This is a genomic window from Tomitella cavernea (assembly GCF_016599145.1).
Taxonomy (GTDB): domain Bacteria; phylum Actinomycetota; class Actinomycetes; order Mycobacteriales; family Mycobacteriaceae; genus Tomitella; species Tomitella cavernae.
This window is the reverse complement of the sequence record NZ_JAENKO010000003.1, coordinates 57,672-115,342: the sequence shown is the minus strand read 5'-3', so window position 1 is coordinate 115,342 and position 57,671 is coordinate 57,672. Positions and strand designations below refer to the sequence as shown.

The 57,671-nt window shown below is 70.3% G+C and carries 45 protein-coding genes (2 of these 45 cut by a window edge); 33 read left to right on the top strand and 12 right to left on the bottom strand.

Translation table 11 applies throughout. The annotated features are described in order from the left end of the window. Positions 1 to 660, top strand: partial view of an enoyl-CoA hydratase/isomerase family protein gene (locus JJ683_RS02665; RefSeq protein ID WP_200171109.1) — the 3' portion only. 39 nt of this gene lie to the left of the window's left edge; the window shows 660 of its 699 coding nt (coding positions 40-699); its start codon lies off the left edge, out of view; the stop codon is at positions 658 to 660. Between the two features lie 25 nt (positions 661 to 685). Next, positions 686 to 2,098, top strand: coding sequence for an acyl-CoA synthetase (locus JJ683_RS02660; protein ID WP_200171108.1), 1,413 nt, complete (start codon positions 686 to 688; stop codon positions 2,096 to 2,098). Positions 2,099 to 2,355: 257 nt separating this feature from the next. Here JJ683_RS02660 and JJ683_RS19370 read toward each other — a convergent pair whose 3' ends face one another. Then, positions 2,356 to 2,478: a hypothetical protein gene (locus JJ683_RS19370; protein ID WP_277952054.1), complete on the bottom strand. Its 123-nt coding sequence runs from the start codon at positions 2,476 to 2,478 to the stop codon at positions 2,356 to 2,358. A gap of 295 nt (positions 2,479 to 2,773) precedes the next feature. Here JJ683_RS19370 and JJ683_RS02655 point away from each other — a divergent pair, with 295 nt between their 5' ends. The 11 genes from JJ683_RS02655 to JJ683_RS02605 all read left to right on the top strand — a co-directional run bounded on the left by JJ683_RS02655 (position 2,774) and on the right by JJ683_RS02605 (position 17,371). Continuing rightward, positions 2,774 to 4,306: an ABC transporter substrate-binding protein gene (locus JJ683_RS02655; RefSeq protein WP_200171107.1), complete on the top strand. Its 1,533-nt coding sequence runs from the start codon at positions 2,774 to 2,776 to the stop codon at positions 4,304 to 4,306. 29 nt (positions 4,307 to 4,335) lie between these two features. Next, positions 4,336 to 5,277: an ABC transporter permease gene (locus tag JJ683_RS02650; protein ID WP_200171106.1), complete on the top strand. Its 942-nt coding sequence runs from the start codon at positions 4,336 to 4,338 to the stop codon at positions 5,275 to 5,277. Continuing rightward, a complete protein-coding gene (locus JJ683_RS02645) occupies positions 5,274 to 7,127 on the top strand; it encodes a dipeptide/oligopeptide/nickel ABC transporter permease/ATP-binding protein (RefSeq protein ID WP_200171105.1) in 1,854 nt (617 codons plus the stop codon). The genes JJ683_RS02650 and JJ683_RS02645 overlap by 4 nt, the downstream gene beginning before the upstream one ends. Then, positions 7,121 to 8,005: an ATP-binding cassette domain-containing protein gene (locus JJ683_RS02640; RefSeq protein ID WP_200171104.1), complete on the top strand. Its 885-nt coding sequence runs from the start codon at positions 7,121 to 7,123 to the stop codon at positions 8,003 to 8,005. The genes JJ683_RS02645 and JJ683_RS02640 overlap by 7 nt, the downstream gene beginning before the upstream one ends. Before the next feature lie 106 nt (positions 8,006 to 8,111). Further along, positions 8,112 to 9,638 (top strand): glycosyl hydrolase family 79 N-terminal domain-containing protein, encoded by a 1,527-nt coding sequence (locus JJ683_RS02635; RefSeq protein ID WP_200171103.1) that lies wholly within the window; start codon positions 8,112 to 8,114, stop codon positions 9,636 to 9,638. A gap of 64 nt (positions 9,639 to 9,702) precedes the next feature. After that, the gene (locus JJ683_RS02630) at positions 9,703 to 10,773 is read left to right on the top strand and encodes a LacI family DNA-binding transcriptional regulator (RefSeq protein WP_200171102.1); all 1,071 of its coding nucleotides are present in this window, start codon (positions 9,703 to 9,705) and stop codon (positions 10,771 to 10,773) included. Positions 10,774 to 10,850: 77 nt separating this feature from the next. Next, entirely contained in the window at positions 10,851 to 12,284 is a 1,434-nt protein-coding gene (gene uxaC, locus JJ683_RS02625; RefSeq protein WP_242474334.1) for a glucuronate isomerase, read from the top strand. After that, positions 12,281 to 13,675 (top strand): mannitol dehydrogenase family protein, encoded by a 1,395-nt coding sequence (locus tag JJ683_RS02620; protein ID WP_307810644.1) that lies wholly within the window; start codon positions 12,281 to 12,283, stop codon positions 13,673 to 13,675. The genes uxaC and JJ683_RS02620 overlap by 4 nt, the downstream gene beginning before the upstream one ends. Before the next feature lie 50 nt (positions 13,676 to 13,725). Further along, positions 13,726 to 15,528, top strand: a complete 1,803-nt coding sequence (gene uidA, locus JJ683_RS02615; RefSeq protein WP_200171101.1) for a beta-glucuronidase — start codon at positions 13,726 to 13,728, stop codon at positions 15,526 to 15,528. 69 nt (positions 15,529 to 15,597) lie between these two features. Then, a complete protein-coding gene (manD, locus tag JJ683_RS02610) occupies positions 15,598 to 16,836 on the top strand; it encodes a D-mannonate dehydratase ManD (RefSeq protein ID WP_200171100.1) in 1,239 nt (412 codons plus the stop codon). Beyond that, on the top strand, positions 16,826 to 17,371 hold the full coding sequence (locus tag JJ683_RS02605) for a gluconokinase (protein WP_242474333.1): 546 nt from the start codon (positions 16,826 to 16,828) through the stop codon (positions 17,369 to 17,371). Before manD ends, JJ683_RS02605 begins: the two co-directional genes overlap by 11 nt. Positions 17,372 to 17,530: 159 nt before the next feature. On the opposite strand, the gene JJ683_RS02600 is transcribed toward JJ683_RS02605, so the two are convergent. From JJ683_RS02600 to JJ683_RS02570, 7 genes are all read right to left on the bottom strand, one after another. After that, positions 17,531 to 18,538, bottom strand: a complete 1,008-nt coding sequence (locus JJ683_RS02600) for a TIGR03617 family F420-dependent LLM class oxidoreductase (RefSeq protein WP_200171099.1) — start codon at positions 18,536 to 18,538, stop codon at positions 17,531 to 17,533. 120 nt (positions 18,539 to 18,658) lie between these two features. Next, positions 18,659 to 19,102 carry a hypothetical protein gene (locus JJ683_RS02595; RefSeq protein ID WP_200171098.1) on the bottom strand — a complete coding sequence of 148 codons (444 nt, stop codon included), beginning with the start codon at positions 19,100 to 19,102 and terminating at the stop codon, positions 18,659 to 18,661. Positions 19,103 to 19,188: 86 nt separating this feature from the next. Next, a complete protein-coding gene (locus JJ683_RS02590; protein ID WP_200171097.1) occupies positions 19,189 to 20,025 on the bottom strand; it encodes a class I SAM-dependent methyltransferase in 837 nt (278 codons plus the stop codon). Between the two features lie 93 nt (positions 20,026 to 20,118). After that, positions 20,119 to 20,607, bottom strand: coding sequence for a hypothetical protein (locus JJ683_RS02585; protein WP_200171096.1), 489 nt, complete (start codon positions 20,605 to 20,607; stop codon positions 20,119 to 20,121). Between the two features lie 112 nt (positions 20,608 to 20,719). Beyond that, on the bottom strand, positions 20,720 to 22,798 hold the full coding sequence (locus JJ683_RS02580; protein ID WP_242474332.1) for a PhoX family protein: 2,079 nt from the start codon (positions 22,796 to 22,798) through the stop codon (positions 20,720 to 20,722). A gap of 104 nt (positions 22,799 to 22,902) precedes the next feature. Further along, positions 22,903 to 23,253: a metallopeptidase family protein gene (locus JJ683_RS02575; protein WP_200171095.1), complete on the bottom strand. Its 351-nt coding sequence runs from the start codon at positions 23,251 to 23,253 to the stop codon at positions 22,903 to 22,905. A gap of 9 nt (positions 23,254 to 23,262) precedes the next feature. Continuing rightward, positions 23,263 to 24,465, bottom strand: coding sequence for a septum formation family protein (locus JJ683_RS02570; protein WP_200171094.1), 1,203 nt, complete (start codon positions 24,463 to 24,465; stop codon positions 23,263 to 23,265). Positions 24,466 to 24,588: 123 nt separating this feature from the next. Between JJ683_RS02570 and serS the strand changes: the two genes are divergently transcribed. The 3 genes from serS to JJ683_RS02555 are packed head-to-tail and all read left to right on the top strand — an operon-like array spanning position 24,589 to position 27,919. Continuing rightward, entirely contained in the window at positions 24,589 to 25,851 is a 1,263-nt protein-coding gene (serS, locus tag JJ683_RS02565) for a serine--tRNA ligase (protein ID WP_200171093.1), read from the top strand. After that, positions 25,826 to 27,022, top strand: a complete 1,197-nt coding sequence (locus JJ683_RS02560; protein ID WP_200171092.1) for an esterase-like activity of phytase family protein — start codon at positions 25,826 to 25,828, stop codon at positions 27,020 to 27,022. The genes serS and JJ683_RS02560 overlap by 26 nt, the downstream gene beginning before the upstream one ends. Positions 27,023 to 27,067: 45 nt before the next feature. Next, positions 27,068 to 27,919, top strand: coding sequence for a universal stress protein (locus JJ683_RS02555; protein WP_200171091.1), 852 nt, complete (start codon positions 27,068 to 27,070; stop codon positions 27,917 to 27,919). Between the two features lie 12 nt (positions 27,920 to 27,931). On the opposite strand, the gene JJ683_RS02550 is transcribed toward JJ683_RS02555, so the two are convergent. Together JJ683_RS02550 and JJ683_RS02545 are read right to left on the bottom strand one after the other, a co-directional pair. After that, a complete protein-coding gene (locus tag JJ683_RS02550; RefSeq protein ID WP_200171090.1) occupies positions 27,932 to 28,420 on the bottom strand; it encodes a PaaI family thioesterase in 489 nt (162 codons plus the stop codon). Positions 28,421 to 29,222: 802 nt separating this feature from the next. Continuing rightward, positions 29,223 to 30,830: a Rieske 2Fe-2S domain-containing protein gene (locus tag JJ683_RS02545; protein ID WP_200171089.1), complete on the bottom strand. Its 1,608-nt coding sequence runs from the start codon at positions 30,828 to 30,830 to the stop codon at positions 29,223 to 29,225. 183 nt (positions 30,831 to 31,013) lie between these two features. Here JJ683_RS02545 and JJ683_RS02540 point away from each other — a divergent pair, with 183 nt between their 5' ends. The 16 genes from JJ683_RS02540 (at position 31,014) to JJ683_RS02465 (ending at position 55,513) form a co-directional block, all read left to right on the top strand. After that, complete coding sequence (locus JJ683_RS02540) at positions 31,014 to 31,916, top strand: lysophospholipid acyltransferase family protein (RefSeq protein ID WP_200171088.1); 903 nt, start codon at positions 31,014 to 31,016, stop codon at positions 31,914 to 31,916. Beyond that, positions 31,913 to 32,728: an HAD family hydrolase gene (locus JJ683_RS02535; RefSeq protein WP_307810643.1), complete on the top strand. Its 816-nt coding sequence runs from the start codon at positions 31,913 to 31,915 to the stop codon at positions 32,726 to 32,728. The genes JJ683_RS02540 and JJ683_RS02535 overlap by 4 nt, the downstream gene beginning before the upstream one ends. Positions 32,729 to 32,869: 141 nt before the next feature. Then, positions 32,870 to 34,462: a SpoIID/LytB domain-containing protein gene (locus JJ683_RS02530; RefSeq protein WP_242474331.1), complete on the top strand. Its 1,593-nt coding sequence runs from the start codon at positions 32,870 to 32,872 to the stop codon at positions 34,460 to 34,462. Positions 34,463 to 34,626: 164 nt separating this feature from the next. Beyond that, entirely contained in the window at positions 34,627 to 35,844 is a 1,218-nt protein-coding gene (glf, locus tag JJ683_RS02525; protein WP_307810642.1) for a UDP-galactopyranose mutase, read from the top strand. Beyond that, positions 35,844 to 37,766 carry a glycosyltransferase gene (locus JJ683_RS02520; RefSeq protein ID WP_200171087.1) on the top strand — a complete coding sequence of 641 codons (1,923 nt, stop codon included), beginning with the start codon at positions 35,844 to 35,846 and terminating at the stop codon, positions 37,764 to 37,766. The genes glf and JJ683_RS02520 overlap by 1 nt, the downstream gene beginning before the upstream one ends. Next, positions 37,750 to 38,343, top strand: a complete 594-nt coding sequence (locus JJ683_RS02515; RefSeq protein ID WP_307810641.1) for a phosphatase PAP2 family protein — start codon at positions 37,750 to 37,752, stop codon at positions 38,341 to 38,343. The genes JJ683_RS02520 and JJ683_RS02515 overlap by 17 nt, the downstream gene beginning before the upstream one ends. After that, on the top strand, positions 38,340 to 39,308 hold the full coding sequence (locus JJ683_RS02510) for a decaprenyl-phosphate phosphoribosyltransferase (RefSeq protein ID WP_200171086.1): 969 nt from the start codon (positions 38,340 to 38,342) through the stop codon (positions 39,306 to 39,308). The genes JJ683_RS02515 and JJ683_RS02510 overlap by 4 nt, the downstream gene beginning before the upstream one ends. Next, the gene (locus JJ683_RS02505; protein WP_200171085.1) at positions 39,289 to 41,400 is read left to right on the top strand and encodes an arabinofuranosyltransferase AftB family protein; all 2,112 of its coding nucleotides are present in this window, start codon (positions 39,289 to 39,291) and stop codon (positions 41,398 to 41,400) included. Before JJ683_RS02510 ends, JJ683_RS02505 begins: the two co-directional genes overlap by 20 nt. Before the next feature lie 408 nt (positions 41,401 to 41,808). Beyond that, complete coding sequence (locus JJ683_RS02500; protein WP_200171084.1) at positions 41,809 to 42,825, top strand: alpha/beta hydrolase; 1,017 nt, start codon at positions 41,809 to 41,811, stop codon at positions 42,823 to 42,825. Between the two features lie 232 nt (positions 42,826 to 43,057). Further along, entirely contained in the window at positions 43,058 to 44,962 is a 1,905-nt protein-coding gene (locus JJ683_RS02495) for an alpha/beta hydrolase-fold protein (RefSeq protein WP_200171083.1), read from the top strand. Positions 44,963 to 45,062: 100 nt separating this feature from the next. Further along, positions 45,063 to 45,608 (top strand): DUF732 domain-containing protein, encoded by a 546-nt coding sequence (locus JJ683_RS02490; protein WP_200171082.1) that lies wholly within the window; start codon positions 45,063 to 45,065, stop codon positions 45,606 to 45,608. Positions 45,609 to 45,666: 58 nt separating this feature from the next. Continuing rightward, positions 45,667 to 46,674 carry a cutinase family protein gene (locus JJ683_RS02485; protein WP_200171138.1) on the top strand — a complete coding sequence of 336 codons (1,008 nt, stop codon included), beginning with the start codon at positions 45,667 to 45,669 and terminating at the stop codon, positions 46,672 to 46,674. 166 nt (positions 46,675 to 46,840) lie between these two features. After that, complete coding sequence (locus tag JJ683_RS02480) at positions 46,841 to 46,990, top strand: hypothetical protein (RefSeq protein ID WP_200171081.1); 150 nt, start codon at positions 46,841 to 46,843, stop codon at positions 46,988 to 46,990. Between the two features lie 11 nt (positions 46,991 to 47,001). Beyond that, positions 47,002 to 48,891 carry a long-chain-fatty-acid--AMP ligase FadD32 gene (fadD32, locus tag JJ683_RS02475; RefSeq protein ID WP_200171080.1) on the top strand — a complete coding sequence of 630 codons (1,890 nt, stop codon included), beginning with the start codon at positions 47,002 to 47,004 and terminating at the stop codon, positions 48,889 to 48,891. 159 nt (positions 48,892 to 49,050) lie between these two features. Next, complete coding sequence (gene pks13, locus JJ683_RS02470; protein ID WP_200171137.1) at positions 49,051 to 53,964, top strand: polyketide synthase Pks13; 4,914 nt, start codon at positions 49,051 to 49,053, stop codon at positions 53,962 to 53,964. A gap of 4 nt (positions 53,965 to 53,968) precedes the next feature. Then, positions 53,969 to 55,513, top strand: coding sequence for an acyl-CoA carboxylase subunit beta (locus tag JJ683_RS02465; protein ID WP_200171079.1), 1,545 nt, complete (start codon positions 53,969 to 53,971; stop codon positions 55,511 to 55,513). Positions 55,514 to 55,612: 99 nt separating this feature from the next. Here JJ683_RS02465 and JJ683_RS02460 read toward each other — a convergent pair whose 3' ends face one another. Continuing rightward, on the bottom strand, positions 55,613 to 56,065 hold the full coding sequence (locus tag JJ683_RS02460; RefSeq protein WP_200171078.1) for a DoxX family protein: 453 nt from the start codon (positions 56,063 to 56,065) through the stop codon (positions 55,613 to 55,615). A 150-nt stretch (positions 56,066 to 56,215) separates the two neighbouring features. Here JJ683_RS02460 and JJ683_RS02455 point away from each other — a divergent pair, with 150 nt between their 5' ends. Then, entirely contained in the window at positions 56,216 to 56,722 is a 507-nt protein-coding gene (locus JJ683_RS02455) for a MarR family winged helix-turn-helix transcriptional regulator (protein ID WP_307810640.1), read from the top strand. 66 nt (positions 56,723 to 56,788) lie between these two features. On the opposite strand, the gene JJ683_RS02450 is transcribed toward JJ683_RS02455, so the two are convergent. Then, a protein-coding gene (locus JJ683_RS02450; RefSeq protein WP_307810639.1) for an arabinosyltransferase domain-containing protein crosses the window boundary here: on the bottom strand, positions 56,789 to 57,671 show its 3' end. The gene runs 2,399 nt beyond the window's last position; 883 of the gene's 3,282 nt are visible here — the last part of the coding sequence; its start codon lies beyond the right edge, outside the window; the stop codon is at positions 56,789 to 56,791.

Sequence of the window (57,671 nt, the reverse complement as noted above, 5' to 3'; positions counted from 1 at the left end):
GCTCGCGTCACCATCAACAACCCGCAACACGCGAACTCCCTGACCCGACCGATGCTGACTGAGCTGCGCGAGCACATCGCCACGGTCGCCACGGCGCCGCGGATCCGGGCCGTCATCGTGACCGGTGCCGGCGCCAACTTCTGCGCCGGGCTCGACATCACCGGCATCCGCGCGGGTGCGCCCGACAGCATCGAACACGACTACGTCGCGGTGGAGAAGGCCCTGGCCGAGTGCCCCAAGCCGACGATCGCGGCGATCCGCGGGCACTGCATCGGCGGCGGCACCCAACTGGCCGTCGCCTGCGACCTGCGGATCGCCGCGGACACGGCGCGATTCGCCATCGCCCCGGCCAAGCTGGGGCTGGTGTACCCGCCCGACCCGATCGCCGCCTCCACGGCACTGCACTACGGGCTGATCACGGACGTCTGCGCCGACACCGAACTCGATGACGTCGCGTGCCGGATGGCCACGGTCATCGCCACCCGATCGCCGGTGACGATCGCCGCCGCGAAACAGATGATCGACGACGTCACCGCGCACGGCGCCATCCGTGAGGAAGTGCGCAGCCACTGGCGCCGCACGCACAACGCCGATCTGCCCGTCGGGCTGGCCGCCTTCGCCGCCAAGACGGCGCCGGACTTCGCCGATCCTGCCGAATAGCCACTACCAGAGGAATCGAACATCCATGTTGTTGACCGCTCTCGACCCCGCGTTCACCGCCGTCCCCGATGCGGCCGATGCAATCATCATCGGCGCCGAATCCTGCTCCCGAGAGCAGCTTCACGCGGCGGCGAGCACGCTTGCTGCGGCGCTGCCGGCGCCCGGCCCCGTCGCCGTGCACGCGGTGCCGACGCTCGACACCGTCGTCGCGGTGAGCGCGGCCATCCTCGCCGGTATCCCGGTGGTGCCGATCGCCCCGGACTCCGGTGACGCGGAACTGCAGCACATCCTCGCCGACGCGCAGGTAACGTGCTGGGCCGGAGACTCGCACCCAGCCTCCAGCTTGCCGTCGATCCCGATCCCCCGTGGAGTCCGCAGCGGCGTCGACCTCGGGGCCGCCCCGTCGCAGGACGCGGTGGCGATGATCGTCTACACCTCCGGCACCACCGGCTCGCCGAAGGGCGTGAACCTGAGCCACCGGGCGCTGGCCGCCGGGCTGGACGGGCTTGCCGAGGCGTGGCAGTGGAGTCCCGATGACACTGTCGTGCACGGGCTTCCGCTGTTCCATCTGCACGGCCTGGTCCTCGGCACCCGCGGGTCGCTGCGAATCGGTTCCCGCGCCGTGCACACGGGCCGTCCGAAGCCGCAGAACTATGCTGCCGCCGACGGCACCATGTACTTCGGGGTGCCCACCGTGTGGTCGCGCATCGTCGCCGACGAGGCGGCGGCCCGCGCCCTGCGCCGGGCCCGGCTGCTCGTCTCCGGCAGCGCACCGCTGCCGACCCCCGTGTTCGACACGACCGCTGCGCTCACCGGCCACGCGCCCATCGAGCGGTACGGGATGAGCGAAACGGTGATCACGCTGAGCACCCGGGCGGACGGCGAACGCCGGCCCGGCTGGGTGGGGCTCCCGCTGCGCGGCGTGCAGACGCGGATCCTCGGCGAGGACGGCCTGGAGGTGCCGGCCGACGGGGAGAGCATCGGGCGCCTGCAGGTGCGCGGACCGATGCTCTTCGACGGCTACCTGGGCCGCCCCGAGGCGACGGCCGCCGCGTGGACCGACGACGGCTGGTTCGCCACCGGCGACATGGCCGCCCACGACGGCGACGGATTCCACCGGATCGTCGGACGTGAATCGGTGGACCTGATCAAGTCCGGCGGATATCGCATCGGTGCGGGCGAGATCGAGACCGCCATGCTCGCCCACCCGTCCGTGCGCGAGGTCGCCGTTGTCGGCAGCCCCGATCCGGACCTGGGGCAGCGGGTCGTCGCCTATGTGGTCACCGACGCGCAGGACACGGCCGGGCACGGCGCGGTGCTCAGCGAGTTCGTCGCCGGATCGCTGTCCCACCATAAGCGGCCCCGCGAGGTCGTCTTCCTCGACGCGCTGCCGCGCAACGCCATGGGCAAGGTGCAGAAGAAGTTGCTCTGCAGCTGAATCCCCGGCCCCATCCTGGCCACGGACCCGGCCCGCCGCTATAGCGGCGGGCCGGGTCCGTCTGCACCGCCGGGTTCGGTGCCGGCGGTGCGCATCCCCGGGCGTCTCCGGGGCCACGCGAGGCGTGGAAAACAGTTGTGGCAATCGCTCGCCCTATTCAGCGGGGCCGTTGCCAACGGCCCTGCGCAGAACTCTCCGACACGGTGCGTGCAGCCGACTGGTCGCGAGCGAATCCACAAGAGTGCTGGTGGATAGGGTCACTCGTTGGTGCGGACGCGGGCCACGGCCTCGTTCCCGTCGCCCTCATGCCGCCGATGGCCGATGGCCTGCGCGGTCGTGGTGTTGTCGGCGTTGGCCACCGGTTGCCAAGTGGTGTACACCACAGTTATAGTCGGTCCAGCGCGCACACGAGTCGGCATTCCGGGAGGAGGACCATGACAAGCTCCACCCCCTCGGGTCTCTCGCCGGCCTTGTCGGCGAGACTGTTTTGCCCTTGGGGCCGTCGCGGCGCCCATGCCCGCAGGTTTTCGACGCACGGCGCTTCGGGAGCCGGCGGATGTGCTGTCGGGCCCTTCGGTGACAACCGATTGTCAGCACCGCCGTCGCAAGTGAGGGCCTGAGCGATGCACGACTCTGGCTCTTTCACGATCAACGAATAATCCTAGGGAGACCGCAATGAGAAAGCGCTCATGGCTGGTGGGGCTCGTCGTACTACTGGTGGGTGTGCTCACCCTGTCGGCGTGCGCTGGCGGCGGCGGGTCGGCAGGCTCCGCGGGGAACTCCGGCAAGCTCACGATCGGGTCGATCGCCGGTCCGCAGACCTTCGACCCGGTGAACAGCAAGGTGGGGCATGCCGTTCTGTTCCTGCAGCCCGTGTACGACTCGCTCCTCAGGCGAGAACCCGACGGCTCCCTGGTGCCCATGCTGGCGACCGACTGGAAGTACAATGCCGACCGGACGCAACTGACGTTGACCATTCGCTCGGGCGTGACCTTCACCGATGGGACCCCGGTGAACGCGGAGGCCGTGAAGGTCAACCTGGACAGGTTCCGCACCGGAAACGGACCCGATGCCAACAAGCTGAGCAGGGTGGAGAACGTCGAGACTCAAGGTGACTCGACGGTGATCCTCACCCTCTCGGACCGCGACCCCTCACTTCTGGAGAACCTCGGCAACTCCGCGGGATTCATCGCCAGCCCCGCCGCCATCGAGGCCGGGAACATCGGCACGGATCCGGTGGGAAGCGGCCCCTATACGCTGGACTCCGCGAACTCGGTCGACGGGTCGGAGTACACGTACGTCAAGAACCCGGACTACTGGGACGAGTCGCTGCAGAAGTACGACACGATCGTCATCAAACAGTTCAACGACACCACGTCGATGCTCAACGCGCTGCTCTCCGGGCAGATCGAGGCGGGACCGCTCACGCCCAACACGGCGGAGCAGGCCAAGAACGCCGGCATGACCGAGTACCGCTACTCGACCGACTGGCAGGGTCTCCTCATCTTCGACAGGGACGGCTCGAATGTGCCGGCCTTGAAGGATCCCCGTGTCCGCCAGGCAATCAACTACGCGATCGACAAGAAGGCGCTGCTAGACCAGGTCCTCAACGGCTACGGCACCGTGACCAGTCAGATCCTTCCGCCGTCGGCCGACGGGTTCGCGCCCGATCTGGACACGGCCTACCCGTTCGACCCGGAGAAGGCGCGCCAGTTGCTAGCCGACGCGGGCTACGCAGACGGCTTCGCAGTGGAAATGCCGACCGTCTCCGGCCTGTTCCCGCAGTCCCTGGTGGCCGGGCTCGGAACGTACCTCGGCGATGTCGGCATCGACGTGAAGTGGCAGCCCATCCAGGTGACCGACCTAGTCTCGAGCCTGGTGCAGGGCAAGTACGCGATGAGCTGGTACTCCCTGTTCCAGGGGTCCGCGTGGGTCACCGCCACCCAGGCGATCCTGCCGGAGGCGACCTACAACCCGTTCCACTCGAGCACCCCCGAGGTGGCCGCGACGCTGCAGAAGCTGCAGGACGGCGACGACGCCCAGCAGGCCGAGGCGGCGGCCGACCTCAACGCCGAGATGACAGAGCAGGCGTGGTTCGCTCCCTTCTACCGCAAGGATGAGGTCTACTTCACCGCCGCCGGCACGACGACGAAGCCGCAGGCGCAGCAGGTCGTGCCCTCGATCTACAACTTCGCGCCCGCGCAGTAACGGCACGGTGGCGGACTGATGGAGTATCGATGATCTCGTTCATTACCCGACGATTGGCCTCCGGCGTCGTCGTCCTGTTCGCTGTGTCGACAGTCACCTTCTTTCTCCTGTACTTCTCGTCGGCCAACGTCGCCAGGGAAATCCTGGGCGATAATGCGACGGCCGACCAGGTGGAGCTCAAAAAGAAGGAGCTGGGCCTCGATCAGCCCCTGATGAGCCGTTACTGGGACTGGCTGAAGGACGCGCTGCAGGGGCAGTTCGGGGCGTCATGGTTCAGCGGCAGGTCGGTGACCGACAGCATCATGAGCAGGTTGCCGGCGACCATGTCGGTGGTGCTCGTGACGATCATCGTGGTCGCGATCGTCTCCGTGCTGATCGGTGTCGCTGCGGCCGTCCGGCGCGGATGGGTGGACCGGGGCCTGCAGGTGGTGTCGATCGCCGGTACGGCCGTACCGCAGTTCGTCGTCGCCATCGTGATCGTGTCCGTCTTCGCGATCAGGCTACGGTGGTTCCCCGCGACGGGCTACGCACGCTGGTCGGACGGGCCGGGGCTGTGGGCGGCGTCGATCACGCTGCCGGTGCTGGCACTGGCGGTGAGTGGCGTGGCGTCGACCGCGCAGCAGGTGCGCAGCTCGACGATCAAGGTGCTGGAAATGGATTACATCCGCACGCTCCGCAGCCGCGGGCTGGGATCGTCCGAAGTGCTGTTCCGCCACGCACTGCGCGGCGCTAGCCCCGCCGGCCTCACCGTGTTGTCGTTGCACTTCATCTCGATCCTGGGCGGCGTGGTCGTGATCGAGCAGATATTCGCTCTGCCCGGCATCGGCTTCCTCGCGCTGGAATCGACGACGCGCGGCGACATGCCGGTCCTCATGGGGGTCGTCGTCTACACGGTCATCCTGGTGGTGGTCATCAACCTGCTCGTGGACCTGGCAGTCGGTTGGCTCAATCCGAAAGCGAGAGTCTCGTGAGCAGTACTACAGAAGAGGATGTGCAGGCCGCTCGCACCGCGGTGAGCGACGCCCACGATGCGAGCCTGTTGAAGCGCCTTGCCCGCAACCCGATGGGCGCGATCGCGCTCGTGATCCTGGGGATCGTGGTCGTGGCGGCGGTGTTCGGGCAGTGGCTGGCCCCGCTGGACCCCGACCAGGTGGACCTCCAGAATGCGCTGCAGCCGATGAGCGGCTCCCACTGGCTGGGCACCGACAGTGCGGGGCGCGACGTTCTCAGCCGCCTCATCGTCGGCAGCAGGACCACTCTGATCGCGGCAGCGCTGGCGACGGTCGTGGCCATCGTCATCGGCGTTCCGTCGGGCCTCGTCGCCGGCTACTTCGGAGGCGCCCTGGACTCGGCGGCGAACTGGATCAACAACGTCCTGCTGTCCCTCCCGGCGATCATCGTCCTCCTGGCGGTGAGCGCTTCACTGGGCAAGAGCGTGTGGGTGTCGATGGCCGCCCTCGGCATCTTGATGTCGCCCGCGATGTTCCGGTTGACGTACACCGCGGTGCAGAGCGTCCGGGGCGAGCTCTACGTGGACGCGGCGCGGGTGTCGGGACTGAGCGACGCGACGATCGTGAGGCGTCACATCCTCGTCGTGGTGCGCGCACCGCTGGTCATTCAGGCGGCCATCCTCTGCGGCATCGCCATCGGCGTGCAGGCGATCCTGGACTACCTGGGACTGGGCGACGGGCTGTCGGCCACGTGGGGGCTGATGCTGAGCGAGGGGTTCACGAACATCTACCGTGACCCGATGCTGGCGGTGTGGCCCGCGGTCGCGATCACGGTCACGGTGGCGGCCTTCGTGCTGCTCGGCAACGCCGTCCGGGATGCGCTGGAGGACAAGCCCCAGGCTCCGTCGACACGGCGCAAGGTGCGCAAGGCCCGGAGCGACGGCGGGGTCGCCGGTGCCGTGCCCGCGCCGCCGGCCGCCAACCACCTTCTGTCCGTCTCGTGCCTTGGAATCGGGTATCCGCGACCGGACCGCACGACGAAGCAGGTCGTCCAGGACGTGTCGCTGCATGTGGACCGCGGCGAGGTTCTCGGCCTCGTCGGCGAGTCGGGTTCCGGGAAGACCCAGACGGCGTACGCGCTGCTGGGTCTGCTCCCCGACGAAGCGATGATCACCGGAGGGCGGGTCGTCTTCGACGAGCGGACTCTGGTGGCACCCGATTCGGACCACCGTCGCGGCAAGGCGTGGGAGGACATACGCGGCAGTCGGATCGCGTACATCCCGCAGGAGCCGATGAGCAATCTCGACCCGAACTTCACGATCGGCTACCAGCTGGTGCGTCCGATGGTGAAGGTGCTGAAGGTCTCCAGGCGGGAGGCCAAGGCGAAGGCCCTGGAGCAGTTGGCGGAGGTGGGGATCCCGGATCCGGCGAGGACGTTCGAGGCATACCCGCACGAGGTGTCCGGCGGTATGGCGCAGCGCGTCCTGATCGCGGGCGCCGTGAGCTGTAACCCGGACCTGCTCATAGCCGACGAACCCACGACGGCGCTGGACGTGACCGTGCAGGCGGACGTGCTCGATCTCCTCCGGCATCTGCAGCAGCGCAGGAACATGGCCGTCGTATTGGTCACCCACGACTTCGGCGTCGTCGCAGACCTGTGCGACCGGGTCGCCGTCATGCAGAACGGCCGCATCGTCGAATCCGGCGATGTACGCGACGTCCTGCGGTCGCCCGCTGCGGAATACACGCGGACGTTGCTCGGGGCGGTGCTGGAAGGAAAGGAGCCGATGACGATGCTGAGCACCACGATCGGTGAGGAACCCGTCGTCCGTCCGGCGGCTTCGAGTGTGGCGGAGGCGGACCTGTGCTAGCAGATAAGCGCGCCGGAACCGGTGAACGGCTTCTCGGGGTGGACCGGCTCGTCGTCGACTATCCCGGTAAAGGTTCCCGGGCCAAGCCTTTCCGGGCGTTGACCGATATCGACGTCACGATCGATACCGGTGAAACGCTGGGGCTGGTGGGGGAGTCGGGCTCGGGCAAGACCACCTTGGGGCGGGCGATCCTGGGGCTGACGCGGATCACCGGCGGCACCATCCGGTTCGACGGTGTGGACATCACCCGCGCGGACAGGAGGACCCGGCGCGCGCTGAGCCGCGACCTGCAGGTGGTCTTCCAGGACCCGTACACCTCGCTCAATCCGTCCATGACCATCGGCGACATCCTGTCGGAGCCGCTGACGGTCCAGGGGCAGGAGAAGGCGGCGGCCCGGAGCCGCGTGCGCGAGGTGCTGGACCAGGTCGGCCTTCCACAGGATGCGATCAATCGGTTGCCGCGGGAGTTCAGCGGCGGGCAGCGGCAGCGCGTCGCCATCGCGCGGGCCCTCGCCGTGCGCCCGAAGCTCATCGTGTGCGACGAACCCGTCAGCGCTCTCGACCTGTCGACGCAGGCGAAAGTACTGGACCTGCTGTTGGAGATCCGCCGTGAAACCGGCGTGGCATACCTGTTCATCTCGCATGATCTCGACGTGGTCCGGCACATCAGCCACCGCGTCGCGGTGATGCGTGCGGGCACGATCGTCGAGCAAGGCCTCGCGGCGACGGTCACCGGCAGCCCGAGCCATCCGTACACGCGGCGGCTGCTGCTGGCCTCGCCGGTGGCCGATCCGGACCGGCAGCGCGAACGGCGGGCGCACCGTCGCCGGCTGATCGACGAACAGAATACGGAAAGCGCCGCCGTGCAGGCGCATTGATCGAACGCCGAGGCGATGAACGCGCGGCCGGTTCGGTGGTCGCGCAGCTTTGTGAATCGGCCGTAGTCGAGTTTTACGGAATCACGTCGTAGGGAAAGCGGGAGAAGTGGATCTGCAGCGTTTGGCGCGCACCTGTTCGGTGGATGAGCGCTTCCAGTCGTACAACATCGAGATGGTCGCAGTGACCGGAGGCAATTTCTGGAAGCCCTACGAGGCGGTACGTCCCGCACCGGGAGCGTCCACGGAGACGCCGGACGCCGAGGGGACGGCCGGCGTCGACCCAGGCATGTTCCAGTACCGGCCGCCGCGGGACCTGTCCGCGCCGCGGTTGCGGAAGCTCGCCGCCGCGCTCGGGCCGTCCTACGTCCGGGTGAGCGGCACGTGGGCCAACTCCACCTACTTCGCCGACACGGACACCCCGCCGGCGGAGGCCCCCGAGGGGTTCAAGGGCGTACTGACCCGCGACCAGTGGCGCGGAGTCCTCGACTTCGCGGACGCCGTGGACGCGAAGATCGTCACGTCGTTCGCCATCAGCAGGGGGACCCGCGACGGCTCCGGCCGGTGGACGCCCGAGCTGGCGGAGAGATGGCTGGACTTCACGCGCGAGGTCGGCGGGAGAGTGGCGGCGGCGGAGTTCATGAACGAACCCAACGTCGCTCCTCTCGGGGGAGCTCCGGCGGGGTACAGCGCCGACGACTACGGGCGGGAATTCCGGGCCTTCGCCGCCTTCGCCGAGCGTGTCGCCCCGGAGATGGTCGTCCTCGGGCCGGGCTCGGGTGCGGTCGGCGACTCCCCGGAGGAGTGGGGCGACGGTTCCGAGGCGTTCGTCGAGCTCTTCCCATCCGCCGGGATGCTCCGGACTTCCGACATGCTCGCGGCGACGGGTCCGGGTGTCGACGCGTTCTCCTACCACCACTACGGGGCCGGGTCACAGCGTGGCGCGGCGATGGGGCTTCCGCAGACCACCCCGGACGCCGCGACCTCCGAGGCATGGCTGGACCGCACGCACGCGAGCTGCACGTTCTACAGCGGACTGCGGGACGAGTACGAACCGGGCAAGCCGCTGTGGCTCACCGAGGTCGCGGAGAGCGCGTGCGGCGGGAACCCCTGGGCGGGGACCTTCCTGGACACGTTCCGCTATGTCGACCAATTGGGCCGGCTGGCGCAGGAGGGTGTGCAGGTGGTCATGCACAACACCCTGGAATCCAGCGACTACGCCCTACTTGACGAGGACGATTTCACCCCGCGCCCCAACTATTGGGCCGCCGTGCTGTGGCGGCGTCTGATGGGGCGGATCGTGCTGGATCCGGGCGACAGCGGCGTCGACGGCGTCCGGGTGTACGCGCACAGCCACCGCGACGCTTCAGGCGGGGTGTCGCTTGTCGTCCTCAATACCGATCGTGAGCAGTCCCGCACCTTCGCTGTTCCGGCCGATGCCCTGCGGTACACGCTGGATGCGGACCGGCTCGATTCCGTCCGTGTTCGGCTCAACGGGCGGCACCTCGAGCTCGATGCCGACGACACCATGCCGGAGCTGGCCGGCGAGCCCGTCGACGCGGGCGATCTGGTGCTGGCCCCCGCCTCGATCACGTTCCTCGCGAAACCCGATGCGGCCAATCCGGCATGCGAGTGACGGCCCGTGAAGAAAGAGTGGCAATCGGTTGCCAACAGGGATGGGCAGGTCTACAATTCCCCGTATGAGCGAGGACGACAGCACCGCCGCGCCTGGAACGGTGGCGGCGCGCCCGGCGGCGACGATTTACGATATCGCCGATCTCGCCGGAGTGAACCCGTCCACCGTATCGCGCGCGCTGACGAAGCCCGGCCGCATCAGCGCACGCACCGAGAAGAAGATCCGCGACGCCGCCGCGCAGCTGAACTACCGCGTCAACCCGATGGCGCGCGCGCTGCCGACGGGGCGCACCCGCACGCTGGGCCTGCTGGTCGCCGACCTCACCAACCCGATGTTCTTCGACCTGATGCGCGGTGCGGAGCAGTCGGCGAGCCGCAGCGGATACACCCTGGTGCTGGCCGAATCGCAGGAGTCGGGGGAGCGCGAGCTGCAGGCGGCGGGCCGGGTGGCGCCGTCCGTCGACGGGCTGGTGCTGGTGACCACGCGCATGACCGACGACGAGATCCGCCGCATCGCCGGGGGCAAACCGCTTGTGGTGATCAACCGCCGCGTCGAGGCGATCCCGGCGGTGGTGCCCGACCTGCAATCCGGGGTGGGCGAGGCGCTCGAGCACCTGCGCGACGCGGGGCACCGGTCGGTGGCGTACCTGTCCGGCCCGGCACGGTCGTGGATGAGCCGGGCCCGGTGGGAGCTCATCCTCGACAGGGCGGTCGCGCTGGGCATGAACGTCGTCGAGATCGGGCCGAACCCGCCGACGGTCGACGGCGGCCGCGCCGCGCTCACGCGGGTGCGCGCGGCGGGCGTGACGGCGGCGATCGCCTACAACGACCTCATGGCGATCGGCCTCATGCAGCAGGCGCAGGAGGGCGGCATGGACGTCCCCGGCGATGTGAGCATCGTCGGCTTCGACGACATCTTCGGTTCCGACTTCACCTCGCCCAAGCTCACGACCGTCTCGATACCGTACGAGCGCATCGGCGAGCTGGCCATCGGCGAAGTGCTCACGCTCATCGGCGACGCGCCCGGCGTGCCGACGGGCCCGGGCGCCGCGGAGGGGACAAGCGGGGTGACCGGGGCGGATCTCACGACGCGCCTCACGGTGCGGGGCTCGACGGGGCCGGCGCCCGGCACCTGACGGGCCGGATAGCGACAGGCGGTGCCCCGACGCCGTCATTACAGTTTGGCAATCGATTGACAAAGTAAGGAAGGCCATTGGTCACCGACGCGACGACGCCGACATGGCAGCTGGATCCCGACCGGCTCCTCCCCGTCGATCCGGCCACGCGCCGGATCGCGCGCGAGCTCTACGGCGCGGTCGCGCAGCGGCCCATCCTCTCGCCGCACGGCCACGTGCCCGCCGCGCTCCTGCGGGACGACAAGCCGTTCGCGGACGCGACCGAGCTGTTCCTGCGGCACGATCACTACGTCACCCGCCTCCTGCACGCGTCCGGCTTCGCCCTCGACGAGGTCGGCGTGCCCGCCCTCGACGGCTCGCGCCCCGCCGCCCCGCCGCGGGAGGCGTGGCGCCGGTTCTGCTCGCACTGGCGGCACTTCGCCGGCACGGCCTCCGCCTACTGGCTGCGGGACGTGTTCGTGACGGAGTTCGGCATCACCGAACAGCCGAACGCAGTGAACGCCGACGCGCTCTTCGACCGACTAAACACGCACCTCGCCACCGACGCCTTCCGCCCGCGCGCGCTGTTCGATCGGTTCGACATCGCGCTGCTCGCCACCACCGACGACCCGCTCGACGACCTGGCCGCGCACCGGGATCTCGCCGCCGATCCCGGATTCCGCGGCCGCGTCGTCCCCACCTTCCGCCCCGACGCCTACCTAGACCCGTCGACTCCGGGCTGGCACGAGCGGGTCGCGCGCCTGGCCGAGCGGCACGGCACGCCCGAATCCAGCTACGACGGCTACCTCGCCGCGCTGCGGGAGCGCCGGCGGTACTTCCTCGACCACGGCGCCGTGTCCGCGGACCACGGCGTGCGCGAGCCGCTCACCGTCGAGATGGACCATGACGACGCGGCCGCGCTGTTCACCACGCTGCTGCGCGGCGACGGTACCGCCGCGGATGCGCGCCTGTTCGCCGGTCACATGCTGTTCGAGATGGCGCGGATGAGCGTCGACGACGGGCTGGTGATGACCGTCCACCCGGGCGTGCACCGCAACCACAGCACCGACACCTTCCAGGTCTATGGGCCGGACACGGGGCACGACATCCCCGTGCGCACCGAATACGTGCAGTCGATGCAGCCGCTGCTGCGCCGGTTCGGCACCGCCCCCGACTTCCACTTGGTGCTGTTCACCGTCGACGAGACCGTGTACTCGCGGGAGATCGCACCGCTCGCCGGCTTCTACCCCAGCGTCTACATCGGCGCCCCCTGGTGGTTCCTCGACGCGCCCGACGCCGTCGGCCGATTCCGCGCCGCCACCACCGAGACCGCCGGCTTCTACCGGAGCTCCGGGTTCATCGACGACACCCGGGCCTTCCTCTCGATCCCCGCGCGGCACGACATGTCGCGGCGGCTCGACGCGGCCTACCTGGCCCGGCTCGTCGCCGAGGGACGGCTCGACGAGGCCTCCGCCCACCGGATCATCGACGACCTTGTGGACGCCCAGCCGCGGAAGGTGTTCAAGCTGTGACGCCCACCGGAGCACCCGCTGTGGCACCGCCGCTCACCCGCGCCGCGGTGGCCGCGCCGGCGCCGCCCGTGCGCATCGTGCACATGGGCCTCGGCGCTTTCCATCGTGCACACCAGGCCTGGTACACGGACCGCAGCAGCGACGCCGCCGCATGGGGCATCGCGGCCTTCACCGGCCGGTCGCCGCAGGCTGCCGCGGAACTGTCCGCCCAGGACGGCCTCTACACCCTGATCGAGCGGGGCGACGACGAGGACCGCGCCGTCATCGTGCCGAGCATCAGCAGGGCGCTCGACGGCGCGAACATGGCGGCGTTCCGCGTGCACGTTTCCGCACCCGCGACCGCGGTCGTGACCCTGACGGTGACCGAGCCCGGGTACCACCTGCGGCCGGACGGCGAGATCGACCTCGACGATCCGGCGGTGGCCGCCGACCTCCGCCGACTGTCCGCGGGGCCCGCGTCGGCCGCGCCGACCACGGCGCCGGGACGGCTGCTCGCAGGGCTGGAGGCGCGGCGACGCGGCGGGGCGGGACCGATCGCCGTCGTGCCTTGCGACAACATCCCCGCGAACGGCGCCCTCGTGCACCGCGCGCTTACGTGCCTCGCCGACGAGGTGGATCCGGCGCTGGCACACTGGATGACGGAGAACGTCGCGTTCGTGTCGACCTCCGTCGACCGCATCACCCCGCGTGCCACCGACGCCGACCGCGCCGCCGCGGTGGCACTGACCGGCTACGCCGACGCCGCCCCCGTGGTGGCCGAGCCGTTCACCGATTGGGTCCTCAGCGGCGAGTTCCCCGCCGGCCGCCCGGATTGGGAGAGCGCCGGCGCGCGGATCGTCGCCGACATCGCTCCCTTCGAGCAGCGCAAGCTATGGCTGCTCAACGGCGCGCACAGCCTGCTCGCGTATCTCGGGATCCTTCGCGGCCACGGCACCGTCGCCGAGGCCGTCGCGGACAGCGGCTGCCGGGACGCCGTCGAGGGGCTCTGGGCCGAGGCGCGCCGCGGAATGCCGGCGATGCTCCGGGCCGAGGACTACTGCACCGCCCTGATCACGCGCTTCGCCAACCCGCGCATCGCCCACCACCTGCACCAGATCGGGATGGAGGGCGTGAGCAAACTCGCCGTGCGCATCATCCCCGTCGCGCGGCAGGAACGGGCCGCCGGGCGCAGCGCGCGCGGATGCGTTGTGCCCCTGGCCGCCTGGACGGTGCTCGCTACGCGTAACCGGCTGCCGGCCGACGCCCACGCGGAGGCCGTGCGAAGCGCCGCCCACGCGGACGACCCCGTCACCGCACTGATCGCGCTGCTCGACGCGGAGCTCGCCGCCGACGCGACGTTCGTCGACCGTATCCGCCGGCGCGCCGCCGAGCTGGGCGGGCGGCAGGCCTGACGACCGACGACGACCACCGACCCGACGATCACCACACCTGGAGTTGAACCATGCTGAAACCGCAGAACAGTGCCACCCGTGAGCTCGTGAACCTCGACGGGCTGTGGTCGTTCGCCGTCGACTCCGAGCGGGTCGGCTTCGACGAACAGTGGCAGTCGCAGCTGCTGCCGTCCACGCTGGAGGCGCCCGTGCCCGCCAGCTACAACGACCTGTTCGTGGACCCTCGCATCCGCGACCACGTCGGCTGGGTGTGGTACCAGCGCACCGTCCGGGTGCCGCGGGGCTGGGACGGGCAGCAGATCATCGTCCGCGTCGACTCGGCCACCCACGAGGGCATCGTTTACGTCGACGACGTCCGCGTGGCCCACCATGACACCGGCGGCTACACGCCGTTCGAGGCGGACATCAGCACGCACGTGGAGCCCGGCGCGGAGTTCCGGCTGACGATCGCGGTGAACAACGAACTGTCGAACGTGACGATCCCGCCGGGGGAGGTCACCGTCGACGCCCGGGGCCGCAGGAAGCAGAAGTACTACCACGACTTCTACAACTACGCGGGCCTGGCGCGGTCGGTGTGGCTGGCCGCTCGACCGGCGCTGCACGTCTCCGACGTCACCGTCACCACCGGCTATTCCGGCACGAACGGGGCCGGCGCCACCGGATCCGTCGACGTCGCAACGACACTCAGCGGCGACGGCGGAGACGTCCGGCTCACTCTGCGCGACGCGGACAGGGAGGTCGTCGCCCGCGCGGACGGCGCGCACGCGCGGTTGACGATCGATGACGTGACGCTGTGGCAGCCGGGTGCGGCGTACCTGTACGAGCTGACGATCGAGGCCCTCGACGGCGGTCGCCTCGCTGACGAGTACACGCTGCCCGTGGGCGTGCGCACCGTGGAGGTGCGCGGCGCGGAGTTCCTCATCAACGGGGAACCCTTCCGCTTCACCGGGTTCGGCCGTCACGAGGACACCCCGGTGCGCGGCAAGGGGCACGACAACGCCTACCTGGTCCACGACTTCCAGCTGATGGGGTGGATGGGCGCCAACTCGTTCCGCACCTCCCACTACCCGTACGCGGAGGAGGTGATGGACTTCGCCGACCGGCACGGCATCGTCGTGATCGACGAGGTCGCCGCCGTGGGGCTCAACCTCGGCGTGGCCAGCGGGCTGTTCGGCACGGAGGCGAAGCGGACCTTCAGTCCCGAGTACATCAACGACGAGACCCAAGCAGTGCACAAGGAGCACATCCGGGAACTCGTCGCCCGCGACAAGAACCACCCTTCGGTGGTGATGTGGTCCGTCGCCAACGAGCCCGGATCGCACGAGGACGGCTCCCGGGAGTACTTCGAACCGCTCGTGGAGCTCACCCGGGAGCTCGACCCGACCCGTCCGGTGACCTTCGTGAACATGATGCTCGCGGTGGCTGGCCAGGACAAGATCTGCGACCTGTTCGACGTCCTCTGCCTCAACCGCTACTACGGCTGGTACGTCGACACCGGCGACCTCGTCAGCGCGGAAGCCGGCCTGGAACAGGAACTGTCGCAGTGGCAGGAGATGTATGGCAAGCCGATGATCATGACCGAGTACGGGGCGGACACCATGCAGGGGATGCACTCGGTGTGGGACACCCCGTGGACCGAGGAGTACCAGGTGGCGCTGCTGGACATGTTCCACCGTGTGCACGATCGCATCCCCGCCATGATCGGCGAGCACGTGTGGAATTTCGCCGACTTCCAGACCTCGGCCGGGATCATCCGAGTGGACGGCAACAAGAAGGGCGTGTTCACCCGCGATCGCAAGCCCAAGGCCGCCGCGCACGCGCTGCGCCGGCGGTGGACCGGCGGCACCGCCTGACGCCGACCCGTCCCGCCTGACCTGCACCGCCCGACCCGCCCCGATTCCTCCCCTCACCCAGGAGATTCCATGAAGATCGACAAGGCCGAGGTGATCGTCACCAGCCCGGATCGGAACTTCGTCACCCTCAAGCTCACCACCGACGACGGCGTCACCGGCCTGGGCGACGCTACGCTCAACGGCCGCGAACTCGCCTGCGTGGCCTACCTCGACGAGCACGTGGTGCCGTTGCTGATCGGCCGCGACCCGGCGAACATCGAGGACACCTGGCAGTTCCTCTACCGCGGCGGTTACTGGCGCCGCGGGCCCGTGACCATGGCGTCGATCGCGGCGGTGGACATGGCGCTGTGGGACATCAAGGGCAAGACGGCGGGGATGCCGGTGTATCAGCTGCTCGGCGGCGCGTCCCGCCGCGGGCTGATGGCGTACGGGCACGCCTCCGGCAAGGAGATCCCCGAGCTGTTCGACTCGATCCGGTCCCACCAGGAGAGCGGTTACCGATCCATCCGCGTGCAGACCGGGGTGCCCGGGCTGGAATCGATCTACGGCATCGCCTCCAACCACGGCCTGCCCGGCAACGAGGGCGTGCGCTACGACCACGAACCCGCCCAGCGCGGCGCCCTGCCGATGCAGGAGGACTGGGACACCCGCGCCTACCTGCGGCACGTGCCCGACGTGTTCGAGGCGGTGCGGGGCGAGTTCGGACCCGAGCTGCCCCTGCTGCACGATGCGCACCACCGGATGACGCCACTGCAGGCGGCGCGGCTCGGCAAGTCCCTGGAGCCCTATGACCTCGTGTGGCTGGAGGACTGCACCCCGGCGGAGAACCAGGAGGCGCTGCGGCTGGTGCGCCGGCACACCACCACGCCGCTGGCCATCGGCGAAGTGTTCAACGCGGCATGGGATTTCCAGACGCTCATCACCGAGCAACTCATCGACTACGTGCGCGCCGCGTCGACCCACTTCGGCGGGATCACGCCGCTGAAGAAGCTCGCCGACTTCGCGGCGATGTACCAGATCAAGTCGGGATTCCACGGCCCCACCGACATCTCGCCGGTCGGGTTCGCCGCGCAGCTCCACGTGGGCATGGCGATCCACAACTTCGGCCTGCAGGAGTACATGGAGCACGGGGAGAAGACCAACAGCGTCTTCCGACAGTCGATGCGGTTCACCGACGGATACCTGCACCCGGGCGACGCGCCGGGGCTCGGGGTCGACCTCGACGTGAACGAGGCCGGAAACTACCCGTACGCCACCGCGTACCTGCCGTACAACCGGCTCGCGGACGGCACGATGCATGACTGGTGACGACGTCGTTGACGTTGCCGGACTGGCCGCCACCGTGCAACGGGTGGCGGAGACGGAGCCGCTCGTCGTCGTGATGGGGGTGTCCGGGTGCGGCAAGACCACGATCGGAACACGGCTGGCCGAACGCCTCCACATCCCGTTCATCGACGGCGACGACCTCCACACGACGGCGAACGCAGCGAAGATGGCGGTCGGGCGGCCGCTCGGCGACGACGACCGGTGGCCGTGGCTGGACCGGGTCGGCGAGGAGCTGGCCTACGCCGGTGCGGCGGGGTTGGTGATCGCGTGCTCGGCGCTCAAGCGCCGCTATCGCGATGCGATCCGCGCTCACGCGCCGACGGTGGTGTTCGTGCACCCCGCCGCGCCGAAAGAGGTGGTGGCCGAGCGCATCGCGGCGCGCAAAGGACACTTCATGCCCGCGGCGCTACTCGCCTCCCAATATGCGGATCTGGAGGTCCCGGGGTGGGACGAGCGATGCGTGACCGTCGACGTCACGCAGCCATTGCCGGCGGTGTGGCGACGCCCGGTCGGCTGACAGGATGCATGCGTGCGGGAGTACTGGCGGGCGCCTGTCGCCTCCGCGCCGGCAACTCGACGTACGGGATGATGAGCACCGCGTCCGGCTGGTTCACCTCGTCGGCCCGCTGTTGGAGCAGCGGCACGAGAGGATCACGGGAGTGCTCGCCTGATCCGGCTACTCTCGCAGCTCGGCCAGCGCCGGCGCGAAGAACCGGTCCTCGGCAGGGTCGGCCGGCGGGGCCACCACCAGATCGTCGGCGAGGCCCCCGTACCGTTCGCGCAGCATCGCGGCCAGCTCGCGGTAGGGCACCTGGGGCGCCAGCGCGTCGAGCATCGTGTCGTCCACCACGTCCGCCATCGCCGGCCAGTCGCCGGCTCGCGCCTCGGCCTGCAGCCGCTCGGCCCGGTCGCCGAGATCAAGCCGTTCGAGCGTGCCGCGGTAGGCGGGCGTCGAGTACAGGAACGCCATCGAGCGGCGCTTCGCTTCCCGCGCCTCGGCAGCGGCGCGGGCGTTGCCGCCGCTGATGTACTGGGCCGACGCGGTGATCGTCACCGTGCGCCCCGCGTCGGCCGCAGCGGTCCGGGCCAGATCGGCCGCCTCCTCGAGCACGACGGGAAGAGCGCTGGTGGGGTGGGTGATGAGGCCGTCGGCAACGGTCCCGGCCAGTCGGCACATCCCGGCGCCCACCCCGCCCAGGTGGATCGGGATCCGCGGATGCCCGATGGGAGCGGGCGTGAAGTAGGGCTGCAGGCGGGTCAGCGTGTAGTGCTCCGAGCGGTAATCGATGCCGCCGCCGGCATCGAACGCGTCCCACGCCGCGCGTACCGCACCCACGTAGTCCCGCATCCGGCCCAGGGGCTCGGTCCAGTCCATGCCGAATCGTCCCACGATGTTGCCGCGCACCTGCGTGCCCAGGCCCAGCTCGAACCGCCCTGCAGAGGCCTCGGCCAGGTCACGGGCCGCGAGCGCCATCGTCATGGGGCTGCGAGGGAAGGCCACAGTCACCGCCGTGCGCACGGTGAGCGTGCTGCTCGCCTGGGCCGCGAGCAGTGCGATCAGAAGTGAATCATGCTCAGTCTCGGGCACGTGCACGCCGTCGTAGCCCAGCGACTCGAAGCGGGACACCGCGGCGGCGACGCCAGTCGAGGGAGTGGCAGCGTCGAGCAGGGCGAACACGCGCATGAACCGGGCCCCTTTCTGCGGGCCGTGGCACGGAGCGGCCGCCGGGAGCGACTCTAGCCGATGGGGATTCACCTGAACAGGCACAGCCGAGTCCGCGCTCAGCCTGTCGGGGCGAAGTTGTCAGCAGTTATCGAACTGCCAGCGGCCGTCGATGTAGGTCCATGTCCGTGGGTCCATTGAACCGGCAGGAGCGGTTGGCGAATTATCAACAGTCACCACTTGCGCCGAGGAACCGTCGATACGAACCGTCACACCGCCATATTCGGGTGTCCGATCTTTGAAAATGTGGTTCAGCAGTGCACGGTAGGAACTCAAACCGCCGATAAGGTCTTTGCAGCGTTGCGAATAGTAGGCCCACGCTGCCTCGGCCTCGCCGTCCGCTGCCAGATGGTCCAGGTCCTCGGCGGACCTGATGAGTTCTTCTTCTCGGGTTGATGCGCCGGAATCCTGCCGTGCACCAGTGGCGAGATGTGAGGACGCACTAGGAGATGTTGCGAAGAGGGCGTGCGTGTCAGCGGGGCTTGAACAACCGGATGCGCCGATTGTGGTGGAAAGTCCTGCCACGAATAGGATTTGATATCTGCGCATGATCGCAGAATCTACACGCGCAATGGTGAGAAGTGCGAAGTGGTGTAGTAGGGCAGGGCCCGTCACCTCCGCGCCAGCACCTCCACGTGCGGGACGACGAGCACCCCGTCAGGATCGTCCGCCCAGCGCAGCCAGGCCGCGGAAATCTCCTCCAGCTCGGCCCGCGTCGCCCAACCTGCACCGGCGAGCTGGGTCGCGATCGCCGACCGCAGGATCCGTTCCGCCCACATCCCGCCCCACCAGGCCCGGGACTCCGGATCGGCGAAACACCATGTGCTCGAAGAGGTGTCGACCTCGGCGAACCCGGCGGCACGCGCCCAGGCTGGTAGGCGCCTGCCCGCGTCGGGCTCCCCGCCGTTCGCCCACGCCGCCCGGCGGTACAACTCCAACCATCGGTCGAGCTCGGGCAACCGGGGGAACCATGTGAAACCGGCATAGTCGGCGTCGCGTACGGCGACGACGCCACCGGGCCGACATACGCGACGCATCTCCCGCAGCGCCTGCACCGGGTCGCCGACGTGCTGGAGCACCTGGTGGGCATGGATCACGTCGAACGCGCCGTCGGGAAGTTCCAGCCGGTGCGCATCCGACACGAGGCACCGCACGTCGACGCCCCGTGCGGCACACGTCGCGCGGGTGAGCGCCATCGCCTGGTCGGTGGCCTCCACGGCCGTGACGCGGCCGGGCGCGACGGCCTCCGCCAGGTCCGCGGTGATGGTGCCCGGCCCGCTGCCCACGTCGAGCAAGGCCATCCCGCTGCGTAGGTGCGGCAGCAGGTAGGCGGCCGAATCCGCGGCGGTGCGCACAGTGTGCGAGCGCAGCACCGACTCGTGGTGGCCGTGCGTGTAGACGGCGGCGCCGGTGGAGCACGGGCCGGGGGAGCGTTGAGAGTGCGACACGGGTGCTCCTAGCGTCGGACGTGGATGCACCTCCGACGCTACGGCGTTGCCGCCAACCTATGGAATGAGAATCTCAAAAGGTGAGAAGACTGATCAGTCCACGCGGATCGTCCCGTGGCACGTGATCGACGGGAAACCCCACAACTGGTGGTGGTTGAAGGAGTTGAACGTCAGCGCCACATCGCCCGGACCGCTGTCGATGACGTACCCCTGCGTCGCGTTCGACCCCGGATTGGCCACGCGCATCGAGTCGCGGACGGTTCCGGACGCGCCTGTCTGCAGGTTGGTCCAGTCCATGGTGAAGTCCGAGGCGTACCCGCCCGCGAAGAACCAAAGGCTGCTGGGGTTGAAATCGATCTTCGCCTGCCCGGGTACCTCGGTGTCCTGGAGAACGTAGACCTGGCTGAACGCGAACGGCTGGTCGACGATGTAGGGACTCAGCCCGATGCACGGCTGGTCCATCGGCACCACATCCGAATTCAGTTCCGCGCCCGCGGTTCCGGCGCCGCCGACGGCGAGCACGGCCGCGCAGCCGCCCGCCGCTACGGCGGTTCCGAGCGTTCTCATGTGCCGTCCCATCATGATTGCTCCTCTCGTCGGGCCGGTTGACCGGTCATTTTAGGGCGGCCGACCCCCTTTTGGAAGGGTCCGGGGCACGGAACGTCGGGTGCCCGATCGTGGCGTGGCGGGTGCGTCACGCCGTGCGGAACACCTGCACCACCGACGGCCGCGGCGTCGCCGCCTGGCCGGGCTGCGGCGTACCGCTCACGTAGTCCGGGAACAGCGAGTGCGGCTCGGCGAACGAGCCGTCCTCGCCCGGGTGCTGCACCGCCACGAACACGTTGCCCTCCTCCTCGTGGACGAGGGGCCCGCAGGTCTCGGCCTCGCGGGGGACGGCGAGGAACTGTTCGACGAACCCGCGTCGGTCCCCGTCGAGCGCCACGCGGAACAGCCCGTCGTTGCAGCCGATCGTGCCCGGCTGTCCGTCGGTGGAGATCCACAGGTTGCCCGAGCGGTCGAAAGCGAGGTTGTCCGGGCACGAGATCGCCGAGACCTTGTCCGCCGGGTAGCCGCCGAAGTAGGTCGCGTCATCGTCGGCAGGGTCGCCGCAGACCAGCAGCAGGTTCCACCCGAACCTCTCCGCCGTGGCGTCGCCGCCCGCCTCCTCGATCTCCACGACGTGCCCGTCACGGTTCTCGTGCCGCGGGTTGGCCTCGTCGGCGCCGGCCTCGCCGTCCGTGCCGCGCTTGGTGTTGTTGGTGCAGGCGACGTAGACGCGCCCCGTCTCGGGGTTGGGCTCGACGTCCTCACAGCGGTCCATCTTGGTGGCGCCCACCTTGTCCCCGGCCAGGCGTGTGTACACCAGCACCTGCTCGACGGACATGCCCGGCGCCGCGGACTTGCCGTTCTTGATCAGCGGCAGCCACATGCCCGAGCCGTCGAACCTGCCGTCGGACGGGAGCGCCCCGCTGCCGTCGATCTGCGCCGGGTCGGAATCTCCCTGGAAACGCGCCACGTACAGGTCGCCCTCGGTGAGCAGCTTCTTGTTGTGGGCGCGGTCGCCCTTCCGGTACTTGCGTTTGGAGACGAACTTGTAGAGATAGTCGAACCGCTCGTCGTCGCCCATGTAGGCCACCGCCTTGCCGTTGCGCGCCAGTGCGACCGTCGCCCCCTCGTGCTTCATCCGGCCCAGCGCGGTGTGCTTGACCGGGGTCGACGTCGGATCGTTCGGGTCGATCTCCACGATGTAGCCGAACCTGTTGGGCTCGTTGCGGAAGTCGGGCCGGCGGGCGTCGAACCGCCGATCCGTCTTCTCCCAACCGTTCGAAGTCTCCTCCGCGTTGAGGCCGTACCTCTTCTCCCCAGTGCTCGTGCCCTCCGCGCGGAAGTACCCGTCGAAGTTCTCCTCGCCGGACAGGATCGTGCCCCACGGGGTGGTGCCGCCGGCACAGTTGCCGACCATCCCGCGCACCCGGCGCCCGGACGGATCATCGGCCGTCGTCATCATCTCCGAACCCGCGGCGGCACCGGTGAGTTCGAACTCCGTGTCCGCGGTGATCCGCCAGTTCAGCCGTCCGCCGCGCACATACGTCCACGGCTCGCTCGCAGACGCGCGTTCCAGCTCCACCACCGACCCTCCGTGCGCCGCCTTCGCGATGCCGTGCCGCTCGGTCTCCGCCGGGCCGCCGGTCTCCGGGAACATCAGGTCCGGGTTGACGTACTCGTGATTGCAGTACAGCAACGCCTTGCGCCCGTCCTTGGTGCGCAGGATCTCCAGGTAGTCGTTGTTGTAGCCGAACTGGAGCGCCTGGGCCTTCGCGGACTGCGCGTGCAGATCGAACGCGGGGGAGTCGGTGAACAGCGGGTCGCCCCAGCGCAGGATCGGCCGCCAGTCGTATCCGCCGGGGACGGTGAAGGCGTCGACGGACTTGTCCACCGGCGCGATAGGGGAGAAGGCCAGCGGGCCGCCCGTTCCGGCGGCCCCGCCTGCGGATCCGGCGCCGCCTGCCGCGCTGCCCGCCGATCCTGTCGTGGCGGCTCCGCTCGCACTGCACGCGGCGAGCGTCACCGCCATCGCCCCCACGGCCCCCGCTCCGAGCAGACTGCGCCGCGAGAACCCGGCCGAGACGATGTCGCGGAAGTACTCGTTGGGCGAGTCGTTGCACACCGGTCGGGTGCACGCGTTCGCGCACTTGAACTGGCATGTCACCGGGCTGCGTTTGCCCCGCGTCAGCCCCGCCATCGGCAACGATCGCCGGATCCGCTCCACCATGTATCGGCTCCCTCTCCACGTGTCGGTGAGGCAACCGTCCCGTACACGGGTTTCCCGGCGTGATTGTCCGCGTGAACGGTCGGTGAAGTTCAGCGGTCGTATTCTCAGGCCCAGCCGAGCCGGTGCAACTGCTCGTCGTCGATACCGAAGTGGTGGGCGAACTCGTGGATCACCGTCACCCGCACCTCGTGCACCAGTTCGTCCTCGTCGTCGCACATCTCCATTAGCGGCGCGCGGTAGATGAAGATGGCGTCCGGCAGCGAGCCGGCGTACCAACTGTCGCGCTCGGTCAGTGCCACGCCTTCGTACAGGCCCAGGATGTCCGGCTCGTCGGGGTTGCGGTCCTCCACCAGCACGACCACGTTGTCCACCGCCGCGATCAGCTTCTCCGGCAGGGTGTCCAGCGCGTCCGAGACCAGCTCCTCGAAACGCTCCTCGCTCACGGTGATCGGCACGGCCCGCTCCTACTCTCCCGCCGACGGCAGCGGCGGGGCCACCGCCCGACCCGGCGGGGGCAGCGGCTTCGGCTCGGGCACCTTGCCGTCGATCATCAACCCGCTCTTGGCCGACCCCGTGAGCACCGCGTACGCCCCCTCCGACGCGCCGAACCCCACAGTGCAGTCCACCTTGCGGCTGCCCGCCAGCCAGCTGGGCAGCGACTGCGTGCTCCAGTAGACGGTGAGCGTGGTGTTGTGCAGGGCGTCCTCGCCGCCCAGGTAGTCCTCGCTGATTGTGCGGCATGCTTCACCCAGGAACTCGTCCTGCTTATCCAGCGGGGGCCAGTCGCCCGGGAACTGCGCGGCCAGGTCCACCTGCCCGGTCACCTCCACAGAGTGGTCGGTGGCGCAGTCCACCGGATCCGTCGGCAGCCCGTTCTCGATGCCCAGGCACGTGCCGGGCGGATGCACACGCGACTGGTCCTGGCCGGCCACGGTGCCGGTGATCGGCTGGAACGAGGCGCCGTCCACCCCTGTCTCCTGCAGCCCGCACAGCACCGTGCGCTCGCCCTGCGACCAGCCCTTGCCGCCCGGGTGGATCAGGCCCACGGTGAACCGGCCCGACGGGTCCAGCCGCCCGTCCAGGTAGCGGCCCACGGCGGGGGCGCACACCGAATCGCGCAGCGTGGCATATCGCTGCGCGTCCGTGACCTGCGCGTGCGGCCCGAACTCGCTGCTGGGGAAGTTGCTCAGATCCACCCGCTGCGCCACCTCGAACAGGTGCGGCCGGGCGCAGTCCACCTCGGTGATCTCCGGGTTCTCCTGGTCCTGCCAGGTCAGGCAGGTGCCGGGCCGCGCATCGCTGAAAGCGGGGCCCTCCGCGGAGCCGGTCTTGACGGGTGCGTCCCCCGCATTCGCCGCCACCGAGGGCTCCGACGAGCCGAAGACGCTGTCGAGGTTGCCGGTGGACACCAGCGTGATCACCGCGGCCGCCAGCGACCCGAGCGCCACCAGGATCAGGGAGCGCCGCATGTTCTGCGCGGTCAGGTGCGGGTGGTGCTGCGGCGCGGGGACCTCCGGGGCAGGGGTATCCGGGGCAAGGGTATCCGGAGCAGGGACCTCCGGGGCAGCGGCATCCGGGGCAGCGGCATCCGGGGCAGCGGCATCGAGGGCTGCAGAATCGCGAGCAGCAGCGTCGGGGGTGCTGCGACGGCGGCGGAAGATGGACATCGCCCACAATGATGCCTGGTGCACGCCGACAATGCGCACAGTAGCCGTCGATCAGGGGTGCGGCGGCGTATCGTCGCCGGTCGACGGGGCGGCCGACGGGACCGGCAAGTAAGGTCATGCGGTGTGATTGACCTGAAGTTCCTTCGCGAGAACCCCGACGCCGTGCGAGAGTCGCAGCGCACCCGCGGCGAGGACCCGGCGCTGGTGGACACGCTGCTGGAGGCGGATGCCGCGCGCCGGTCCGCCATCGCCGCGGCCGACGAGCTGCGCGCGGAGCAGAAGGCGCACGGGCGCACGGTCGGCAAGGCCACGCCGGAGGAGCGCCCTGCGCTGCTGGAACGCGCCAAGGAGCTGTCCGACGCGGTCAAGAAGGCCGGCGCCGACGAGGCCGCCGCCAAGGCCACGCTGGACGAGGCCCACCGCGCCATCTCCAACGTGGTGCAGGACGGCGCCCCGGCCGGCGGCGAGCAGGACTTCGTCGTCCTCGAGCACATCGGCGAGCCCCCCGCCATCGACGAGCCCAAGGACCACCTGGACCTGGGCGAGGAGCTGGGACTGATCGACATGAAGCGCGGATCCAAGGTGTCCGGGTCGCGCTTCTACTTCCTCACCGGCGCGGGCGCGCTGCTGCAGTTGGGGCTCCTGCAGCTCGCCGCGCAGAAGGCCGTGGCGAACGGCTTCACCATGATGATCCCGCCGGTGCTGGTGCGCCCGGAGATCATGGCGGGCACCGGTTTCCTGGGCGCCCACTCGGACGAGATCTACCACCTCGACGAGGACGACCTCTACCTGGTCGGCACCTCGGAGGTCCCCCTGGCCGGCTACCACTCGGACGAGATCCTGGACCTGACCGCCGGGCCCAAGCGGTATGCGGGCTGGTCGTCGTGCTTCCGCCGCGAGGCCGGCAGCTACGGCAAGGACACCCGCGGCATCATCCGCGTCCACCAGTTCGACAAGGTGGAGATGTTCAGCTATTGCCGCCCCGAGGAGGCCGACGCCGAGCACCAGCGCCTGCTGGGGTGGGAGAAGGAGATGCTCGCCGCCGTCGAGGTGCCCTATCGGGTGATCGACGTGGCGGGCGGCGACCTGGGCAGTTCCGCGGCCCGCAAGTTCGACTGCGAGGCGTGGGTCCCCAGTCAGGGCGCCTACCGCGAGCTCACCTCCACGTCCAACTGCACCACCTTCCAGGCGCGGCGCCTGAGCGTGCGGTACCGGGGCGACGACGGCAAGCCGCGGATCGCCGCCACCCTCAACGGCACGCTGGCTACCACGCGGTGGATCGTCGCGATCCTCGAGAACCACCAGCAGCCCGACGGCACCGTGCGCGTGCCCGCCGCGCTCCAGCCGTTCGTCGGCACCGATGTGCTGCGCCCGACGGGGTCCTGACCTGCACTCGGCCGCGCGCGCCTGCGCCGCGCTGGGCGCGCTCGCCGTACTGCTGACGGCGGGATGCGGCGGCGGACAGGCCCCGGAGCCGGGCCCCGATACCACCGCCGCCGATGCCCCCGCTCCCGATTCCCCGGAGGCCGCCGCCCCCGACGACGGCATGCGGCTGGTCGGCTCGGTGACGGTGCCCGAGGGGATGCGGTTCCAGGGCACGACAGTCGGCGGGCTGTCCGGCATCGACTATGACCCGGCCACCGGGCGGTACGTGGTGATCAGCGACGACCGGGGCGCGCACGGGCCCACCCGCGCCTACACCCTGGACCTGCCGCTGGGGCCGGACGGCCGGCCCGGGCAGCCGCGGTTCCTGTCGATGATCCCGCTCGCCGGGCCCGACGGCCCATACGCCCCGGGCACCAGCGACACCGAATCGATCCGCTGGGCCCCCGACGGGGGCGTCGTCTACGGCAGCGAGGGAGACGCCACCGGCGCCCTCACGCCGTTCATCCGCTCCGCGGAACCCGACGGGACACTGCGGCGCGACTACCCGCTGCCCCCGTACTACCTCCCGGCATCGGGGCCCGACGGCGACCAGGTGCGCGGCATGCGGGAGAACCTGGGGTTCGAGGGACTGGCGCTCGCCCCGGACGGCCGCACCATCTCCGCGATCACCGAGAACGCTCTGGTGCAGGACGGGCCGGCCGCGGCCGCGGAAACCCCGAGTCCGTCGCGGCTGCTGCAGCTCGACCGCGCCACCGGCGCCGTGACCGGCGAATACGTCTACGAGGCGGACCCGCTACGGACCACGGGGACGGCGATCGGGCCCGCCGTCGCCGGCGTGTCCGCGATGACACAGGTGGGGCCCGCGGCCTTCCTCACGGTGGAGCGCAGCCTGGCACTGCCCCGCGGGTTCGTCACCAGCATCTACCTGACCACCACCGACGGCGCCACGGACGTCGCGGGCGCCGACGCGCTGACCGGCGGCGAGACGGCCATGCACAAAACGAAGCTGTTCGAAACAGAAGGGCTGATGGGCAACGTGGAGGGCATCACCCTGGGCCCGGACCTGCCCGACGGTGCCCGCACGCTGGTCCTCGTCGAGGACGACAACTTCGGGCGCGTCGGATCCACCACGTTCCATGTTGTGCGCGTGGGATCCCCGACTGGCTTCTGAGCACGTACCGCTGCGCACGGGCCGTGCACCCGGGAAGATGGGCGCATGGGCAACGAGAGTGCAGTGGTCGTAGGGGTCGACGGATCCGACAATGCGCGGGTGGCCTTGGACGCGGCGATCACGGAGGCGACAAGCAGGAAGGCCCCGCTGCACCTGGTGGCGGCCTACCACGCACCGGCCGTGCGGCGGCACAGCGTCGCCGTCGAATACGAGAAGGTGGTCCGCGATGAGGCCTTCGCGATCCTTGCCGAGGCCGCGGAGCAGGCCCGCGACGCGGGCGCGGACGTGACCACCTCGGTGCACTCGGGCGACGCCTCCGGGGTGCTGCTCGAACAGTCGCGCACCGCGGCGCTGGTCGTGGTGGGCGCGCGGGGGCGCGGCGGGTTCATGGGCCGGCTGCTGGGGTCGGTGGCCGCGGCGCTGCCTGCGCACGCCGCCTGCCCGGTCCTGTTGGTGCCGCGGCGCGTGGACGCCCCGGCGCACAGGGAACCGGACTACAGCGGCCGGATCGTGGTGGGCATCGACGCCTCCGGCCCGGCCAGCCCGGCGCTGTCCGCAGCCGCGGACGCCGCGCATCGCCGGAACCTGCCGCTTGTCGTCGCGGCGGTCGCGGGCCCCGACTTCGACGCGGACTCGCGCGCGGGCGACGACCCGGATGCCGTGCGTGGGGTCCTCGCGCAGTGCCTGGACTCGGTGGCCGCATCGCACCCCGATGTGCAGGCGACCACCGAACTCCTGGAAGGGCCGCCCGCCGAGGTGCTGGCCCGCGTGTCCGCGACAGCCGAGACGGTGGTCGTGGGCGCGCGCGGCAGCGGCGGCTTCAGGGCGATGCGGCTCGGCTCCACGGTGCACGCGCTGCTGGGGCACGCGCAAGGGCCGGTGCTCGTGGTCCGCTGATGGGCCGGCCTCTCAGCGCAGGATCATGCCGGTGGCGGTGCCCGAGGCCAGCAGGGCGCCGTCGCTGTCCCGCAGCTCGCCGCGCGCCGTGGCGGTGCGCCCGCCGCGGTGTTCCACCTTGCCCACGGCCCGCACCGGACCCGTCTCCGTGGTGACCCCGCGGATGAACCGGACCGTGAGATCCAGCGTGGTGAACCCCTCGCCGGCCTCCAGGGTGGACTGGATCGAATAGCCCATCGCCGAGTCCAGCCACGCGCTGAGCACGCCCCCGTGCACGGTGCCCACCGCGTTGTACTGGTACTCGCCGGGCTCGGCCTCCAAGGTCACGGACCCGCGTGCCAGCGCCGCGATCCGGAAGTCCAGCGCGCCGCCCGACGGCGGGTACGGGATCTCCCCGGAGTGCAGCCGTTCCATGAACTCCAACCCGGTCAGCCCCTCGCGGGCCTCGGCGATGTCGGCCGGGTCGGCCCACGAATGCGTGCGCGAGTGCTCAGCGGTCACCAGGTCTCCTCTGTGCGGGGCGGAACTCTCCGAAGCGTCTCCCGTACCGTACGACGAATCGCGGCCGAGAGTTGTCCACAGGGCCGAATGCGCCCGGCGGTCTGTTCCGGCACGCTGGCCGCATGGGGGGAGGACGGGAGCGCACGCGGGGCGACTTGGATCAAGACGATGGCGCAACTGACTGAACACGAGTCGCGCAGCACTGTCGCCCGCAGATGCCGGAGCGGCCGATACGTGCAGGTGATGCGCGGGGTTTATGCCGACGCCGAGCCGCACGGGGTCGACCGTTGCCGGGCGGTGAGCCTGTGGCGCGCGGACGCCACGTTCAGCCATGCCTCGGCGGCCTGGCTGTGGGGACTGATCGACGAACCGGAACGGGTGCACGTGACGGTGCCGCCGAGCATCCGACTGCAAAGTCCCGGATGGTTCGCGGTCACCCGCAAGGAACTGCCCGGGCCGGGTTCGTGGGCGTTCGACCCGCCGGTGGTGGGCCATCGCCCGCGCGATCTTCGGTTCGGTGCCGATGTTGGACACGCAAACGGCCGAACGGATCGTGGACGAGTATTCCCGCAGCGACGAACGCTACGAGGAATTGCTCGAATGCTGCTACCGCGATGCCGGTTGCCGCGGGGTGTCGCTCGCGCGGCGTGTCATCGAGCGGGCGGCGCGGCGCACTGCATCGGAGGCCGAGCGGGTGGTGGCGCATGCCCTGGGACGGGCCGGAGATCACCTCGAGGTGAACAAGGCGATCGCCTTGTGCTGGACGGCTGGCCGATGCTCCGACTCGCCGCGAACGCGCGGCTCAATCGGCGCCGCTCGCGGCGGAATCCTCCGCGCCCTGCCCGCCATCGACCGGCGCGCACCGAAGCTCGTGCCCGCGGGAGGTCTTGCACCGCCCGGTTTCCAGGTCCCACTGCCACCCGTGCATGTTGCAGGTGAGGGTGGTGCCCTCGATGACGCCGAACTTGGACAGGTCGGCTTTCAAGTGCGGGCACCGGCGCTGCATCTGCCAATCGCCGAGGTCGATGGTGTCGGAATCGTCCTTGCCCTCGGCGAACCAGCCGTCCGCGTAGGCGATGCGCTCGTCGGTGAGGCACTTGAAGAACGTGTAAAGGTACTCGTTGTATCCGCCGATGCGCCAGGTGCGGAACCGGATGGACAGGAAGATCGAGTTGACCCAGTCCGGCTCGCCGTCGCGCAGCACGGTGCGCACCAGCGAGCGGTCCATGGTGAACCCGTAGCGGAAGCGGCGCTCCACCTCCTTGCGCGGGCGCACGGTGCGCTCAGGGAAGTCGAGGACCACCGTCTCGACGATCGCGCCGCCCTCGGTCATCTGCAGCGCCACCGGGTAGCCGATACCCTCGCTGATCTGGTCGGTCTGCTTCATGATGGGCTCGAACAGTTCGCGCAGCGGCTCGTAGAGCGACTCGCCCGCGGAGGGCGCCCAGGCGGCCTTCTCGGCGGCGATCACCGGGGCCATCCGGGTGGCCATGTCCTCGATGTAGGCGGCCTTGTCGGTGAAGATCTTCTGCACCTGTGAATCGGGGATCGGGTGGGTGACCGTCACCGAGTCGTGGTCGAACTCCGCGGTGGTGCCCGGGATCATGAGGATGCCGCCGTCGATTCCGTGCTTGGCGAGCTCGCCGAGGAACACCGTCTGGTCCGGGAAGATGTTGGCCGGGTCGCCGGCGTCGTCGTTGAGGAAGCGCAGGTCGTCGTCCAGGAACACCGGCGGTCCGGCCGAGGGGATCACGTGCAGGGCGCCCACGGTCTCGACGTAGCTGCGGGCGCGGTCCATCTGCCGCTGCCTCTTTTGCTCGCCGTGGGCGCGTTTGGTGCGCTCGGACATCTCGTACACCCACGGATACCAGATGGCGCCCGAGTACTGGAGCATGTGCACGTCGATGCGGCCGAAGTTCTCGCCCACCACGTCCAGGTCCACCGGGCGGGCGTCGTTCATGTTGAACGCGGTGGTGGTGCCGTCGGAGACGACCAGCGCCGAATCTCCCAGCGGCCCGTCCGCGGGCGCGCGTAGGGCGATGATCATGAGTTCCAGCACGCCCTTGGGGCCGGTGACCGTGTGCTTGACCGAGTCCTCGGTCTCGTAGAACTTGTGGAAGCCCAGCGCCTCGAGTTCGCGTTTGAGGTCCGGCACCGGGTAGTCCGGCAGCAGCACGGTGGCGTCCTTGTTGACGTGCTCGCGCAACAGCTGCGGGTCGAAGTGGTCTTTGTGCAGGTGGGAGACGTAGAGGTAGTCACAGTCGCCCAGCGCGGCCCAGTTGAGTCCGGTGTTGTCCGGGAACGGGAACCAGGATGCGAAGTATGCGGGATTCACCCACGGGTCGCACAGGATCGAGCCTGCCCCCGTCTGGATGTGAAAGCCGGCATGTCCGAGGCTGGTGACCTGCACGGTGGAGTACCTCCGAGTTGGATGTTGTTCGGTCGCAAGGATACGGGCAGCGATGCGAAGTTACAGCGTCGGCGGCGGGCTGCGCGTAGGAAGGTGCGCGTGCGACACGTGGGGGCCCCGGCCGGTGACGCCCCCCCGGCCGGGGCATGGCTCGGGTGCGGGCGCGGCGGATAGGGTGGCCGGGTGGAACCTGTCTACGGCTCGGTCATCCGTCTCGCCAAGGGAGTCTTCGCTTTCGAGGGGCTCCGGTTCACCCGCACCGGATCGCGGAACATCCCGACGGACGGCGGCGCGGTGATCACGATCAACCACACCGGCTACATGGATTTCACCTACGCGGGCTACGCGGCCTTCGACGTGCACCGGTTCATCCGGTTCATGGCGAAGAAGGAGGTGTTCGACCACAAGGTGTCGGGCCCGCTGATGCGCGGCATGCGGCATATCCCGGTGGATCGGGCCAGCGGCGGCGGCTCCTATGCCGAGGCGGTGCAGCGCCTTCGTGCCGGCGAGCTGGTGGGCGTGTTCCCGGAGGCGACGATCAGCCGCAGCTTCGAGCTCAAGGAGTTCAAGACGGGTGCGGCGCGCATGGCTCTCGAAGCCGGCGTGCCGATAGTGCCCGTGGTCATCTGGGGGTCGCAGCGCGTGTGGACCAAGGGGCACCCGAAGAACCTCGGCCGGACCAATCTGCCGATCCTCATCCGCACCGGCGCGCATATAGCCCCGGAGGGCACCCCGGAGGAGCTCACCGGCCGGGTGAAGGCGTCGATGTCGCGCATCCTCGATGAGCTGCGCACCGAGTACGCCGCCGAGTTCGGCCCGTACCCGGCGGGCGAATACTGGGTGCCGCGGTCGCTGGGCGGCGGCGCCCCCTCACTGGAGGAGGCCACCGCGCTGGACGAGGCGGACACCGCCGCGCGCAAGGCGCGCCGCGCGGCGCAGACCGGGCGCGGCGCCGACGGGGACCCTGCGGTGGTCGCCGAGCGGCCGGGGCGGGAAGATGAGGCGGGTGTGCGGGGTCGGCTGCACGAGGCGAAGGCGCGCCGCACCGCCGCGCGCAGGAAGAGGAAGGGCCCGGAAGTCTGGTGAAACGCCCGCTGCTCATTGCGAGCGATGTCGATGGCACGTTGGTCGATGATGCGATGCGGGTGAGTGCCCGCAATCGCGCCGCCGTGGCGGGCGCGGTGGAGGACGGCGTGCACTTCGTGCTGTGCACCGGCCGCCCGCCGCGCTGGATCCGCCAGATCGCCGACCAGCTCGAGCATCCGCCCCTTGCAGTGTGCGCCAACGGGGCCATGGTGTTCGACAGTGCCACCGACCGTGTGCTGGCCGCGCACGTGCTCGAGCCCGCCACGCTGGAGTGGGTCGCGGAGGCGGTGGCCGGCGCACTGCCGATTGCGGCGCTGGCGGCCGAGCGGATCGAGCCGGGCGCGCGTTCTGCGTTGCACATGGAGTTCGTCACCACCCCCCGCTACGAGCACGCGTGGGAGCATCCGCGCGGCGTGGAGGTGGCCGATGCGGAGATCGCGGCCGCCCCTGCGGTGAAGCTGCTGGTCCGTGCACCGGGGACGCCCAGCGCGGTGATGCGTGACGCGCTGGAGCCCGTGCTGGGCCGGCGGGTGGACCTGACGTTCTCCACGGATGACGGGCTTATCGAGATCGCAGCGCCGGGGGTGACCAAGGCGATGGGGCTGGCGGACATCACCGGCGGCATGGACGTGGCGGCGTCGGATGTGATCGCGTTCGGGGACATGCCCAACGACGTGTCGATGCTTTCGTGGGCGCGGCACGGGGTGGCGATGCAGAACGCGCATCCGGAGCTGCTGGCGGTGGCCGACGAGGTCACCGGCTCAAATAATGACAGCGGCGTCGCGCTGGTTCTCGAACGCTGGTGGGGCTGAAGACCCGCGCTTGTTCGTGCAGGTAGAACTACGTGCATGTGATTTATGTGGCGTGTGATGTTCGTGTGACAACTGTGACTCGAGTGTGCTTTGCTCGGTGGTGCTGCACGCGGAATCGCCCCTTCGACGAGGAGAACGCCGATGCATCGATCACCGCTGAGGAACGCCCTGCGCGCCGTCCGGCGGCCGCTGTCGACCGCCCGCGGCCCGGACGCGTCACGCCGACGGCGACGGGCGGCCGCCGCGAAGCTGTCCGCCGCGGTGTCGGCACCGATGCTGGCGGTGGCGGCCGTCGCGGTGTCGGTGACGGCGGGCGGTGCCGGCGGGACGGACGGCGCCGCGGCTGCGCACCTCGATACGGTCCCGGTGGTCGATGCGCAAACGGTGTTCACCCTGCGCGGGCACGGCCACGGGCACGGCCGGGGCATGGGGCAGTGGGGCGCGTACGGCTACGCCAAGGACCACGGATGGAGCGCCGAGCAGATCATCGGCCACTACTACGGCGGCACCGAGCTGCAGCGGATCGACACCGGCGGGATCTCCGTGCGGCTGATGGGGCTCGACGGTGAGGACCTGTCCGTCACCTCGGACGGGCCGATGACGGTCGACGGCCACGAGGTGCCCGCCGGCGCCGCGGTGACCCTGCGCCCCACCCCCGGCGGCGCGGACGTGACCGTCACGCAGGGGTGCGGCGGCGCCCCCACTGACTCGTTCGCCGTGGGGGATCCGCGCGTCTCGCCGGCCGGCGGCGCGAAGCTCACCGTGTGCGGCGGCAACACCTACCGCGGCGACCTGGGCGTCGCCCTCGACGGCGGCGCGCCGCGCACCGTGAACCACGTGGGTATGGCGGACTATCTGCGCGGCGTGCTGCCCGAGGAGATCTCCGCGGGCTGGGCCGACAAGGGCGCGGGCGAGGCGCTGCGCGCGCAGGCGATCGCCGCCCGCTCGTACGCGGCCGCCGAGGACCGCTACGCGTACGCGGAAACGTGCGACACGCAGGCGTGCCAGGTCTACGGCGGCACCGCCGAGGAGGATCCGCGCACCGACGCGGCCGTGGCGGACACCGCGGGCATGGTGGTCACGCGTGGGGGACAACCGGTGGCCACCGAGTTCTCCGCGTCGACCGGCGGCTGGACCGCCGGCGGCGATTTCCCGGCCGTCGAAGACGCGGGCGACACCGCCTCACCAGTGCACGACTGGACGCAGACCGTCACCGCTCAGCAGGTGTCGGAGGCGTTCGGAGTGGGGCCGCTCCAGGAGATGACGGTGACAGCACGCAACGGGCTCGGCGCCGACGGCGGGCGCGTGGTGACGATGCGCGTGGTGGGCGCGGACAAGACGGTGGAGGTGTCCGGCCCGGAGGTCCGCACCGGACTGGGCCTCAAGTCGGACTGGTTCACGATCGACGGCCAGGGTCCGGCGGCGTCGGTGATCCCGCCGGAGTCGTCGGGCCTCATCCCGGACTCGTCGGGTGTGCTGCCCCCGGCCGTCCCCGACTCCTCCGGCCAGGCACCCGAGAGCGGTGGTGGCGAATCCGGTCCGCTCGACATCGTCGGCGGCGCGGGGCTGACGGCGGAGGACATCCGGCGCGCGGCGGATGCGCTCTCCGGCGCGATGGGGGCCGACTCGAAGCTCGGTAGCGCGATCGACGCGATCGGCGGCGTGGCAGCCGACGGCCTCCAGGCCTACACGGACGCACGCGGCGAGGGCCCGCCGGAACAGCCCGAGCCCTGACGACCCGGCCCGCCGCGCTGCATCCGACGGCCCGCCGCGCTGCATCCCGCGGCCTGCCGCGCTGCATCCCGCGGCCCGCCGCATGGTGGCGTCCGTCACCGTGCGGCGGGCCGCGGCAGACTGCGGGCGTCCCGCCCGGGCGACTTCCGTTACCCTGGGCTTCTGTGTCGAGTGATATTGAGACGAACGCCAAGCGGCAAGCGGCCGGCGAGTACGACCTGATCGTCGTCGGCTCCGGATTCTTCGGGCTCACCGTGGCCGAGCGCGCCGCCTCCGAGCTGGGCAAGCGGGTGCTGGTGCTGGACCGTCGCCACCACATCGGCGGCAACGCCTACTCGGAGGCGGAGCCGACCACCGGGATCGAGGTGCACCGCTACGGCGCGCACCTGTTCCACACCTCCAACAAGCGTGTGTGGGACTACGTGAACCGCTTCACCACATTCACCGGCTACCGGCACCGCGTGGTCACCAACCACAACGGGCAGGTGTACCAGTTCCCGATGGGGTTGGGGCTGATCTCGGAGTTCTTCGGGCGCTACTACTCGCCCACCGAGGCTCGTGCACTCATCGCCGAGCAGGCCGCTGAGATCGACACCGCCGACGCGCAGAACCTCGAGGAGAAGGCGATCTCGCTTATCGGCCGCCCCCTCTACGAGGCGTTCGTCAAGAACTACACGGCCAAGCAGTGGCAGACCGACCCCAAGGAGCTGCCGGCCGGGATCATCACGCGCCTGCCCGTGCGCTACACGTTCGACAACGGCTACTTCACCGACACCTACGAGGGCCTGCCCACCGACGGGTACACCGCGTGGTTGGAGAACATGGCGGCGCACGAGCTCATCGAGGTGCGGCTGGACACCGACTGGTTCGCCGTGCGCGAAGACCTGCGCGCCGCCTCCCCCGACGCCCCGGTGGTGTACACGGGCCCGCTGGACCGCTACTTCGACCACAGCGAGGGCCGGCTGGGCTGGCGCACGCTGGACTTCGAGGAGGAGGTTCTGAGCGACTGCGGGGACTTCCAGGGCACGCCGGTGATGAACTATGCGGACGCGGACGTCGCCTACACGCGCATCCACGAGTTCCGGCATTTCCACCCTGAGCGCGACTACCCGTCGGACAAGACCGTGATCATGCGCGAGTTCTCCCGTGCGGCCGAGGAGGACGACGAGCCGTACTATCCGATCAACACCGCCGACGACCGCGCCAAGCTCGACGCCTACCGTGCGCTGGCGAAGGCGGAGACGCAGGACAACGGCGTGTTCTTCGGCGGGCGGCTGGGCACCTACCAGTACCTGGACATGCACATGGCCATCGCCAGCGCGATGAGCATGTTCGACAACCACCTCGCCGATTCCCTCGGACGTACGGCGGCCGGCAACTGATGGCCGCCGCACAGTCGCTGCTGCAGCGGATCCTGCTTCCCCGCGGCGGCGAGCCGCTGGACGTGCGAACGCTGTACCTGGAGGAGTCGGAGACCAACGCGCGCCGGGCGCACGCCACCTCACGCACCTCGGTGCGCCTGGGCGCGGAGTCCGAGGTGTCGTTCGCCACCTACTTCAACGCGTTCCCCGCCAGTTACTGGCGCCGGTGGACGGTGCTGGACGCGGTGGTGCTGCGGATCGAGGTCCGGGGCGGTTGCCGGGTGGACGTCTACCGCTCCAAGGCGGACGGCAGCCGGATCCACGTCGAGGGGCAGCGGGTCGATGACGATTCCGCGGCCGGCCCGGACGAGGCGGCCGGCGAGACCCGGGTCCTCGAGTTCTCCGTGTCGCTCGCGCCGTTCGAGGACGGCGGCTGGATCTGGTTCGACGTCACCACCGCCACGAAGACCGAGGTGCTCTCGGCCGGCTGGTACGCGCCCACCGCGGCGCCCGGCCGCGCCGCGGTGGCCCTGGGCATCCCCACGTTCAACCGGCCCGCCGACTGCGTGGCCGCGCTGCGCGCCATCGCCTCCGACCCGCTCGTGATGGACGTGGTGGACACGATCATCGTGCCCGACCAGGGCGCCGACAAGGTGCGCGATCAGGACGACTTCGCCGAGACGTCGGCGCTGCTGGGCGAGCGGCTGCGGATGTACGACCAGCCCAACCTGGGCGGCTCCGGCGGGTACAGCCGCATCATGCTCGAGGCCGTGAAGAACACGGACTGCGAGCAGATCCTGTTCATGGACGACGACATCCAGATCGAGCCGGATTCGATCCTGCGGGCGCTCGCGTTCTCGCGCTTCGCCAAGGTGCCCACCCTGGTGGGCGGGCAGATGCTCAACCTGCAGGAGCGCAGCCACCTGCACACGATGGGCGAGGTGGTGCGGCGCGATATATTCATGTGGGGTGCCGCGCCGCACGTGGAATACGACCACGACTTCTCCACGCGCCCGCTGCGCGACCGGGAGGAGTCCAAGGATCTGCACCGGCGCATCGACGTCGACTTCAACGGCTGGTGGATGTGCATGATCCCGCGCTCGGTCGCGGAGGAGATCGGCCAGCCGCTGCCGCTGTTCATCAAATGGGACGACGCCGAGTACGGACTGCGTGCCCGCAAGGCCGGTTACCCGACGGTGACGATGCCGGGCGCGGCGATCTGGCACATGGCGTGGTCGGACAAGGACGACGCCATCGACTGGCAGGCCTACTTCCACCTGCGCAACAGGCTGGTCGTGGCATCGCTGCACATGGACGGCGGGCACCGCGGGCTCATGCAGAACGCGCTCAAGGCCACCGTCAAGCACCTGCTGTGCCTCGAATACTCCACGGTGGCCATCCAGAACCAGGCCATCCGGGACTTCCTCGCCGGCCCGGAGCACATCACGTCGATCCTCGAATCCGCGATGCCCATGGTGCGGCGGATGCGCAGCGAGTACCCGGACGCGGTGGTGCTGCCGTCGTCCACCGAGCTGCCGTTGCCGTCGCACGCCGGCGTGGGCGCGGTGTCGCTGCCGTCGAACCCGGTGTCCAAGGTGGTGCGGCTGGCAAAGGGGCTGGCCCGCAACGCCCGCCTGGCCGACGAGTCCACGCACCGCACACCGCAGCTCAACGTGCCCACCCTGGACGCGCGCTGGTTCCTGCTCTCGCAGGTGGACGGCGTCACCGTCACCACAGCCGACGGGCGGGGCGTGGTGTACCGCCAGCGCGACCGGGAGAAGGCGGCCGTGCTGCTGCGCGAGTCTCTGCGCCTGCTGCGCGAGCTGAACACGCGGTTCCCGGAGATGAAGCAGGCCTACCGCGCGGCGGCCCCCGGCTTGACGAGCCGCGAGCGCTGGTCCGGCGTTTTCGAGGGATGGGAGACCCGTGTCGGCGAAGGATGACCTGGTCGCGGCGGCCGCCGCTGCCGAGACGCCCGTGCTGGCCGCGGTGCAGGACGTGCTCATCGATCGTCCGGGGGTGTTGACGACGGCCCGCGGCATGTCGCACTTCGGCGAACACGCGCTGGGCTGGATGGCCGTGTCGGCGGCGGGCGCCGCGGTGGACCGGTCTCGGCGCGGCCGGTGGCTGGCGGTGGGTGCGGGTGCGGTGGGCGCGCACGCCGCGTCGATCGCCGTCAAACGTGTGGTGCGTCGGCCGCGCCCGCAGGATCCGATGGTGCGGGTGGGCGTGTCCACCCCGAGCAGGCTGAGTTTTCCGTCATCGCATGCCACCTCGTCGACGGCCGCGGCGCTGCTGATCGGGCGGGCGAGCGGGGTGCCCGTGGCGGCCGCCGTGGTGCCGGCCATGGCGCTGTCCCGGCTGCTGCTGGGCGTGCACTACCCGTCGGACGTCGTCGCCGGCAGTGCCATCGGCGCGCTCGCGGCGGTGGCGACGGACCGGCTCCGGCGTCGGGTGCCGGTGCTCCGCGATGAGCCACGGCCTAGGGTGGCGGGGTCGGAAGGAAACAACAGACGATGAGCGAAAGCGCCGATCATCTGGTGGGGCTCGAGCCGGTCGAGCAGCCGACGGACGCCGAGTCCGTCGCGGCCGCTGCCAAGGTTCCGCGTAACGCCCTGGCCGCGCTGGTCAAGGCGATGCGCCCGTGGCAGTGGATCAAGAACGTCCTGGTGTTGGCGGCCCCCGTCGCGGCGGGGAACGTCTTCGAGTGGGACGTGCTGTGGCCGTCGCTCATCGCGTTCGTGGTGTTCTGCCTGGCCGCCTCGTCCATCTACCTCATCAACGACGCGCGTGATGTCGAGGCCGACCGCGCGCACCCGGTCAAGCGCTACCGGCCCATCGCCGCCGGGGCGCTGCCGGTGGGCGTGGCGTACGCGGCGTCGGTCGTGCTGGTGGCGGCGGCCATCGCGTTGTCGTTCGTCGCGAACTACCGCCTGGCCATCGTCGTGGCCGTGTACATCGCGGTGCAGCTCGCGTACTGCTTCGGCCTGAAGCACCAGGCGGTGCTCGACATCTGCATCGTGTCGTCGGGCTTCCTGCTGCGCGCCATGGCGGGCGGCGTGGCGGCCGCGATCGGACTCTCGCAGTGGTTCCTGCTGATCATGGCCTTCGGCTCGCTGTTCATGGCCGCGGGCAAGCGCTACGCGGAGCTGCAGCTGGCCGAACGGACGGGCGCGAAGATCCGCAAGTCGCTGGAGGGCTACACCACTACTTATCTGCGGTTCGTCTGGACGCTCTCGGCCACCGCCGTGGTGCTCTGCTACGGGCTGTGGGCCTTCGAGCAGGACGCGCTCCGCGGCGGCGCGTGGTACGCGATCTCGATGATCCCGTTCGTCATCGCCATCCTCCGGTACGCGGTGGATGTCGACGGCGGCGTGGCGGGCGCCCCGGAGGATATCGCGCGCCGCGACCGGGCCCTGCAGCTGCTCGCGGTCGCGTGGATCGTGATCGTCGGCGTCGCCGCCTATGTCGTACCGCATATCTGACGAGCCCGGCGCCGGCACCCCGCCGCGCAGCGCCTGGTCCGAACGGGTGCGGGGTGCGCTGAACCGGTGGGGACCGCAGGGCGCGGTGACGATGCTCGGCATCATCGTCGCGGCCGGGTTGTTCGGCTATGGCGGGTGGCAGCGGCGGTGGATGGCCGACGACGGCCTCATCGTCCTGCGCACCGTGCGCAACCTGCTGGCGGGCAACGGCCCGGTGTTCAACGCGGGCGAGCGCGTGGAGGTCAACACCAGTACCGCCTGGACGTACGTGATGTGGCTGTTCGGGTGGATCACCCGCGCGCGGCTCGAGTACGTCGCGGTGGGCGTGTGTCTGGCGCTGAGTATCGCCGCCATGGTGTTCGTGATGCTCGGCTCGGCCCGTCTGCTGCGGCATTCCGCGTGGGCGCGCCGGGTGAGGGGCCCGGTGCTGTTGCTCCCGGGCGGCGTCTTCATCTACGCGGCGCTGCCGCCGGCCCGCGACTTCGCCACCAGTGGGCTCGAGGTGGGGTTGCTGCTGTGCTGGCTGGGCGCGGTGTGGTGGCTGTTGGTGCGCTGGGCGACCACGGAGCGGCCGTCCACGGCGTCGGTGCTGTCGTTGGGTTTCCTGGCCGGGTTGAGTTGGCTGGTGCGGCCGGAAACCGTGCTGCTGGGAGCGCCGGTGCTGCTGCTGCTGTTCTGCGTCCGCCAGTCGTGGCGGCGCAGGGCGGTGCTCGTCGGCGTGTCCGGATTGGTGCCTGTGGGCTACCAGATCTGGCGCATGGGCTACTACGCGTTGCCGTACCCGAACACCGCCGTGGCGAAGGATGCGGGCGAGGCCAAGTGGGGCAAGGGCCTGATCTACCTGGCGGACCTGGTGCAGCCGTACGTGCTGTGGGTGCCGCTGGTGCTGCTGGTGGTGATCGCCGCGGTGATGTGGGGTCCGGCCGCCGTGCGCGCGGTGTCGGCGGGCGCGGCCTGGGCCAGGGCCAAGGGTTCCGGGGTCAAGGGTGCCGGGGCCAAGGGTGCAGGGTCCGCGGCGGACGGCGCCGCGGCCGGAGCGCCGGGCGTTCCGGGGGAGTATCGCCCCCCGCGGCGTATCGCGCGCCCCGTGGCGGCGCGCCTGCGCCGCGCTCAGGACCGGCTGCACTCGCCGGTCACGGTCACCGCGCTGATCGTCGCCGTCGCTCTGGTGTGGTTGGTGTACGTGCTGCGGGTGGGCGGCGACTTCATGCACGGTCGCGTGCTGCTGCCCGTGGTGTTCCTGCTGATCGCCCCGCTGGCGATGATCCCCGTGCCGATTCCGCGCTGTCGGGACCTGCGCCCGGCCGACGCCGCGGCGGGGCTGCGCGGCGTGTTGGCCCCGGCGGCGCGCACCGCGGTCCCGGTGCTGGGGTGGATCGGTGTGATCGCCTGGGCGCTGACGATCGTCAACGTTCCGGGAGCGGCGCGCCCGGGCACGCTCACCCGTGACGGGATCGTGGACGAGCGGGCCTTCTACGTGACCGCCACCGGGCACGCGCACCCCATCACCTCGCAGGACTACCTGGACTTTCCGCGGATGCGTGCGCTGGTGGACACGATCCGGGCCACGCCGGAGGGCGGATTGCTCATCCAGAACGGCAGCCTGAACTCCTGGACGGTGATCCCGCCCGCGGTTCCGCCCCCGCCCGGCGAGGCGCAGCACACCGTGTACTTCATCAACCTCGGGATGCCGGGTATGAACACGCCGCTGGACGTCAAGGTGTACGACACCGTGGGGCTGGCGTTCCCGCTTGCAGCGCATACGCCGCGGATCACCTACGGGCGTATCGGGCACGACAAGAACCTCCCGCCGGACTGGGTGATCGCGCTGCAGGGGCTCGCGGACACCCACGAGGAGGGGATGCCGCAGTGGCTCGACGAGGACTGGGTGAAGCAGGCGGAGACCGCCATCACCTGCCCACAGACCGAGTACCTGCTCGACTCGTACACCGGCGAGCTGACCTGGGGGCGGTGGTGGGAGAACTTCCGCCACGCATGGTCGCTGGCGGCCTATCAGATCGACCCGGATCCGGAGTACGAGATCGAACGCTGCGACCTGGTGCCGCCGCCGCTCGACACGCCCCCGCGCTGAGTCCGGCGCGCGCGTTCGCCCACACCGGGCCTCGGTTGTGAGTAACCTCACTAGACGGGCCCGGCGCGTCGCGGGCGGGTGTCGCAGGGGCCGGACGGACACGGGTGCGGGACACGGCAGCACGCGATTTCAATGCGTCGACGTGCGGAGTGTCACGGGCAGGTAACGGATTGCGACGAACGGTCGATACACAACAGGATCCAGGCGAGTGCGGTGACGGACGTGCGCGCGCCGGCCGCGGTCCGGACGGCGAGTTGCATTGCCAGGTCAGGGCGTTTAACTTTGACCGACGATGCAGGCGGGTGTCCACGAGCCGTGACCGACTGGAAGGTCGACACGCAGCAGTGCGGTGAACCGGGTGCATTTCCGAAGTTCTCCGAGGCTGCCCACAGGAAGAGGTTCAGGCCGATGACCAATGCGGAACCACGGTTTCTCCGGCGCGTGCGCGCCCGGCTCCTCGGATTCGCTGCGATCGCGTTCTCGCTGGCGATGCTGACCGGGGTCGCCACCGCCGGCACGGCGTCCGCGTGGTCGTGGAACGACGACGGCCGCATCGTCAAGGAGTACGTGTGGTCGGACGCCATGGCCCGCAACATCCCGGTCTCCTTCATGCCGTCGGCGCGCGGCGGCAACCACGCGCTGATCCTGCTGGACGGCCTGCGCGCCCGCGACGACTTCAGCGGCTGGGATATCGAGACCAACGCCTTCGACAAGTTCCGCAACGACAACATCAACGTCGTCATGCCCATCGGCGGCCAGTCCAGCTGGTACGCGGACTGGAACGCGCCGAGCGCCATCAACGGCCAGGACTTCACCTACAAGTGGGAGACGTTCCTGAGCGTGGAGCTGCCGAACTATCTGGCGAACGTGCACGGCATCGCCCGTGACCACAACGCCATCGCGGGCCTGTCGATGGGCGGCAGCGCGGCGCTCTACTTCGCGGCCAAGTACAAGCCGTACTACTCGTTCGCCGGTTCGTTCTCCGGCTACCTGCACAACTCGATGATCGGCATGCCCGCCGGCATCAGCATCGGCATGCTCGACGCGGGCAGCTTCAACGCGGGCGACATGTACGGCTCCGCCTCGTCGCTCAACCCGGAGTGGGTCTCGCACGACCCGTTCAACTTCGCACCCGAGCTGCGCGGCATCTCGCTGTACATCTCGGCGGCCAGCGCGCTGCCCAACCCGGACCCCGTCAACGGCGACCGGCCCCAGTCGCTGCTGGACTACTACAACACCACCAACGGCATGGCGCTCGAAGGGCTGGCGCTGGCGAACTCCCGCATCTTCCAGGCACGGCTGAACTCGCTGAACATCCCCGCCACCTATTCGTTCCCGCCGGTGGGCATCCACTCGTGGAACAACTGGAGCGCGGAGCTGGACAAGGCCAGGCCGCAGATCCTGGACGCCACGAACGGCTGGTGATCCGCCCCGCACACACGTGACGAACGGAGAGGCGCGCGTCCGCAGACGCGCGCCTCTCCGCGTCCGGGGACGACCGTCGGCGCCGGAACGGCCGTGCACCGCTCCAGCCCGATGTGACTGATGTTCGGCGTGTGAATGATGTGATTTGTCCTTGTGGGCATTACTGTGACGGTGATCGGGAAACGGTGGTCGGGTCGTTTCCGCTTTTTCGGATCGAAGCGAGGAAGTCTTGATGCGCTCTGACACGTCGTGGAATCGCGGGGAGTCCCGTGACGGGCGTCCGCGGGCGGGGCTGCGCCGCCGGCTCATCGCGTGGGGCGCGGTGCCGCTCGCCGCGGCTCTGGCGCTCCCGGTGACCGCGCAGGTGCTGCCGCAGGCCGCGCCCGTCGCCCACGCCGCGCCCGCCGGCGAGGCGGTTCCCGCCGGGGTCAAGGTGACCAAGGTGCAGTGGCTGTCCGACCGCCGTGTAGCGGTCTGGGTGCATTCCCCCGCCATGAACGAGGACATCCAGGTGCAGATCCTGGTCGGGCGCGACTGGCACATCGCCCCCGACAAGGACTACCCCGAGCTGCTCATGCTCGACGGGCTGCGTGCCCGCGACGACCAGAGCGGCTGGACCATCGAGACCGACATCGTCGACTTCTTCGCCGACAAGAACGTCAACGTGGTCCTGCCGGTGGGCGGGCAGTCGAGCTTCTACACGAACTGGGACAAGCCGGACAACGGCAAGAACTACCAGTGGGAGACGTTCCTGACCAAGGAGCTGCCGCCGATCCTGCACAACGACTGGCGCACGAGCACCGACAAGGCCGCGATCGCCGGCCTGTCGATGGGCGGCACCGCCGCGATGATGCTGGCCGAGCGGCACCCGGACATGTTCGACTTCGTCGCCTCGTACTCCGGCATCCTGTCCACGACTTCCCTGGGCATGCCGCAGGCGATCCAGTTCGCGATGCTCGACGCGGGCGGTTTCCACTCGCAGAACATGTGGGGCCTGCCGTCCGACCCGCGCTGGACCGAACAGGACCCGCTGCTGCACGTGGACAAGCTCAAGGGGATGAGCATCTACGTCTCCAGCGGCAACGGGTTCGCCGGCCCGTACGACCAACAGTCCGGCATCCCCGGCATCTCCACGAACATCGCGGGCATGGGCCTCGAGATCCTCTCGCGGATGACCTCGCAGAACTTCGCCGCGGAGCTGAACAAGAAGGGCATCCCGGCCAACGTGGTCTATCGGCCGTCCGGCACGCATTCGTGGCCGTACTGGCAATTCGAGATGCACCAGTCGTGGCCGCAGATCGCGAAGGCGCTCGACGTGGACCCGGACGCGCCGGACTGCCGCGCCACCGGGGCCATCGGCGACCTCGCCAACGGCGTGCCCTGGCTGGGCCGCTGCGTCACGCCCGAATACGACGTGCCCGGCGGCCGTGCGCAGGACTTCGCCGCGGGCCGTGTGTTCTGGAGCGCCGGCACGGGAGCGAAGATCGTGGCGGGCGCGATCGGCGGGCGCTACCAGCAGGTCGGCGGCCCGGGCGGCGACCTGGGGCTGCCCGTGAGCAACGAGCTGGCGACGCCGGACGGGCACGGGCGGTACAACGCCTTCCAGAACGGGTCCATCTACTGGATGCCGCAGACCGGGGCGCACATGGTCAAGGGGCCGGTGCTCGACAAGTGGGGCTCGCTGGGCTGGGAGGCCGGGATCCTCGGCTACCCGACGTCCGACCCGCGCCCGATGGACGGCGCCTCCGGCACCGTGCAGGACTTCCAGGTCGGCTCCATCTACGTCACCGACAAGGGCGCCTACGAGGTGCAGGGGGCCATCCGCGACAAGTACAACACCCTGGGCGCCGAGGGCGGTGCGATGGGCGTGCCCACGTCCGACGAGACGACCACGCCCAACGGCATCGGCAAGTACAACCGGTTCGACAAGGGGATCGTCTACTGGACCGCCGGCACCGGGGCCTGGTCGATCCAGTACGGCCCGATCTTCGACGCCTGGGAGGAGCAGGGCTTCGAGAACGGCCCCCTCGGATTCCCCACGGGCGACCAGCGCGCGGTCCCGGGCGGCGTGGCCCAGGACTTCGAGCACGGCACCATTACAGTGGCGGACGGCAAGACCGAGGTCGCGCAGAAGTGACGGGTCGCGCCGGAACGATGGAATGCGCAGGAGTGGCAGGTCGGGCGGACGTGGCAGGGCAGGTCGAGAGGCGGAGCGTTTCCGTAGTGGTGAGGTCCCGATGAAGAGCACAGCACACCGCAGCAGGTTCGGCGCGGTCGCGGCTGCGGCGGCGGTGGTCGCCCTCGCAGGCGGCCTGTCCGCGTGCGGCGGCAACGATTCGACGGTGAGCTCTACGCCCAGCGCCGCGACCTCGGCGCCTGCGACCACCGCGGCTGCCGGGAGCGGTGCAACGAGCGCGGACGCGACGGCCCGGCCCGTGGACCCGCGTCCCACTGCGGTGCCGAAGACGGCACCGCCGGAGACGCCGCAGGCGCTGCCCAGCGACTACCCCGGGCCCACCGACACCGCGTTGACACAGCGCGACGAGGTGTTCCTCGACGCGCTGCGCAGCCAGAAGATCGGCTTCGCCGAAGCCTCCGACTCGGCGGTGAGCACGGGCAACTACGTGTGCGCCGCGGAGAGCAGCGATACCCCGGCCGACCAGATTCATGCGACGGTCCTGGCGACCATCGCGCTCGACGCCCAGTCGCGGGGCGCGCAAGTGGACGCGGAGAAGGACGCCGCGGCATTCATCGCCACCGCGCAGAGCAAGCTCTGCACGTGACGAGGCCCGTGAGGTTCGGAGCGGGTCCGTTCGCGTCGCACGCCGGGCGCGCGCGATGATGGCCGCCCGCAGGTCCAGGCGTGGGCGCACGCGCGGCCGGCGGTGGCTGTCGGCGCTCGTGCTGCTCGCGATCGTCGTCGTGGTCGCGGCCGTCGCCGTATGGTTGCAGCAGCGGCCGTCCGCCCCGCCGCCCCCCGGGCCGGGACCGGCGCCCACCACGCCGCCTCCACAGGCACAACCGGCATCGTGCCCCGACGTGCAGATGGTGGCGGTGCCGGGCACGTGGGAGAGCTCGCCCGACGACGACCCGCACCACCCCGAGTTCAACCCGAACGCGCTGCTGCTAGGCGTGACGCAGCCGGTGCAGGACAAATTCGGCGCCGGCTCCGGCGACGACGAAGGCGGCCGGGTGGACGTGGTGACGGTCCCGTATGTGGCGCAGTTCGCGCGGCCGTTCGCGCCGCCGGAGACCACCTACGACGCCAGCCGTGAGGCGGGCACCGAGGCCACGCGGCAGATCCTGGCCGACCGCTATTCCGAGTGCCCATTGACGAGCTACGTGCTCATCGGGTTCTCGCAGGGCGCGGTGATCGCGGGGGACGTGGCCGCGCAGATCGGGCACGGTAACGGCCCGGTGCCGGCAGACCTCGTGCTGGGAGTGGGGCTCGTCGCCGACGGGCGTCGCGACGCGGATGCGCCCGGCGCGGCGACGACGCAGCTGGGTGTGCCCACCGGTGTCGGTGCCGAGGTGATGCTGGGCGGACTGCACGACGTTCCGGGTTTTCCGGGGACCACGATGACCGGCGCGCGGCCCGACGGGTTCGGCGTGCTCGCCGACCGCACCGTGCAGATCTGCGCGCCCGGCGATCTCATCTGCGACGCGCCCGCGAACCTCGCCGGCGACCTCATCGGCACGCTGACCAAGCTCGGCACGGCGGTCTCGGCCCCGGTGCACGCGCTTTACGGCTCCAACCCGATCCTGCCCGGCGGGCGGACGGCCACCCAGTACCTGACCGGCTGGGCGGAGGATCTCATCGAGGGAGCGCCGCATCCGGCGCACGACTAGGGGCGCCTCCGGCGCGGTGGATGCGCCGCGATGCCGGTATGGTGACCACGGGCTTCGGTCGTGCTCCCGCGGGGGCGGCGCAGGCTGGGACGCGGAGCCGGCCGGGCCGGTGTGCTACACCGCGTCGCGGGTACTGGTTTCGCGCCCGTGCGGACGCTTCAGTAACATGTTCGTGATCTGCGTCGGCTACGGAGGACGCGGGCGTGCGGCCGGGGAGGTCCCGATGCATGCGCGCGCGGTGGTGGCCGGTGGCGGAACCGAGGGCGCGGCGGCGCAGGAGGGCGCCGGGGTGTCCGCGTGCCTCGAGCGGGACTGACAGGAGTAGGGATGGAACTGATCGGCGACTTCTACGACGACAACGGGCAGGTGAGCCTCGACCCGGGGCGCACGCTGGTCGACTACGTCGAGGAGAACACCGTCACCTCCGCGGGGACGCTCGCCTACAGGTACATCGACTACTCGACGTCGCGGGACGGCGAGGTGCACGAACTCACCTGGGAACAATTCGGGGTGCGGTCGCGTGCCATCGCCGCGCGCCTGCAGCAGGTCACGCAGCCGGGCGACCGCGTCGCGATCCTCGCGCCGCAGGGCCTCGACTACGTCATCTCCTTCTTCGCCGCGATCTACGCGGGCACCATCGCGGTGCCGTTGTTCGACCCGGACGAGCCCGGCCATGGTGATCGGCTCGAGGCCGTCCTGGGCGACTGCACGCCCGCCGCCATCCTCACGGCCACCGGCTCGGCGGCCGGGGTGCGCAAGCTGTTCCGGCATCTGCCCGCCAAGGAGCGCCCGCGGATCATCGCCGTCGATGCGATCCCCGACGACGTCGCGGACTCCTGGACCAGCCCCGAGGCCGCGCTGGACTCCATCGCCTACCTCCAGTACACCTCCGGTTCCACGCGCACGCCCGCCGGCGTGGAGATCACCCACCGCGGCGTGCTGACCAACGCGGCGCAGATGGCGGACGGCATCGGGCTCACGCTGGAGTCGCGGGGCGTCACCTGGCTGCCGCTGTTCCACGACATGGGCCTGCTCACCGTGATCCTTCCCGCGGTGGGCGGCCGGTATGTGACCATCATGTCGCCGCGCGCGTTCGTGCAGCGGCCCGGCCGCTGGATACGTGAGCTCGCGGCCTCCGGCGACGGCGCCCCCACGTTCGCGGCGGCCCCCAACTTCGCCTTCGAGCACGCCGCGGTGCGCGGTGTGCCGAAGGACGGCGAGGTGCTGGACCTGAGCAACGTGATCGGGCTGATCAACGGCTCGGAGCCGGTCACCACCACGTCCATGCGCAAGTTCAACGAAGCGTTCGAGCCGTACGGGCTCTCGCCGACGGCGATCAAGCCCAGCTACGGCATGGCCGAGGCGACACTGTTCGTGTCCACCACCGCGGCCGCCACCCCGGCGCGCGTGGTGTACGTGGACCGGACGGAGCTGGGGCGTGGGCGCATGATGCCGGTGGCCCAGGATGCGCCCGGCGCCGTGCCGCAGGTGGCGTGCGGGCACGTCGCGGTGAGCCAGTGGGCCGCCATCGTCGACCCCGACACCGGCGTGGAACAGGCCGACGGCCACGTGGGCGAGATCTGGCTGCACGGCGACAACATCGGCCTGGGGTACTGGGCCCGCCCCGACGAGACCGAGCAGACCTTCCGCAATCGTCTGGTCAAGCGCATCGAGGACGGCACCCACGCGCAGGGCGCACCCGACGAGGCCCAGTGGATGCGCACCGGCGACTACGGCGTGTACTTCGACGGGCAGCTGTTCATCACCGGCCGCGTCAAGGACCTCGTCATCGTGGACGGCCGCAACCACTACCCGCAGGACCTCGAGATCACCGCCCAAGAAGAGTCCGCGGCCATCCGCCCCGGCTTCGCGGCGGCGTTCTCCGTGCCGCTCAACCAGCTGCCGCCGGAGGTGTTCGGGCACGCCGGCAGCGGGCTGGCCCCGGACCGCGACGATGCCTCCGAACAGCTCGTGGTGGTGGCCGAGCGGGCGCCCGGCAAGGGCAAGGCCGACCCGGTCCCCATCGCGGACGCGGTGCGGGGCGCGATCTCCACGCGGCACGGGGTGACCGCCCGGGACGTGCTGCTGGTTCCTGCGGGGTCGATCCCGCGCACCTCGAGTGGCAAGATCGCAAGGCGGGCCTGCAAGGCGGCCTACATCGAGGGCACGCTGCGCGGCGGCTACACGCAGCAGGCCTTCCCGGACAGCCACGAGTAGCAGCGGGCCCGGTGGTACGGCACCACCGCAGCGGCGCCCGGCGCGGCCCCGCACACGCACGACACCCGACGAACACACGAAGCAGGTGGCATGACGGATAGCCGGTCGGACAACACCGCAGGGACAGTGCAGGGCGCGGGGGGTGACAGTGCCGCGCCGATGACGGTGGGCGCACTGCGGGCCTGGCTGGTCGACTGGGTCGTGGAGGCCACAGGCCTGGCACGGGCCGAGGTGGACGAGCACCGCCCGATGGAGGAGTTCGGCCTGTCGTCCCGCGACGCGGTGACGCTCAGCGGTGAGATCGAGGACCGCGTGGGCACCGTTCTCGACGCCACCATCGTCTACCAGCACCCCACCATCGCCTCCCTGGCGCAGCGGATCGTCGACGGCCCGGCGGCAGACGAGCCGCTGCCGCTGGACGACGCGTACTTCCTGCAGGGCGGCGGCATCGGCGGGGCCGATGCCCACGACATTGCGATCGTGGGCGTGGCGACTCGGTTCCCCGGCGCCGGCACCACTCCGGGCGAGATGTGGGAGATGCTGGCCGCGGGCCGCGACGGCATCGGCGACCTGCCCGACGGCCGTTGGGAGGAGTATCGCTCGGACCCCGCGGTGGCCGCCGCCATCGACGCTGCGAACACCCGCGGCGGATACCTGGACGACGTCAAGGGGTTCGACGCGGAGTTCTTCTCGATGTCGCCGCGCGAGGTTGAGCACGTGGACCCGCAGCAGCGCCTGGCGATGGAGCTCACCTGGGAGGCGCTGGAGCACGCGCACCTGCCGGCCAACGAGCTGCGGGGCGCGCGCGTCGGAGTGTTCGTCGGCACCTCGGCGAACGACTATGCGCTGTTGGAGGCCGCCGACCCCGCCGTGTCGCACCCGTACGGGATCACCGGAAACTCCACGGCGATCGTCGCCAACCGCATCTCCTATTTCTTCGACTTCCGGGGCCCCTCGGTGGCGCTGGATACCGCGTGCTCGTCGTCGCTCGTGGCCGTGCACCAGGCGGTGCGCGCACTGCGGTCGGGCGAAGCGGAGCTGGCCGTCGCCGGCGGCACCAACATGCTCGTGGCCCCGCCGGCCAGCCTCGGCTTCTCCGAGCTCGGCGTCATGGCCCCCGACGGCCGCATCAAGGCGTTCTCCGACGACGCCGACGGCATGATCCGGTCCGAGGGCGGCGGCATGCTGGTTCTCAAGCGCGTCGCGGACGCCGAGCGGGACGGCGACAGCATCCTTGCGGTGATCGCGGGTAGCGCCGTCAACCAGGACGGCCGGTCCAACGGTCTCACCGCACCCAACCCGGAGGCACAGGTGGACGTGCTGCGCCAGGCGTACCGGGACGCGGGCATCGTCCCGAGCCGGGTGGACTACATCGAGGCGCACGGCACCGGCACGGTGCTGGGCGACCCCATCGAGGCCGGGGCGCTGGGGCGGGTCGTGGGCGCGGGCCGCGCGGCCGATGCGCCGGCGCTGCTCGGCTCCGCCAAGACCAATTTCGGGCACCTCGAGGCGGCCGCCGGCGCGGCGGGGCTGATCAAAGTGGCACTGGGCATGTCGCACGGCACCATTCCGGCGTCGCTGCATTTCCGCGCCTCCAACCCGCACATCGACTTCGAGTCCGCACACCTGCGGATGGTCACGCAGAACACCCCGTGGCCCCGGTACGGCGGCACGGCGGTGGCGGGCGTGTCGGGTTTCGGATTCGGCGGCACCAACGCGCACGTGGTGCTCCGCGAGCACGTGCCGGCCGACGAGCCGGATGAAGAGGCGGCCGGACAGGTCGCGGGCGTCGAGGCGCCGCAGGAGCCCGCACAGGACGAGGCGGCGGAGGCCGTCCTGCTGGCGGTGTCCGGACCGATGCCGTCGCGTCGCCGCCGCGCTGCTGCCGAGCTGGCCAACTGGCTCGAAACCGCCGAGGGCAGCCGTACTCCGTTGGTGAACGTCGGTCGCACACTCTCGCGACGCAACCACGGCCGCTCCCGCGCCGTGGTGCTCGCCGCCACCCGCTCCGAGGCCATTGCCGGGCTGCGGGCCGTGGCTACCGGCAAGCCCGCGCCCAACGTGCTGGTCGCGGACGCGCCCGCTGCGGAGGGCCCCATCTGGGTGTACTCCGGATACGGATCCCAGCACCGCAAGATGGCCAAACAGCTCTATCAGGCCAACGCGGTGTTCCGCGCCGCCATCGATGAGATCGACGAGTACATCGACGCCGAGTCCGGCTTCCGAGTCGGCGAGATGATCATGGACGACGCCCAGGACTACGGCATCGAGACCTCGCAGGTGGGGATCTACGCCATCCAGGTGGCGCTGTCGATCCTGCTGCGCCACCACGGCGCCGAGCCGGCCGGCGTGCTGGGGCATTCAATGGGGGAGGCGTCCGCCGCCTACGTTTCCGGCGGGCTGTCCCTCGAGGACGCCACACGAGTGATCTGCGTGCGCTCACGGCTCATGGACGAGGGCGAGAAGACCGTCACCGGCGACGACATCCGCAAGATGGCGATCGTCGAGTACAGCGCGGGCGAGATCCATGACGCGCTCAGCGAGTTCCCCGACCTGGAGGTGTGCGTCTACGCGGCCCCCAACCAGACGGTGATCGGCGGGCCCGAGCCGCAGGTGCAGGCGATGGTGGCCCGGTGCGAGGAGCTGGGCAAGTTCCACCACGTGCTCAAGACCAACGCGGCCAGCCACACCTCGCAGGTGGACCCGATCCTCGGCGAGCTGGTGGCCGAGCTGGCCGGGCTGGAGACGTTCCCGCTGACGACGGCCCTGTTCTCCTCGGTGCATGAGGGTCAGCGGTTCCCCGCCGGCACCGACGGGCTGCACGACGAGGCCCACTGGTCGAAGAACATGCGGCACAGCGTGTATTTCGACCAGGGCGCCAAGAACGCCCTGGCCGCGGGGCACACGACGTTCGTCGAATTCGCGCCCAACCCGGTGACGCTCATGTCCATCGCCATGACCTCCTTCGACGCCGGCGTGACCGAGCCGCAGCTGATCCAGACGCTCAAGCGCAAGGAGGACGAACCGCTGAACGTGTTGCGGGCGTTGGCGTCGTTGTACGTGCACGGCCACAAGGTGGATCTGACGACGCTGTTCGCGCCCGGGCCGTATGCGGATCCGCCGCGGACGCCGTGGCTGCGCAAGCCGCACTGGGTGGACGTGCGCGTGGGCGGAGGGGGAGTCGGGCGCATCCCCGGGACGCACGTGGCGCTGCCGGACGGCCGCCATGCCTGGGAGATCGCAGCTTCGGCGGTACCGGACGCCAACCGACTGGTGGTGGCCGCAGCAGGGCAACTGCTGTCGGAGCCGGCGCTGGGGGCGGTGCAGCACCACGGCGACGCGGACGGCGCGGACACCCTGACCACCACGCTGACCCCGCACCTGGGCGGCGCGTCCGTGCAAGTGCACGCGCGCGGTGCCGACGGGGCGTTCCGTCTGCTCACCGAGGCGGTGGTCACATCTCCGGCGCCCCTGCCCGAGCGGGCTGTCCTCGCCCCGCCGGCGGCAGTGGCGGCGATGGACGAGGGCGCGGCGGACGACGAGTTCGCCGATGCGGAGTCCGCCCCCGAGCGGTGGGATCCGGACGGTCCGGTGAGCCTCGACGACAGGCTGACCCAGATCGTCGCCGAGTCCATGGGGTTCGCGGCCGAGGACCTGCCGCGGGAGATCCCGCTCATCGAGCTGGGCCTCGATTCGCTGATGGCCGTGCGCATCAAGAACCGCGTGGAATACGAGTTCGACATCCCCCAGCTGCAGCTGCAGGCGGTGCGCGACGCCAACCTGCAGGAGGTGGCCGGTTACCTGCGGTACGCGGTGGACAACCGCGAGGAGGTGGCCGCGCTGGCCGAGCAGCAGCGGCGTGAAACTGACGCAGCGTCGGAATCAGAGGCAGACGCAGCGGCGGAGTCAGAGCCGGCGACGGAGAGGGCAGAAGCTGCGGCTGCCCCTGCCGCCGCGGCGCCCGCCGCCGACAGGGCCCAGGACGTGCCACCACGGGACGCGGCCGAGCGGCTGACCTTCGGCACCTGGGCCCTGGTCGTCGGACGTTCGGCGAAGGGCATCTTCACGCCGCTTGAGACGCTGGACGACGCCACGGCGGACGCCCTGGCAGCGCGGCTCACCGAGCGCGCGGGCGGGGAGATCACCGCGGAACAGATCCGCTCTGCCGGCACCGTCGAGGAGCTGTCCGGCCCGGTCCGCGAGCACCTCGAGGGCGACGATGTGGGTCTGGTGCGCACGCTGCGCGCCCGGCCCGAGGGCGGCGACGCCACCCCGGTGTTCGTCTTCCACCCGGCAGGCGGCTCCACGGTGGTCTACGAACCGCTGCTGCGCAGGCTGCCCGAGGGCACGCCGATGTACGGGTTCGAACGCGTCGAGGGCGAGATCGCCGAGCGTGCCGAGCAGTATCTGGCGCCGCTGCGGGAGATCCAGCCGCATGGACCGTACGTGCTGGCGGGCTGGTCGCTCGGCGGGGTGCTCGCCTACGCGGTGGCCAAGCTGTTGCGCGACGCCGGTGAGGAGGTGGCGCTGGTGGGGCTCATCGACGTGGTCATGCCCGGCGAGCCGATCCCCGACACCGAGGACGAACGCCGCGCCCGCTGGAACCGCTACATCGCCTTCGCGGAGAAGACCTACGGCGTGGAGGTCCCGTTGCCGGTGGACGAGCTGGCGAAGACCGACGACGAGGGCGCGGTGAAGATCCTCATGGACATGCTCTCGGGCGTGGAACTGCCGATCCCCGGCGGCGTCATCGAGCACCAGCGCACCTCCTTCCTGGAGAACCGCGCGCTGGCCCGGGCGGCGGCGAACCTCACCGAATACGACGGTCCCGCCGTGCTCTACATGGCGGACAGCTACCACGAGGGCGCCATCGAACTCGAACCCGCGTACGCGACTCGCGCCGCGGACGGCGGCTGGGGCGGGGTGCTGCCGGACCTCGAGGTCGTGCAGGTCGGGGGCGACCATCTCGCCATCGTCGACGAGCCCTACATTGCGAAGGTCGGCGCCCACATGGGGCGGCGCCTGCGCGAGATCGAGTCGCGCCGCGGCGCGGCGGACGGCCAGAAGGAGTGAACGAGTGGTGACCACGACGGCGGACAAGCTGGCCGAGCTGCGGGAGAAGCTCGACAAGGCGCGTGAGCCCGGCAGCCCTCGCGCCATCGAGCGTCGCCGGGCGGCGGGCCGGCCCAGCGCGCGCCAGCGCATTGAATCGCTGCTGGACCCCGGGTCCTTCCAGGAGATCGGGGCGCTCGCGAAATCGCCCGGCAACGCCGACAACCCCTTCGGCGACGGCGTCGTCACCGGGCACGGCACCGTGGAGGGGCGGCCCGTCGCGGTCTTCTCGCACGACCAGACCGTCTTCGGCGGCAGCATCGGCGAGGCGTTCGGCCGCAAGGTGGTGGCCACCATGGAGCACGCCGCCAAGGTGGGCTGCCCCATGATCGGCATCAACGACTCGGGCGGCGCGCGCGTGCAGGACGCCGTCACCTCGCTGGCATGGTACGCCGAGATGGGCCCGCGGCACGCGCAGCTGGTGGGCGTGGTGCCGCAGATCTCGATCATGCTGGGGAACTGCGCCGGCGGCGCGGTGTACTCGCCCATCAACACCGACGTCGTGGTGGCCACGGCCGAGTCGCACATGTTCGTCACCGGCCCCGAAGTCATCCGCTCGGTCACAGGCGAGGACATCACCCTCGAGGAACTCGGCGGGGCCTACCAGCAGCTCAAGAACGGCAACGTGCACCACGTGGCCAAGGATGAGGCCGAGGCGTTCGCGTGGGTGCGCGAGTACCTCAGCTACATGCCGTCCAACGCCTTCGAGCAGCCGCCCGTGGTCAACCCGGGGCTGGAGCCGGAGGTCACCGACAGCGACCTCGAGCTCGACGCGATCATCCCGGACGCCGACAACTCCGGCTACGACATGCACGACATCATCGTGCGCATCTTCGACGACGGCGCCTTCCACGAAATGGCGGCCCAGACGGCGAACAACGTCATCACCGGGTTCGCCCGCATCGACGGCTCCCCGGTGGGCGTGGTGGCCAACCAGCCGATGTTCCTGTCCGGGGCCCTCGACGCCGAGGCCGCGGACAAGGCCACCCGGTTCGTGCGGCTGTGCGACGTGTACTCGATCCCGCTGGTGTTCCTCGTCGACACTCCCGGCTTCCTGCCCGGCGCAGAGCAGGAGCGGATCGGCGTCATCCGCCGCGGCGGTCGGTTCCTGTTCTCCTTCGTCGAGGCGACGGTGCCGAAGGTGACGGTGGTCATCCGCAAGGCGTACGGCGGCGGCTACGCGGTGATGGGCTGCAAGCAGCTCGGCGCCGACCTCAACTTCGCCTGGCCCACCGCCCGCATCGCGGTGATGGGGGCTGAAGGCGCGGTGACGCTGCTGCGCAAGCGCGAGATCGAGGCGGCCGGCGACAAGGGCGAGGAGCTCAAGGCGCAGCTGATCAAGATGTACAACGAGTTCATCGCCACCCCGTATGTGGCAGCCGAGCGCGGGTACATCGACGGGGTCATCGAACCTTCGTCCACCCGGCTGGAGCTGCGCAAGGCCTTCCGGCTGCTGCGTGACAAGCACGTGCTCGAGCCGCAGCGCAAGCACAAGCTCATGCCGGTGTAAGCGGAGACGGCGGGCCTGCCACACACTCGACAGGCGATTCGTGCCGTTCCGGTAGTCCGGAACGGCACGATTCGCCTTTGCGGCGCGCGTCCTCAGCCGCTAAACGGCCGGGGCGAGGACGCGGCCTAGCCGTCCGCGCGCCCGCGAGAACAGCAGCGCGTCGACGCTGATGCGTCCGGGCCCGGCCACCGCGAGCCCCAGCGCGCCCGCGCCCAGGGCGAGCGCGAGTTCGAATCCGCCGTCGCCCACCCAGATTCCGTTGCCGATGTGTGCGACGAGGATGGCGCCGATCATGTCGACGGCGAGCAGGATGCCGGCAAGCGGCACGAGCAGCCCCGCGATGAGCGCCGCGCCGCCGAGGATCTCCACCCACGTGGCCAGGTATGCCGACACGTCCGGCAGGGGCGCCCCCATGGTGTCGAAAGCCGCGGCGGTGCCCGCGTGCCCCCAGGTGTTGAGCTTCTGCAGCCCGTGGGCGAGGAAGACTGCGCCGATGCCCACGCGGGCGAGCAACAGGCCGATCGATCGGATGGAGCCGGTGGGTCGGTTCATGGAGGTGGATCCCCTCACGTTTCGGTCCGGCGGGGGTGGAGCCGACGACTCCGCGGTGGCACGCCGTGAATTGGTTGATGCTTCATCTAACTAGGGTGAGCGTAGGGCTTGAAACTTGAAGCGTCAAGTGATGCGACGTAGCCTGGGCCCGTGGAGCACACGGAGCGGCAGGACGCGGGGACGGCCCGGTCGGGGACTGGAGAGCCACGCTGGCTCGACCCCGAGGAGCTAGAGGCGTGGGTCCAGGTGGCCATGCTGATGATGCACCTGCCCGGTGAGCTGGATGCACAGCTCCTGCGTGATTCGCACCTCACGCACTTCGAGTACGAGGTGCTCTCCCGGCTCTCGGAGGCGCAGGACCGGAGCCTGCGCATGAGCACTCTCGCGACGCTGGCGGGGGGTTCGCTGTCGCGACTTTCCCACGTGGTCAAGCGTCTGCAGGACCGAGGGTGGGTGGAGCGCCATCCGTGTCCCGAGGACCGGCGCGTCACCTTCGCGCGCCTCACCGACGCAGGTCACGACGTGGTGGTGCAGGCGGCGCCGGGGTACGTGGAGAACGTGCGCCGTCTGGTGGTGGACAAGCTCACCCGCACGCAGCTCGGTGAGCTGATCCGGATCGGCCGGCGGCTCAACGACACTGTCGAACGCATCGTCTGACGGGCCCGACGTGCACCGCCCCGCACCCCGTTCCCAGGGCGCGGGGCGGTGCACGCGGGGGCCGGCTCAGCCCCAGCCGTGCCGGATCGGTCCCGGCGACCAGAGCCCGGAGCGGGTCGCGGTGCCCAGGTCCAGCTCCGCGACGGTGCTGTCCGGCACCCGCAGCGAGAACTTCTCGAGCGAGCCCCAGTCTCGGCCCCAGTCGTTGTCCTGGTACGCGGGCACCGTCTCCGCGGTGAGCAGCAGCTCGGTCCAGCCGAGCGGGCCACCGCCGTAGGCGTCCTGCCAAGTGTTGGTGGAGCTCACGGCGAGGCCCCTGTCCGGCAGTACGCGGAACTTCGGGATTTCCGCGATACCGTTGAGGTGCTTGAACGGCCGCAGGCACGGGAAGGCCAGCGCCACCGCCCAGTCCAGCAGCACGGGGGTGGTCGATCCGATGTAGCTCTGCATCGTCTCGAGCTGCGCTATGCGCGGCGGCGTGAACGCCAGCCACTCGTTGAGCGCCGGGTTGGAGTCGTACGCGAGGATCTGCACCGCGTCGGCCCCCCGGGGTGCGCGTTCCATGGGCAGCCGGAGGTTGCGCCACGACGGATCCGGGCCGGTGTCCATCATCGCGATGGGCGAACCGACGGCGGTGACGGCGCCTTCCGGATTCGTGGTGCCGAAGAGCACCTGGAAGTTCGCGGGGTTGATGCGCCCGGCGGCGGAGATCACCAGCAACTGGTCGTCGGCCCGCGGAGGCAGCCGGTACCAGGACGACACCGCGTGCGAGATGGGCTGGTCGGCGGTGTGGAAGCTGCCGATGACCGGCGTCGTGTCCGGGTCGAGGCCGAAGGGCAGCCGCGCCAGCGAGCCGTTGATGCCAGGCTCGTCGATGAGGCCGCCGCCGGTGCCGGCGCTGTTGGACTTGGTGTTGGACTGCTCACCGGTGCCGACCACCCCCGGCTGC

Coding starts and splice junctions, on each gene's coding strand:
- JJ683_RS02660 (WP_200171108.1), top strand. CDS start 686: ATGTTGTTGACCGCTCTCGACCCCGCGTTCACCGCCGTCCCCGATGCG.
- JJ683_RS02655 (WP_200171107.1), top strand. CDS start 2,774: ATGAGAAAGCGCTCATGGCTGGTGGGGCTCGTCGTACTACTGGTGGGT.
- JJ683_RS02650 (WP_200171106.1), top strand. CDS start 4,336: ATGATCTCGTTCATTACCCGACGATTGGCCTCCGGCGTCGTCGTCCTG.
- JJ683_RS02630 (WP_200171102.1), top strand. CDS start 9,703: ATGAGCGAGGACGACAGCACCGCCGCGCCTGGAACGGTGGCGGCGCGC.
- uidA (WP_200171101.1), top strand. CDS start 13,726: ATGCTGAAACCGCAGAACAGTGCCACCCGTGAGCTCGTGAACCTCGAC.
- manD (WP_200171100.1), top strand. CDS start 15,598: ATGAAGATCGACAAGGCCGAGGTGATCGTCACCAGCCCGGATCGGAAC.
- JJ683_RS02605 (WP_242474333.1), top strand. CDS start 16,826: ATGACTGGTGACGACGTCGTTGACGTTGCCGGACTGGCCGCCACCGTG.
- JJ683_RS02600 (WP_200171099.1), bottom strand. CDS start 18,538: ATGCGCGTGTTCGCCCTGCTCGACGCTGCCACTCCCTCGACTGGCGTC.
- JJ683_RS02585 (WP_200171096.1), bottom strand. CDS start 20,607: ATGATGGGACGGCACATGAGAACGCTCGGAACCGCCGTAGCGGCGGGC.
- JJ683_RS02580 (WP_242474332.1), bottom strand. CDS start 22,798: ATGGTGGAGCGGATCCGGCGATCGTTGCCGATGGCGGGGCTGACGCGG.
- JJ683_RS02570 (WP_200171094.1), bottom strand. CDS start 24,465: ATGTCCATCTTCCGCCGCCGTCGCAGCACCCCCGACGCTGCTGCTCGC.
- JJ683_RS02560 (WP_200171092.1), top strand. CDS start 25,826: ATGTGCTGCGCCCGACGGGGTCCTGACCTGCACTCGGCCGCGCGCGCC.
- JJ683_RS02555 (WP_200171091.1), top strand. CDS start 27,068: ATGGGCAACGAGAGTGCAGTGGTCGTAGGGGTCGACGGATCCGACAAT.
- JJ683_RS02530 (WP_242474331.1), top strand. CDS start 32,870: ATGCATCGATCACCGCTGAGGAACGCCCTGCGCGCCGTCCGGCGGCCG.
- JJ683_RS02520 (WP_200171087.1), top strand. CDS start 35,844: ATGGCCGCCGCACAGTCGCTGCTGCAGCGGATCCTGCTTCCCCGCGGC.
- JJ683_RS02510 (WP_200171086.1), top strand. CDS start 38,340: ATGAGCGAAAGCGCCGATCATCTGGTGGGGCTCGAGCCGGTCGAGCAG.
- JJ683_RS02505 (WP_200171085.1), top strand. CDS start 39,289: ATGTCGTACCGCATATCTGACGAGCCCGGCGCCGGCACCCCGCCGCGC.
- JJ683_RS02500 (WP_200171084.1), top strand. CDS start 41,809: ATGACCAATGCGGAACCACGGTTTCTCCGGCGCGTGCGCGCCCGGCTC.
- JJ683_RS02495 (WP_200171083.1), top strand. CDS start 43,058: ATGCGCTCTGACACGTCGTGGAATCGCGGGGAGTCCCGTGACGGGCGT.
- JJ683_RS02490 (WP_200171082.1), top strand. CDS start 45,063: ATGAAGAGCACAGCACACCGCAGCAGGTTCGGCGCGGTCGCGGCTGCG.
- JJ683_RS02485 (WP_200171138.1), top strand. CDS start 45,667: ATGGCCGCCCGCAGGTCCAGGCGTGGGCGCACGCGCGGCCGGCGGTGG.
- JJ683_RS02480 (WP_200171081.1), top strand. CDS start 46,841: ATGTTCGTGATCTGCGTCGGCTACGGAGGACGCGGGCGTGCGGCCGGG.
- fadD32 (WP_200171080.1), top strand. CDS start 47,002: ATGGAACTGATCGGCGACTTCTACGACGACAACGGGCAGGTGAGCCTC.
- pks13 (WP_200171137.1), top strand. CDS start 49,051: ATGACGGTGGGCGCACTGCGGGCCTGGCTGGTCGACTGGGTCGTGGAG.
- JJ683_RS02460 (WP_200171078.1), bottom strand. CDS start 56,065: ATGAACCGACCCACCGGCTCCATCCGATCGATCGGCCTGTTGCTCGCC.